General features: G+C 72.5%; 50 protein-coding genes (1 of these 50 only partly in view). 29 read left to right on the forward strand and 21 right to left on the reverse strand.

Annotation, left to right across the window (positions count from 1 at the left end; genetic code table 11):
- The coding region (locus AB4880_RS21040; RefSeq protein ID WP_367921168.1) for a helix-turn-helix transcriptional regulator at positions 1-437 on the forward strand (437 nt) is incomplete at its 5' end.
- Positions 438-528: 91 nt separating this feature from the next.
- Entirely contained in the window at positions 529-1,086 is a 558-nt protein-coding gene (locus AB4880_RS21045; RefSeq protein ID WP_367921169.1) for a hypothetical protein, read from the forward strand.
- Here AB4880_RS21045 and AB4880_RS21050 read toward each other — a convergent pair.
- The 4 genes from AB4880_RS21050 to AB4880_RS21065 form a co-directional block, all read right to left on the reverse strand.
- On the reverse strand, positions 1,079-2,617 hold the full coding sequence (locus AB4880_RS21050; RefSeq protein ID WP_367921170.1) for a LuxR C-terminal-related transcriptional regulator: 1,539 nt from the start codon (positions 2,615-2,617) through the stop codon (positions 1,079-1,081). The genes AB4880_RS21045 and AB4880_RS21050 overlap by 8 nt on opposite strands.
- Positions 2,618-2,746: 129 nt before the next feature.
- A complete protein-coding gene (locus AB4880_RS21055; protein WP_367921171.1) occupies positions 2,747-3,346 on the reverse strand; it encodes a hypothetical protein in 600 nt (199 codons plus the stop codon).
- A 30-nt stretch (positions 3,347-3,376) separates the two neighbouring features.
- Positions 3,377-3,808 (reverse strand): nuclear transport factor 2 family protein, encoded by a 432-nt coding sequence (locus AB4880_RS21060; RefSeq protein ID WP_367921172.1) that lies wholly within the window; start codon positions 3,806-3,808, stop codon positions 3,377-3,379.
- A gap of 12 nt (positions 3,809-3,820) precedes the next feature.
- Positions 3,821-4,306, reverse strand: coding sequence for a nitroreductase family deazaflavin-dependent oxidoreductase (locus tag AB4880_RS21065; RefSeq protein WP_367921173.1), 486 nt, complete (start codon positions 4,304-4,306; stop codon positions 3,821-3,823).
- Positions 4,307-4,352: 46 nt separating this feature from the next.
- Between AB4880_RS21065 and AB4880_RS21070 the strand changes: the two genes are divergently transcribed.
- The 4 genes from AB4880_RS21070 to AB4880_RS21085 all read left to right on the forward strand — a co-directional run bounded on the left by AB4880_RS21070 (position 4,353) and on the right by AB4880_RS21085 (position 9,006).
- Positions 4,353-5,243: a TIGR03619 family F420-dependent LLM class oxidoreductase gene (locus AB4880_RS21070; protein ID WP_367921174.1), complete on the forward strand. Its 891-nt coding sequence runs from the start codon at positions 4,353-4,355 to the stop codon at positions 5,241-5,243.
- Positions 5,240-6,418 carry a hypothetical protein gene (locus AB4880_RS21075; RefSeq protein WP_367921175.1) on the forward strand — a complete coding sequence of 393 codons (1,179 nt, stop codon included), beginning with the start codon at positions 5,240-5,242 and terminating at the stop codon, positions 6,416-6,418. The genes AB4880_RS21070 and AB4880_RS21075 overlap by 4 nt, the downstream gene beginning before the upstream one ends.
- 646 nt (positions 6,419-7,064) lie before the next feature.
- The gene (locus AB4880_RS21080) at positions 7,065-7,862 is read left to right on the forward strand and encodes an SDR family oxidoreductase (protein ID WP_367921176.1); all 798 of its coding nucleotides are present in this window, start codon (positions 7,065-7,067) and stop codon (positions 7,860-7,862) included.
- Entirely contained in the window at positions 7,852-9,006 is a 1,155-nt protein-coding gene (locus AB4880_RS21085; RefSeq protein ID WP_367921177.1) for a sulfotransferase family protein, read from the forward strand. The genes AB4880_RS21080 and AB4880_RS21085 overlap by 11 nt, the downstream gene beginning before the upstream one ends.
- Positions 9,007-9,042: 36 nt before the next feature.
- Here the strand turns inward: AB4880_RS21085 and AB4880_RS21090 are convergent, their stop codons facing one another.
- Positions 9,043-9,402: a VOC family protein gene (locus AB4880_RS21090; RefSeq protein WP_367921178.1), complete on the reverse strand. Its 360-nt coding sequence runs from the start codon at positions 9,400-9,402 to the stop codon at positions 9,043-9,045.
- A gap of 183 nt (positions 9,403-9,585) precedes the next feature.
- Between AB4880_RS21090 and AB4880_RS21095 the strand changes: the two genes are divergently transcribed.
- A complete protein-coding gene (locus AB4880_RS21095; RefSeq protein ID WP_367921179.1) occupies positions 9,586-10,161 on the forward strand; it encodes a hypothetical protein in 576 nt (191 codons plus the stop codon).
- Here AB4880_RS21095 and AB4880_RS21100 read toward each other — a convergent pair.
- Genes AB4880_RS21100 through AB4880_RS21110 form a run of 3 tightly spaced genes read right to left on the reverse strand, consistent with a single transcriptional unit; the run spans position 10,109 to position 14,764 of the window.
- On the reverse strand, positions 10,109-11,572 hold the full coding sequence (locus AB4880_RS21100; RefSeq protein WP_367921180.1) for a cytochrome P450: 1,464 nt from the start codon (positions 11,570-11,572) through the stop codon (positions 10,109-10,111). The genes AB4880_RS21095 and AB4880_RS21100 overlap by 53 nt on opposite strands.
- 25 nt (positions 11,573-11,597) lie before the next feature.
- A complete protein-coding gene (locus tag AB4880_RS21105) occupies positions 11,598-14,576 on the reverse strand; it encodes a helix-turn-helix transcriptional regulator (protein ID WP_367921181.1) in 2,979 nt (992 codons plus the stop codon).
- Positions 14,577-14,611: 35 nt separating this feature from the next.
- On the reverse strand, positions 14,612-14,764 hold the full coding sequence (locus AB4880_RS21110) for a hypothetical protein (RefSeq protein ID WP_367921182.1): 153 nt from the start codon (positions 14,762-14,764) through the stop codon (positions 14,612-14,614).
- Positions 14,765-14,907: 143 nt separating this feature from the next.
- Here AB4880_RS21110 and AB4880_RS21115 point away from each other — a divergent pair, with 143 nt between their 5' ends.
- Positions 14,908-15,636, forward strand: coding sequence for a nitroreductase family protein (locus AB4880_RS21115; RefSeq protein WP_367921183.1), 729 nt, complete (start codon positions 14,908-14,910; stop codon positions 15,634-15,636).
- The gene (locus AB4880_RS21120; RefSeq protein ID WP_367921184.1) at positions 15,633-17,624 is read left to right on the forward strand and encodes an ABC transporter ATP-binding protein; all 1,992 of its coding nucleotides are present in this window, start codon (positions 15,633-15,635) and stop codon (positions 17,622-17,624) included. The genes AB4880_RS21115 and AB4880_RS21120 overlap by 4 nt, the downstream gene beginning before the upstream one ends.
- Positions 17,625-17,693: 69 nt before the next feature.
- Here AB4880_RS21120 and AB4880_RS21125 read toward each other — a convergent pair whose 3' ends face one another.
- A complete protein-coding gene (locus AB4880_RS21125) occupies positions 17,694-18,890 on the reverse strand; it encodes a PucR family transcriptional regulator (protein ID WP_367921185.1) in 1,197 nt (398 codons plus the stop codon).
- Between the two features lie 110 nt (positions 18,891-19,000).
- On the opposite strand from AB4880_RS21125, the gene AB4880_RS21130 reads away from it, so the two are divergent.
- Both AB4880_RS21130 and phaZ read left to right on the forward strand, forming a co-directional pair.
- A complete protein-coding gene (locus AB4880_RS21130; RefSeq protein ID WP_367921186.1) occupies positions 19,001-20,692 on the forward strand; it encodes a PHA/PHB synthase family protein in 1,692 nt (563 codons plus the stop codon).
- Between the two features lie 11 nt (positions 20,693-20,703).
- Positions 20,704-21,516 (forward strand): poly(3-hydroxyalkanoate) depolymerase, encoded by an 813-nt coding sequence (phaZ, locus tag AB4880_RS21135; protein ID WP_367921187.1) that lies wholly within the window; start codon positions 20,704-20,706, stop codon positions 21,514-21,516.
- Here phaZ and AB4880_RS21140 read toward each other — a convergent pair.
- A complete protein-coding gene (locus AB4880_RS21140) occupies positions 21,507-21,695 on the reverse strand; it encodes a DUF1918 domain-containing protein (protein ID WP_367921188.1) in 189 nt (62 codons plus the stop codon). The two genes, phaZ and AB4880_RS21140, sit on opposite strands and share 10 nt — an antisense overlap.
- Before the next feature lie 56 nt (positions 21,696-21,751).
- On the opposite strand from AB4880_RS21140, the gene AB4880_RS21145 reads away from it, so the two are divergent.
- The 3 genes from AB4880_RS21145 to AB4880_RS21155 all read left to right on the forward strand — a co-directional run bounded on the left by AB4880_RS21145 (position 21,752) and on the right by AB4880_RS21155 (position 24,368).
- Positions 21,752-22,252, forward strand: coding sequence for a DnaJ family domain-containing protein (locus AB4880_RS21145; RefSeq protein WP_367921189.1), 501 nt, complete (start codon positions 21,752-21,754; stop codon positions 22,250-22,252).
- Positions 22,253-22,385: 133 nt separating this feature from the next.
- Positions 22,386-23,474 (forward strand): HpcH/HpaI aldolase/citrate lyase family protein, encoded by a 1,089-nt coding sequence (locus AB4880_RS21150; RefSeq protein WP_367921190.1) that lies wholly within the window; start codon positions 22,386-22,388, stop codon positions 23,472-23,474.
- A gap of 3 nt (positions 23,475-23,477) precedes the next feature.
- Positions 23,478-24,368: an HpcH/HpaI aldolase/citrate lyase family protein gene (locus tag AB4880_RS21155; protein WP_367921191.1), complete on the forward strand. Its 891-nt coding sequence runs from the start codon at positions 23,478-23,480 to the stop codon at positions 24,366-24,368.
- 189 nt (positions 24,369-24,557) lie between these two features.
- On the opposite strand, the gene AB4880_RS21160 is transcribed toward AB4880_RS21155, so the two are convergent.
- Genes AB4880_RS21160 through AB4880_RS21170 form a run of 3 tightly spaced genes read right to left on the reverse strand, consistent with a single transcriptional unit; the run spans position 24,558 to position 26,990 of the window.
- Positions 24,558-24,926, reverse strand: a complete 369-nt coding sequence (locus AB4880_RS21160; RefSeq protein WP_367921192.1) for a GntR family transcriptional regulator — start codon at positions 24,924-24,926, stop codon at positions 24,558-24,560.
- The gene (locus tag AB4880_RS21165; RefSeq protein ID WP_367921193.1) at positions 24,923-25,756 is read right to left on the reverse strand and encodes a hypothetical protein; all 834 of its coding nucleotides are present in this window, start codon (positions 25,754-25,756) and stop codon (positions 24,923-24,925) included. The genes AB4880_RS21160 and AB4880_RS21165 overlap by 4 nt, the downstream gene beginning before the upstream one ends.
- A 49-nt stretch (positions 25,757-25,805) precedes the next feature.
- A complete protein-coding gene (locus AB4880_RS21170) occupies positions 25,806-26,990 on the reverse strand; it encodes a PucR family transcriptional regulator (protein ID WP_367921194.1) in 1,185 nt (394 codons plus the stop codon).
- 93 nt (positions 26,991-27,083) lie between these two features.
- On the opposite strand from AB4880_RS21170, the gene AB4880_RS21175 reads away from it, so the two are divergent.
- Positions 27,084-28,217: a ferredoxin reductase gene (locus AB4880_RS21175; RefSeq protein WP_367921195.1), complete on the forward strand. Its 1,134-nt coding sequence runs from the start codon at positions 27,084-27,086 to the stop codon at positions 28,215-28,217.
- A gap of 29 nt (positions 28,218-28,246) precedes the next feature.
- The gene (locus AB4880_RS21180) at positions 28,247-29,488 is read left to right on the forward strand and encodes a fatty acid desaturase family protein (RefSeq protein ID WP_367921196.1); all 1,242 of its coding nucleotides are present in this window, start codon (positions 28,247-28,249) and stop codon (positions 29,486-29,488) included.
- 105 nt (positions 29,489-29,593) lie between these two features.
- On the opposite strand, the gene AB4880_RS21185 is transcribed toward AB4880_RS21180, so the two are convergent.
- The 3 genes from AB4880_RS21185 to AB4880_RS21195 form a co-directional block, all read right to left on the reverse strand.
- Entirely contained in the window at positions 29,594-30,292 is a 699-nt protein-coding gene (locus tag AB4880_RS21185; protein ID WP_367921197.1) for a helix-turn-helix transcriptional regulator, read from the reverse strand.
- On the reverse strand, positions 30,270-30,974 hold the full coding sequence (locus tag AB4880_RS21190) for a hypothetical protein (RefSeq protein ID WP_367921198.1): 705 nt from the start codon (positions 30,972-30,974) through the stop codon (positions 30,270-30,272). The genes AB4880_RS21185 and AB4880_RS21190 overlap by 23 nt, the downstream gene beginning before the upstream one ends.
- A 147-nt stretch (positions 30,975-31,121) precedes the next feature.
- Positions 31,122-33,071, reverse strand: coding sequence for a hypothetical protein (locus AB4880_RS21195; protein WP_367921199.1), 1,950 nt, complete (start codon positions 33,069-33,071; stop codon positions 31,122-31,124).
- A 160-nt stretch (positions 33,072-33,231) separates the two neighbouring features.
- On the opposite strand from AB4880_RS21195, the gene AB4880_RS21200 reads away from it, so the two are divergent.
- The 4 genes from AB4880_RS21200 (at position 33,232) to AB4880_RS21215 (ending at position 38,710) form a co-directional block, all read left to right on the forward strand.
- On the forward strand, positions 33,232-35,265 hold the full coding sequence (locus AB4880_RS21200) for a hypothetical protein (RefSeq protein ID WP_367921200.1): 2,034 nt from the start codon (positions 33,232-33,234) through the stop codon (positions 35,263-35,265).
- Positions 35,262-36,011 (forward strand): CDP-alcohol phosphatidyltransferase family protein, encoded by a 750-nt coding sequence (locus tag AB4880_RS21205; protein WP_367921201.1) that lies wholly within the window; start codon positions 35,262-35,264, stop codon positions 36,009-36,011. The genes AB4880_RS21200 and AB4880_RS21205 overlap by 4 nt, the downstream gene beginning before the upstream one ends.
- 5 nt (positions 36,012-36,016) lie before the next feature.
- The gene (locus tag AB4880_RS21210; protein WP_367921202.1) at positions 36,017-36,928 is read left to right on the forward strand and encodes a glycosyltransferase family 2 protein; all 912 of its coding nucleotides are present in this window, start codon (positions 36,017-36,019) and stop codon (positions 36,926-36,928) included.
- A gap of 369 nt (positions 36,929-37,297) precedes the next feature.
- Positions 37,298-38,710 carry a cellulase family glycosylhydrolase gene (locus tag AB4880_RS21215; protein WP_367921242.1) on the forward strand — a complete coding sequence of 471 codons (1,413 nt, stop codon included), beginning with the start codon at positions 37,298-37,300 and terminating at the stop codon, positions 38,708-38,710.
- Between the two features lie 87 nt (positions 38,711-38,797).
- Here AB4880_RS21215 and AB4880_RS21220 read toward each other — a convergent pair whose 3' ends face one another.
- From AB4880_RS21220 to AB4880_RS21240, 5 genes are read right to left on the reverse strand one after another with little or no spacing between them, the layout of a single operon-like run.
- On the reverse strand, positions 38,798-39,967 hold the full coding sequence (locus AB4880_RS21220) for an aminoglycoside phosphotransferase/kinase family protein (protein WP_367921203.1): 1,170 nt from the start codon (positions 39,965-39,967) through the stop codon (positions 38,798-38,800).
- Positions 39,967-41,208 carry a class I SAM-dependent methyltransferase gene (locus AB4880_RS21225; RefSeq protein WP_367921204.1) on the reverse strand — a complete coding sequence of 414 codons (1,242 nt, stop codon included), beginning with the start codon at positions 41,206-41,208 and terminating at the stop codon, positions 39,967-39,969. The genes AB4880_RS21220 and AB4880_RS21225 overlap by 1 nt, the downstream gene beginning before the upstream one ends.
- Positions 41,205-42,083 (reverse strand): sulfotransferase family protein, encoded by an 879-nt coding sequence (locus AB4880_RS21230; RefSeq protein WP_367921205.1) that lies wholly within the window; start codon positions 42,081-42,083, stop codon positions 41,205-41,207. Before AB4880_RS21230 ends, AB4880_RS21225 begins: the two co-directional genes overlap by 4 nt.
- Positions 42,080-43,597, reverse strand: coding sequence for a lipopolysaccharide biosynthesis protein (locus AB4880_RS21235; protein WP_367921206.1), 1,518 nt, complete (start codon positions 43,595-43,597; stop codon positions 42,080-42,082). The genes AB4880_RS21230 and AB4880_RS21235 overlap by 4 nt, the downstream gene beginning before the upstream one ends.
- The gene (locus AB4880_RS21240; protein WP_367921207.1) at positions 43,594-45,003 is read right to left on the reverse strand and encodes a YveK family protein; all 1,410 of its coding nucleotides are present in this window, start codon (positions 45,001-45,003) and stop codon (positions 43,594-43,596) included. The genes AB4880_RS21235 and AB4880_RS21240 overlap by 4 nt, the downstream gene beginning before the upstream one ends.
- Before the next feature lie 423 nt (positions 45,004-45,426).
- Here AB4880_RS21240 and AB4880_RS21245 point away from each other — a divergent pair, with 423 nt between their 5' ends.
- The 9 genes from AB4880_RS21245 to AB4880_RS21285 form a co-directional block, all read left to right on the forward strand.
- Positions 45,427-50,919 carry a PKD domain-containing protein gene (locus AB4880_RS21245; protein ID WP_367921208.1) on the forward strand — a complete coding sequence of 1,831 codons (5,493 nt, stop codon included), beginning with the start codon at positions 45,427-45,429 and terminating at the stop codon, positions 50,917-50,919.
- A gap of 288 nt (positions 50,920-51,207) precedes the next feature.
- Positions 51,208-52,614: a sensor histidine kinase gene (locus AB4880_RS21250; protein WP_367921209.1), complete on the forward strand. Its 1,407-nt coding sequence runs from the start codon at positions 51,208-51,210 to the stop codon at positions 52,612-52,614.
- Positions 52,611-53,300 carry a response regulator gene (locus AB4880_RS21255; protein WP_367921210.1) on the forward strand — a complete coding sequence of 230 codons (690 nt, stop codon included), beginning with the start codon at positions 52,611-52,613 and terminating at the stop codon, positions 53,298-53,300. Before AB4880_RS21250 ends, AB4880_RS21255 begins: the two co-directional genes overlap by 4 nt.
- Before the next feature lie 98 nt (positions 53,301-53,398).
- Positions 53,399-53,848, forward strand: a complete 450-nt coding sequence (locus AB4880_RS21260; RefSeq protein ID WP_367921211.1) for a UDP-N-acetylglucosamine--LPS N-acetylglucosamine transferase — start codon at positions 53,399-53,401, stop codon at positions 53,846-53,848.
- Positions 53,845-54,348 (forward strand): glycosyltransferase, encoded by a 504-nt coding sequence (locus AB4880_RS21265; protein WP_367921212.1) that lies wholly within the window; start codon positions 53,845-53,847, stop codon positions 54,346-54,348. Before AB4880_RS21260 ends, AB4880_RS21265 begins: the two co-directional genes overlap by 4 nt.
- Positions 54,345-55,781, forward strand: a complete 1,437-nt coding sequence (locus tag AB4880_RS21270; protein ID WP_367921213.1) for a sugar transferase — start codon at positions 54,345-54,347, stop codon at positions 55,779-55,781. Before AB4880_RS21265 ends, AB4880_RS21270 begins: the two co-directional genes overlap by 4 nt.
- A 27-nt stretch (positions 55,782-55,808) precedes the next feature.
- A complete protein-coding gene (locus AB4880_RS21275; protein ID WP_367921214.1) occupies positions 55,809-56,603 on the forward strand; it encodes a crotonase/enoyl-CoA hydratase family protein in 795 nt (264 codons plus the stop codon).
- 106 nt (positions 56,604-56,709) lie between these two features.
- Positions 56,710-57,312 (forward strand): hypothetical protein, encoded by a 603-nt coding sequence (locus AB4880_RS21280; protein WP_367921215.1) that lies wholly within the window; start codon positions 56,710-56,712, stop codon positions 57,310-57,312.
- A gap of 251 nt (positions 57,313-57,563) precedes the next feature.
- Positions 57,564-57,671: the 5' portion of a hypothetical protein gene (locus tag AB4880_RS21285; protein WP_367921216.1), read on the forward strand. Its footprint extends 45 nt past the window's final position; the window shows 108 of its 153 coding nt (coding positions 1-108); it begins with the start codon at positions 57,564-57,566; the stop codon falls past the right edge of the window.

A 57,671-nucleotide genomic window follows, 5' to 3' on the forward strand; every position in this document is an offset into this window, starting at 1 on the left:
CGATGGCCGCGACCCGGCGCGCCGACCGGCCCTTCGCCCACGGGCTCGCCTGCCTCGACGCGGCGTTGCTGCTCGGCGCCCGCGGCCATCGGGGCGACGCGCGGGCCGCCGTCCGTGAGGCGGCCGAGGCGTTCACCGGGCTCCGGGCCACGCCGTGGCTGGCGCGCGCCGGGCAGGCGCTGATGCGACTCCCGGCCGACGAGGCCGAGCCGGCGCCGCGCGTCCCGGACGGCTGGTCGCTGCTCACCGGCACCGAGCGCGAGATCGCGCGCCGGGTGGCGCAGGGGCTGACCAATCCCGAGATCGCCGCCCGGCTGGTGATCTCGCCACGGACCGTGCAGACCCACGCGTCGCACGTCTACGCCAAGCTCGGCGTCAGCTCACGGGTCCAGCTCACCTCGCTGCTGCACCGGCACGGCCTCGACCGCGACGCCTGAGGCCGCCGGAGATCAGCCAGTTGGCGGATGGCCGGCGTCTGCGCGGCGGGAGGACCGTCGGCACACCACCTGACGACGAGGAGCTCCCGCCATGCACCATCATCCCGCCCCCGACTTCGGTCGCTCCGAGACACAGCTGCGCTGGGAGGAGGTGCACCGCCGGCACAGCGTGCTGCGCCGGATCGTCGACGCCGGCCGGATCGACCACGACGACCCCGACGTCCGGGCCGTGTTCGCGGACCGCGACGACCTGGTCCGCGCGCTCTTCCAACAGTGGGCGACCCTGATCGGCGGCAGCCTCGACCTGGCGCTCGAGCTCGGCGAGGTCACCAGCGCCCGCGAGACCCTGCAGTCGGCCCACCGCGCCGCCCTGCGCCACTCGCCCGCGCTCTACCGCCTGGTCACCGAGGAGGCGGCGACCCCGCTCGGCGCGCGACTGGTCGAGCACGAGAACCTCCGCCTGGCGTACGCCGTCGGGCTGGCCAGTCCCGGCACCTCGACCCACGACGCCGCCCAGCAGGTCGCCGACCTGCTCGCCGCGGTCGCCGCGCCCGCCGCCCGGCGGACTCCCTCGTGGGTCCGCTCGGCCTTCGACTGGATGCGGGGCCGCGAGCCCGAGCCGTCCGACGTCGCGACGCTGCTCAACTAGCCGCGAAGAGCCCCGCCAGCTGCACCCGCCCCGCCACGCCGCACTTGCGGCAGGCGGTGGCGAGCTGGCTCTGGACGGTCCGCGGCGAGGTGCCGAGCTCGGCGGCGATCCGGCCGTTCGACAGCCCCTGGATCGCCAGCCGCACCACGCGGGTCTCACCGGGGCTGAGCAGGTGCCACGGCCCACCGGGCGCGGCGGGCGCGTCGTCGACCGCCACGGCGACGAGGAGCCGCGCCACCTCGGCGCTCCACACCGTCGCGCCCAGCCGGTGGAAGACGGCCGCCGCCTCGTGCAGCGCGGCGACCCGGTCGGTGCCGCGGAGCGCGGTCTGGGCGGCGGCGACGCAGCCGAAGGCCAGCGGCAGCGGGCGGCCGACGGTGCGCAGCAGGTCGATTCCCTCGGCCAGGGCGACCGGGTCACCGGCCACGGTGGCGGCGCAGCAGAGCGCGGTGGCCCGCGCGCTCGCCGTACCGGCTCGGTCGGCGGCCTCCCCGACCCGCGCGCTGACGACCTCGGCGAGCGCCCGGTCGCCGCGCGCCATGGCGAGGACGACGAGCGGGTGGGCGAACACCTTCCAGGCGAGCAGGCTCGGCATCCCGCGCAGGCGGAACCAGGCGTCGCAGAGGGCGTCGTACCGCTCCCGGGGGTCCTGGGTGGTCGCCGCGCAGGCCAGCGCGACCCACTCCTCGCCCAGCCCGGCGCCCGGTCCGAGCCGGTGCGACCGGGCCAGCGCGATCAGCCGGCGCGCCGTGGCCACGTCGCCGCGCAGCCCCTCGACACAGGCGGCGACGCCCCAGGCGAGCGGCCGCGCCGCGAGGGCGCCGGTGCGGTCGGCGCACACGACCGAGCGGGTCGCCTCGTCGTGGGCGTCGACCCAGTGGCCGTCGAGGAAGTGCAGCATCGCCTGCGAGGCGAGGTACCAGGACAGCTGGCCGGTGTCGCCCTCCTGCTGCGTGAGGGCGACGCCGCGGGCGATGGCCGCGTGCGCCTCGTCCATCCGGTCCAGCTCGGCGAGCGCCATGGCGAGGACGACGTGCGCGGTCGAGCGGTACTCCGCCTGGCCCACCCCCTCGTTGCCGTACGACGTCGCATCGGTCGCCTCGGCCAGCGCCGTCGCCAGGTCTCCCCGCCCGAGGTGGACCGCGGCGAGCGTGGTCCGCGCCTGCCGGACGGCGATCTCGACACCACTGGCCGTGCCGAGCCGGTCGGCCTCGAGCGCCTCCGCCTCGGCCCGGTCGAGGTCACCGCCGAGGACGCTCGACAGCGACCCGAACGCCAGCACCAGCGCGCGGTCCGGCGCCGAGTCGCCGACCAGCTCGGCGGCGCGCGCGAACCGGTCGCGCGCGTCGGCCATCAGGCCGGAGCGCTGCATCATCAGCCCGAGCACGGCCTCGACCCGGCCGCACTGCACCCGGTCGCGGCTCATGATGAGCAGCCGGGTCGCGACGGCGTACGCCGCGTCGAAGTCGCCCGCCTGGACGTGCAGCCACAGGTCGAGCTCGTCGTCGGTCGACCCACGCTCCGCCGGCATCGCGCCTCCCCATGAGGTCAGAGCGGCCCGAGCCGTCGTCCCATGGTCCCCCGGTGGTCGTCAGCCACCAAGCAAGGCCTTCTCACAAGGCACAGAGGAACTACGCCGGTTGGCGGATGCCTCGACTGCTCAGCCGACCTGGACGCGGATGTCGTTGCTGGTGGTGCCGTTGTCGCGGTCGATCACTCGGAACCTGTTGACGCCGCTGACGCCGGTGAAGATGTAGGTCGAGAAGGTGCCGTTGGTGACGCCGACGCTCGCCGGGAAGTCGACCCAGGCCCCGTCCTGCCAGCGCTGGACCCACAGGATCGCGCCCTCGCCGCCGGGGTAGATGCCCGAGATGTAGATGCGCTCGCCCGACGCGACCGCGGTGTTGACCGCCTGCAGCGAGATCTGGCCGGCCTTGGGCGACTCGGAGGTCGCCTCGCTCGACGGGGTGTCGGTCGGCTCGGTGGTGGCCGCGCCGTCGGAGCTGTCGGGCTCCTGGGTGTGCAGCGTGATGAGCGGGCCGCTGCCCTCGTCGGTCTCGGTGGGCGTCGGCAGGTAGAGCGACTGCCGGACGGTCGCGTCGGCGGCCGAGCCGCCGTCGGAGCCGCCGATGCCGAGCACCTTGGCGCCCACGATCGCGACCAGCGCGAGGACCAGGCCGACGCCCAGCGCGACGGCTGCCAGCGCCACCAGTCCGTTGAGGACGGGACGCTCCGGCCGAGGCTGCTGCTGGTCGCTCACCCCGCCATTGTCCAGGGCCGCCCCAGGAAATCAGAAACCGCGTGTCCAGACGACCTGCTCGTGCAGCTGCCGCGAGCGCCAGCCCGCGTCGGTGCGCACGAAGGTGTGCCGGTAGAGCCCGCCCACCTCGACCACGCGCTCGCCGCCCTTGCCGTCAGCGATCCGCATGGGATTGTGGAAGTAGGCCGCGACCGCGGCCTCGTCGCCGCCGTCGGCGAACGTGTAGGAGATCTGGCCGAGCATGTGGATCCGGTGCGTCGAGAAGCCGGGCAGCGCCTCGGCGAGCCACGCCTTGACGACCGGGAAGACGTCGGCGACACCGCCGCTCTCGGTGTAGTCGATCCGCGCGTCCGGGGTGAACACCGTGTCGAGCCGGTCGAAGTCGCCCTCGTCGACGGACAGGGTGTAGCGGGTGAGCGCGTCGGCGATCTCGGCGCGGTCGATCAGCTGCTGCAGGTCCACGGGACTCCTCGGTCAGCGGGGCTCGAGGACGACGACGGGGATCTCCCGGTCGGTCCAGGCCTGGTAGTTGTCGAAGTCGGCGTACAGCTCGACGAGGCGCGGCCACAGCGCGGCGCGCTCGTCCGGTCCGGCGACCCGGGCGCGCACCGCGCGACCGCGCTCGCGCGGGAGGTCGACCGTGGTGTCGGGGTTCGCGGTGAGGTTGTGGAGCCACTGCGGGTTCTTCGGCAGCCCGCCCTGCGAGGCCACGATCACGAGGTTCGGGCCGTCGGCGAGATAGAGCAGCGGCGTCGTGAACCGGGTGCCGCTCCGGCGCCCGACGTGGTCGAGCAGGAGCACGGGGACCGGCTTGCTCCAGCCGGCGCCGATCCGCCACGTCGCGCCGATGCGGCCGTTGGTCAGCCGGTAGAGCGCCACGTTGGCCTTCGCGCCGTACTTGATGATCTTCGCGACGATCGGCTTGTCGAGGCCGTCGGGCTTCGGCTTGGTCGCTGCCATGGGACGTACCCTGGCACAATTCTAGAACGCGTTCTAGTCTGCAGGCATGCGCTTCTCCTTCGCCGAGGGCATGACCCACGCCGACTACTACGCCCCGCTCGCCCAGGCCTGCGAGGCCGCCGGCTACACCTCGATGACCATCGCGGACAGCCTGATCTACCCGCAGGAGTCCGACTCGAAGTATCCCTACACCGACACCGGGGACCGCGAGTTCCTGCTCGGCAAGGAGTTCATCGAGACGTTCATCCTCTGCGCGCACCTGTTCGCGGTCACCGAGAAGCTCCGGCTCACGCCGTTCGTCCTCAAGCTGCCGATCCGCCCGCCGGTGCTGGTCGCCAAGCAGGCCTCCTCGCTCGCGTTCTTGTCGAAGAACCGGCTCGGTCTCGGCGTCGGCCTCTCGCCGTGGCCCGAGGACTTCGCCGCGCTCGGCGTGCCGTGGGAGAAGCGCGGCAAGCGGATGGACGAGTGCATCGACATCCTGCGCGGCCTCACCCAGCCGGGCGACGAGCCGACCTTCTTCGGCTACCAGGGCGAGTTCTTCGACATCGAGCCGCTGCAGCAGTGCCCCGCGCCGACCGAGCGGATCCCGCTGCTCGTCGGCGGGCACTCGGACGCCGCGCTGCGGCGCGCCGTACGCAAGGGCGACGGGTGGATGCACGCCGGCGGCGACGGCGAGGAGCTCGACCGCCTGCTCACCCGGCTCGCCGAGATCCGCAAGGAGGAGGGCGACACCCGCGACGACTTCGAGGTCCACGTGATCTCCTACGACGCCTACACCCTCGACGGCGTCAAGCGCCTCGAGGACAAGGGCGTCACCGACTGCATCGTCGGCTTCCGGGTGCCCTACATCAAGGGGCCCGACACCGAGCCGCTCGAGACCAAGATCAAGCACCTCGAGCAGTACGCCGAGGGCATCATCGCCAAGGTCGGCTCGTGAGCGAGGCGCTCGGCCTGACCAAGGCCTTCCAGGAGGCGGTCGCCGAGGCCGAGGAGCTGATCGCGAACGCGCCGTTCATCAAGACCGACGCCGACCGGCTCGAGGGCTACGACTACCTCGCGGGCCGGGTCCGGATGGCGATGCAGACCGCCTTCGACTACGACCTCGAGCAGCCGCTCTTCATCAACCCGACGCACCAGTTCTCGCGGCAGGGGCTCGACAACCCGGACGCCGTCTACTTCCACGCCTACCTGCGCGAGGGCGTCACGTACGTCGTCAGCGGGCGGCGCGGCACGTCGGCCGACCTGTCCTTCCAGGTCATGGGCGGCACCTACAACGCCACGTCCGCCGCCACCTCGCTCATGGCGTTCGACGACCGGGAGCTCGAGATCGGGCCGGACGGCTCGTTCTCGTTCACCTATGTCGCCGAGCCGGGCGCGAAGACGCTGATCGTGCGCGAGGTCTTCAACGACTGGGACAACGAGTCGCGCGGGACCCTGCAGATCGAGCGGGTCGACACCATCGGCCGGGCCCGGCGACCGCTCACCGAGGACACCCTGCGCAAGAAGTGGGACGTCGCCGCACGGTCGCTGGTCGGCTCGATCCAGACCTGGTTCGCCTTCCCGCACTTCTTCCAGTTCAAGGAGCCGGTCAACACCCTGACCGTCCCCGCCTCCACGCCGGGCGGCCTGTCGTCGCAGTACTCCTCGATCGGCCACTACGAGCTCGCCCACGACGAGGCGATGATCGTGACCGTCCCGCGCTGCGACGACGCCGCCTACCAGGCGATCCAGATCGGCTCGGACTGGTACGCCTCGACCGACTACGAGACGCACCAGACCTCGCTCACCAAGGCCCAGGCCGTGGCGGACGACGACGGCATGCTGCGGTTCGTGATCTCGGAGCAGCCTCCGGGCGTCGTCGACGGGGCTGCTGCGCCGACCGCGAACTGGCTGGAGACCACCGGCCACCGGACCGGTCCGATCATGCTGCGCTGGCAGCAGGTCTCGCGCGCGCTGACCGCCGCGGACGGGCCGACCGTCGAGGTCGTGCCGGTGGCGTCGGTGGCCACGCGCCTCGGCTCGTCGGCCGCCGGGGCCGGGCTCTCCGCCGACGCTTACGCCGAGCGGATCGCCGCGCGGCAGCGGGCGGTCGCCCGCCGGATGATCAGCTGAGCCCACCCCTCCCAACCGTCACCGCGCCGGCCACCTGTCGCCCACAGGGGGCCGGCGCGGTCCGTCTTCTCCACAGCTCCGCCTCACCCTCATCGGGCCTGACGCGTTGCCGGGTGAGCCTTGGCCCATGCCGCAACCGACTGCCATCCCCCTTGGACCACCGACGACCTCGCCCGCTTCCCGGCCGGGTGGCAGGTCGAGATCCTCGACGGCACGCTCGTCGTCGACCACAACCCCGAGACCCACGGCCCCTGGACGAACGCCGCGTCACCTGGACCGCGAAGGAGCAGCCCGCCTCGGCCGCCGTCCTCGTGATCGAGGTCGCCTCGCCCAGCACCCGCCGCAAGGACCGCGTGATCAAGGTCGACAAGTACGCCGAGGCCGGCATCCCGGCTGCTGGCGCATCGAGCTCGACCCGATCACCGTCGTCGCCTACGCCTTGCGCGAGGGCGCCTCTGTCGAGCTCGGCTCCTGGGCCGAGGGGCAGACGGTGAGCGTCGACGAGCCGATCCGGGCGCGGTTCCGCCCGGAGGCGCTGCTGCCCTGAGCCGCCCCGACGAGGGGATGGACCGCCGTTTGTCTCAGCCGTCCGGTCCGGATCGACCAAACCCTTCCCTAAAACTGAAACACGTTCTAGTGTGCCGTCATGGTGGATCTGCTGACCGACAAGGTCATCGTGCTGTCCGGCGTCGGGCCGGGTCTGGGTCGCTCGCTGGGCGAGGAGGCGGCCAAGATGGGCGCCGACCTGGTGCTCGCGAGCCGGACGCCCAAGCGGCTGGAGAAGATGGCGGAGACCGTCCGGTCCTACGGGCGCCGGGCACTCGTCGTACCGACCGACATCACCGACGAGGACGAGCGCAAGCGGCTCGTCGAGGCCGCGCTCGACGAGTTTGGCCGCGTCGACTGCCTCATCAACAACGCCTTCGGCATCCCGCCGATGGACCCGATCAGCACGCTCGACCTCGAGGGCCTGCGCAACGCCAACGAGACCAACGTCTTCGCGCCGCTGCGCCTCTCCGCCCTCTTCGCCGACGCGCTCGCCGCGACCGAGGACAAGCCGGGCGGCTCGATCATCATGATCAACTCCTGCGTGGTCTACAGCAGCCAGCCGGAGTACTCCGGCTACAAGCTGTCGAAGGGCACGCTCAAGCACCTCGCGTCGTCGCTGGCCACCGAGCTCGGACCGCGCGGCATCCGGGTCAACAGCGTCGCGCCGTCGTACATCTACGAGGACGTCAACAAGGCCTACTTCGACTGGATCGCGAGCGAGTCCGGCCGCACCCACGAGGACGTGTACGCCGAGAAGGCCGCGCCCACCGACCTCAAGCGGCTCGCCACGCCCGACGAGGTCGCGCAGGCGACGCTCTTCCTCGCCTCCGACCTGGCCTCGGCGGTCACCGGCGTGATGCTCAATGTCGACTGCGGCGAGTTCCATGTCGACTGAGGGTCCCCGCCGGCGCGCGGACGTCGGCTCCTACGAGGACATCGCCGAGGCCGCCGTCCGCACCACCGGGCTCAGCGACTTCGGCGGTACCGCGCACGAGGAGGGCCTGCGCCTGCTCGTCGAGGACCTCGCCTCGGCCGAGGCCGGGCTGACCCCGGTCGGCAACTACTTCCACCGGGCGCAGGTCAAGAGCGCCCTGGTCGGGCGGCTGATGACCGAGGCACGCTTCACCGAGTTCCCGCAGCACGCGGACGTCGCCATCGAGCGGCCGATCTTCGTGGTCGGCCTGCCGCGCACCGGCACCACCGCGCTGCACCGGCTGCTCGCCGCCGACCCCGCGCACCAGGGCCTCGAGGCGTGGCTGACCGAGTTCCCCCAGCCGCGCCCGCCCCGCGACACCTGGGAGGCCGACCCGGTCTTCAACGCGATGCAGGGCGCCTTCCAGCAGCACCACGTCACCAACCCCGAGTTCATGGGGATCCACTACATGGATGCCACCTCGGTCGAGGAGTGCTGGCGGCTGCTGCGCCAGACGGGCAAGTCGATCTCCTACGAGTCGCTCGCCAACGTGCCGCGGTACTCCGCGTGGCTCGCCGAGCAGGACTGGACCGACGCCTACGCCCGCCACAAGCAGAACCTGCAGCTGATCGGCCTCAACGACACCGACAAGCGGTGGGTCCTCAAGAACCCCTCGCACCTGGTGGCGCTCGACGCGCTGATGACGGTCTACCCGGACGCGCTCGTCGTGATGACCCAGCGCGACCCGGTCACCTCGATCGCCTCGGCCTGCTCGCTCACCGCCGAGGCCACCGTCGACACCAGCACCACCTTCGTCGGCGAGACCATCGGCCGCACCCAGATGGAGATGCTGTCGCGCTCGTGGCACACCTTCTGGACCTCGCGCCAGAAGTACGACGCCGCGCAGTTCTTCGACGTCGACTACCGCGAGTTCGTCCAGGACCCGGTCGGGACGGTGGGCGCGATCTACGGCGCCTTCGGCATCGACTGGTCGGACGCTGCGCGCGAGGAGGTCACCCGGATCGACGCGGAGTCGCGCTCGGGCAAGGCCCGGCCGTCGCACCGCTACGACCTCGCCGACTACGGGCTCGACGAGGAGCAGGTGCGCGAGGCCTTCGCACACTGACCCTCGCTCGGCGCGCGCCTCCCGCGCGCGCCGGGCTCAGCTCAGGCAGAGGCAGAAGGTGTGCCCCGCCGGGTCGAGGAAGACCCGGAAGCTGGTGCCGGGCTGGTGCTCGTGCCGAGTCGCGCCGAGCGCCAGCACCGCCTCCTCACCGGCATCGAGGTCGTCGACGTCGACGTCGAGGTGAAGCTGCTGGGGCACGTCCTGGCCCGGCCACTGCGGCGCGCGGTAGTCGTCGACGCGCTGGAAGTGGATGTGGTGGTCGCCGGAGTGGACGGTCGCCCACGTCCCGTCGGGATCGGACTTCGCCGACCAGCCGAGGAGGCCGGCGTAGAAGTCCGCCAGGACGGCGGGGTCGGGACAGTCGAGGACGAACTGCGGGTTGCGTGCGATAGCCATGCACTGACGCTAGGTGCGACCACCGACAGCACCCCCGGCGTGCGCCCGGCGTGCGCCCGGCGGGCGGCTCGGCCGCCCGCGTCGACCGGGCGGATGTCGGAAGCCGCACCTGATTCACGCGGTCGTCCACAGGCCGCGAACGCCCATGTTTGCGGGCCTTCCGGGCGGCGCACACGAGGGCGCATGACCCACTCGCACGCGCCGGCTCGTCGGCACACCCACCCGCAGACCCACACCGTCACGATCGGCGTCCCGCGGCACTGGACGACCCGCTCCGATCCCGAGCACGGGCTGGTGCTGCTCGCGCGCCCGCCGACACGCACCGGCGAGCTGGGCGCCGCCTACGGCCCCGAGCTGGTGGTCCGGACGACGCCCGTCGACACCGACCTCGCCACCTGGCGGGCCGAGGCGGTGGCCGCGTTGGCGGCGCAGCTCGACGCCTTCGAGATCGAGGACGACGACCGCTTCGAGCTCAACGGGCGCGCGGTCGTCTACCACCGGCTGGGCTACCGCGCGCGCGGCGTCGACGTCGTCGCCGAGCAGTGGGCCTGGCTCATCGACGTCCCCGGCGCAGGTGGGGGCATCGGCGTGACGCTGACCGGCGCGGTGGCGCGCAGCCGCTACGCCGACTACGCCGACCTGTTCGAGGAGGTCGCCGCGACGCTCGATCCGGGCGACGCCAAAGAATCCGAGGACCCCGGCGAGCTCAGCCCCGCGCCCGCACCCGGATCCGCGCACCCCGGCGAGGAACGCTGGTGATGTTGCGGACCTTGGGAACGTCGGTGCCGACGGCCTCGACGTCGTACCGGCGGAACACCTCGCGCAGCACCTCCACGCCCTCCATCAGCGAGAAGCCCGCGCCGATGCAGCGCCGCACACCCCCGCCGAACGGGATCCAGACGTGGAGCGCGGGCACCTCGCTCGGGGCGCCGAGGAAGCGCTCGGGGCGGAAGACCTCGGGGTCGGGGAAGTTCGACTCGCGGTGGTGGCTCACGATGATCGACGGGCCGACGGTGGTGCCGGCCGGGAGGTCGAGGCCGCCGACGGTGGCGGGCTTCATCAGGGTCCGCACGACCATCGGGATGATCGGGTGGAGGCGCATCGACTCCTTGAGGACGGCCTCCAGCCAGGCGTCGTCGCCCTCGTCGGCGGCGCGGCGGGCGCGGGCGCGCAGGTCGGCGCTGCGACCGACCTCGACGAGTGCCCACGACAGCGCGGACGCCGTCGTCTCGTGGCCGGCGAGGAGGAGCGTGACCAGCTGGTCGCGCAGCTCGACGTCGGAGAGTCCGCCCTCGCCGTCGGCCGCGTCGGCGTCGTGCACCGACAGCAGCCGCGACAGGACGTCGGTCCGCTCGGCGAGGTCGGTGGCCCGACGGCGCTCGCGGATCTCGGCGTACATGAGGCGGTCGAGCGCCACCTGGTTGTCGACCGTGCGACGCCACGGCCCGAGCCGCTGCAGGCGCGGGTACGCCCAGCCGAGCAGGATCGCCGGGCTGATCTCCACGGTGTGGTTGACGGCCGGCCGCAGCTGCGCGAGCCGCGACTCGTCGGTGACGCCGAAGACCACGCGCAGGATCACCTCGAGGGTGAGCGCGTTCATCCGCTCCAGCGCGCGGAAGGTCTCGCCCTCCTGCCAACCCGACAGCTCGTCGGCGGCGACCTCCGCGACCATCGACCGGTACCCGCGCAGCGCGTGGCCGAGGAAGGCCGGCATGAGCAGCTTGCGGGCGCGGTGGTGGGCCGTGGAGTCCTGGAGGAGCAGCGAGTGCTCGCCCATGATCGGGCCGAGGATGGCGTTGCCGCGGCCGGCGTGGAAGACCTCCGGGTCGCCGGCGAAGATCTCCTTGGTGACCTCCGGCGAGGTGAACAGCACGAGTGGGCGCCCGCCGGGCACCAGGTGGAGGGTGAACGCGTCGCCGTACCGGCGCTGCAGCCAGGGGTGGAGCTGGTGGCGGAAGCGCATCAGCGCCACGGTCTGCGCCAGGGCGGGCCACCGCGGCCCCGGCGGCAGGACGGCGCGCGGCACCCGCGGCAGCCCGCCGCCGCCGACCACCGAGGACCGCCCGAACCGGCGCATGGTCAGAGCCAGGGTGTCGTCGAGGTTGTCGGGGTCGTCGGGGTCGTCGGGGTCGTCGAGATCGTCGTGGGGAGCAGCCGCGTCGGTCGTCACGGGGACGACGCTACGCGGTCGCACCTCAGCCCAACAGGCCGTCGCGGCGAGCGATCGCGGCCGCCTCGGTGCGGCCGGCGGCGCCGAGCTTGCCGAGGATGTTGGACACGTGGACGCTCACCGTCTTGGTGCTGATGAAGAGCTGCTTGCCGATCTCGCCGTTGGAGCGGCCCTCGGCGACCAGCGCCAGGATCTCCAGCTCGCGCGCCGTCAGCGTGACGGCCCGCGGCGTCTCGGGCGCGGCGGCCGGCGCCGGCGCGGCATCGGCGAGGTCGCCGAGCAGCGCGGGCGCACCCAGCCGGTCGGCGATGGCCCGGGCGGCATCGGCCTCCTCACGGGCGCGGGCCGGCTCGCCGACGAGCCGCAGGATCTCGGCCAGAGCCGCGCGGATCCGGGCCTCCTCGGGCAGGTGTCCGAGCTTGAGGGCGGTCGCGAGCGCGGTCGACCAGGCGTCGAGCAGCTCCTCGCGCGGTCCGGGATCGCCGGCCAGCCAGCGCACCCGCAGGTGCTCGGCGTGCAGGCGCGCCTCCCACATCTGCCCCTCGGGCCCCCAGGGACTGCCGTGCTCGCGGTGCCACGCGACGACCGCGTCGCCGACGGCGCGGAGGCCGTCGGCGCGGGCGAGGAGCGCGCGCCGCTCGGCCGCGCTGGCGCTCGGCTCCCCGCGGGCGACCGCCCCGAGCACGGCGGCGGCGAGCCGGGTCCGGGCGCCGAACGACTCGCGCCAGATGACCGACAGCACGTCGACCACCTCGTCGTAGACGGCGAGCGCGGCGGCAGCGTCGCCGCGCACGGCGGCGGCCTCGATCTCCACGCCGGCGGCGTAGACGGCGACCCCGCCCTCGTCGCGCCACAGGCGGCGGAGCCGGGCGAGCCCGTCGCGCACCTCGGCGGCTCCGGTGTCGCGCCCGGTGAGGACGGCGTAGCGCGCCGGCACGATCAGCCCGCGCGGGATGGCCGGCCCGGGCTGGCCGTCGACCGCGGCGACGAGCGCGAGGACGTCGTCCCAGTCGCCCACGATGTAGCGGATCCAGGTCAGCTGCCAGCGCGAGTCAATGACATAGGGCGCCCAGATCAGGCCGGGCCGGTCGGCCCGCTCGAGGGCCGACTCGAACCAGCGCACCGCGAGGTCCCAGTCGCCGCTGTCCTGGTAGGAGCGGCCGAGCAGCCAGCGCCCGCGCAGCTCGGCGTCGAAGGCGTCGGAGGACGCCGCGTGCTCGACCGCGGCCACGAGGGCCTCGCGCAGCTGGTCCTGCTCACCGCCCTCGGCGATGCGCACCCGCAGCCCACTGACGGTGGTGACGATGTCGGCGGTGAGGACGGGCATCGCGAGCTTCTCGGCGAGCGCGAGCGCCTCGGTGGCGAGCGCCTCGGCCTCGTCGGCGCGCTCGGGGTAGCAGCTGACCAGGATCCGCGCGTGGGTGGCGAGCACCCTTGCCCGCAGCATGCTCTCGCCCTCGGGGCTGAGCGCGACGGCCTCCTCGGAGAGCGCGACGGGGTCGAGGCTGGTCTCGATGATCATCAGGATGTCGGCGTACTTGCTGAGCATCCGGGCGCGAGCCGGGTCGGGCGAGCCCTCGGGCCCACGGGCGACCTCCGCGAGCTGGGCAGCGAGCAGCTGGCTGGCGCGCAGCGCGTCGCCGCCCGAGGTGAGGGCGTCGGCGACCTTGACCGCGACCTTGGAGCGGTCGACGCCGAGCCGGTCGCCGCGGGCGGCGTCCTCGAGCAGCTCGAGCGCCTGCTGGAAGTGGCCGGCGGCCTCGTCGGGCCCGCCGACCGCCATCGCCTCGTCGCCGGCCTCGATGCTGGCGACGAGCGCCTGGTCGAGGTCGTTGGCACGCCGCGCGTGGAGTGCCAGCTCGGCGGCGGTGCCGAGCCCGGACACGTCGGCGAGCGCGGCGGCGTAGCGGGCGTGCAGCCGCACCCGCTCACCCGGCAGCAGGTCGTCGTAGACCGCCTCGCCGAGCAGCGCGTGACGGAAGGAGTAGTGGAGGCCGCCGGCCTCGAGGACGTTCATCTCCACGGCCTGGCGGACGCCGTCGTCGAGCTGGTCGGCGGTCAGGTCGGCCGTCGCGGCGAGCAGGTCGTGGGTGACCCGCCGCCCCGCCACCGACGCCACCCGTACGACGTGGCGCGCGGCGTCGCTGAGACCGTCGAGCCGGACCAGCAGCAGGTCGGCGAGGTCGTCAGGAAGGTCGCGACAGTGGCCGGAGGCGACGAGCTCCTCGACGAAGAACGCGTTGCCCTCGGCGCGCTCGACGATCCGGGCGACGTCGCGGGCGTCGAGCCCGGTGGGGGCGAGCTCGCGCACCAGCGCACGGACGTCGGGCTCGGTGAGCGGCGCCAAGGGCAACCGGGCCACCTGCGGCAGCCGCGACCACTCCGCGACCTGCCGCCGCAGGGGGTGACGGCGGTGCAGGTCGTCGGAGCGGTAGGACGCGACGATGGCCACCGGCTGCGTGAACGGCCGGGTGAACAGGAACCCGAGCATGTCGCGCGTCGACTGGTCGGCCCAGTGGAGGTCCTCGACGACCAGCAGCACGGGCGCCTCGGCCGCGGCCGTCTCGAGGAGCGCGTGGACGGCCTCGAAGGTGTCGCCACGGTCGACCGCCAGGACCCGGTCGCCCTCGCCCTCGCCGGCCGCGCGGGTGCGGCGTCCGGGCTGCAGGCGGGCGAGCGCCGGGTGCAGCGCCGCGACCGCGTCGACCAGCTCGGGCCGCGCGGCCGCGATCCGCCCCAGCACCTCGCTGAACGGCAGGTAGGGCAGGGCGCTCTCGCCGAAGTCGAGACAGTGCCCGGCCAGCACCTGCCAGTCCCGCTCGAGCGCGTGGTCGCGCAGCGCCCGGAGCAGGCGCGTCTTGCCAACGCCGGCGTCGCCGGAGAGAAGCACGACGCGGTGCGTCGTACCGGTCTCGGCGGCGCTGACGGCGGCGTCGAGCACCGCGCTCGCCTCGGCGAGCTCGTCGTCCCGCCCGACCATGGTCAGGCTGCTGTGTGCGGCCACGGGCACCATCATGGTGCCGCGCGCCGACATCGTGGTCAGCGGGAGCGCCGCTCGATGCTCGGGTCGGCGGCCGCGATGCGGCGCAGCCACGAGGTGCGGGAGCGCCCGGCCCGGCTGGCGGCCATCTCGCGGGTGACCCGCTGCCGGCGGTAGTTGTTCTCTGCGTTGAGGAAGTAGTCGCTGCTCATGACGTAGAGACTCGTCCTCTGAGGTAGGCCCGCACATCGGGCAACTGCCTTAGGCGCTCACTCGCCTACCTCAATTACCTAGGTCGGGGAGCAGCACACGACCGGCCGTCCGGCTCAGGGACCGGGTGGGATGATGTGCCCCGATGGACTTCACCGAGGTGGTACGACGGCGCCGGATGACGCGCGCCTACACCTCCGACCCCGTCGACCCGGCGGTGCTCGAGCGGGCGCTCGACCACGCGACCCGGGCGCCGAGCGCGGGCTTCTCGCAGGGCTGGGCGTTCGTCGTCCTCGACACCCCGGAGACGGTCCGCGGGTTCTGGGAGGCGCAGGCCGACACCCGCTCCCCCGACCGCTGGCTGGCGGGGATGATGAGCGCGCCCGTGGTGGTCGTGCCGTGCGGTCGACGCGACGCCTACCTCGACCGCTACGCCGAGCCGGACAAGCGCCGGGCGGGCCTGCACGAGCACGACGAGAGCCGGTGGGCGATGCCGTACTGGCACCTCGACACCGCGATGGCCTCGCTGCTGATCCTGCAGTCGGTGATCGACGCCGGTCTCGGCTGCTGCTTCTTCGGGCTGGTCCCCCACCGGGTCGACGCGGTGAAGGAGGCGCTCGGTCTGGTCGACACCGACGACGCCGAGGCGCCGCACCCGATCGGCGCGATCACGATCGGCCACCCGGCCGACCGGGCGACCGGCGCGCAGGGCTCGGCGAGCCGGCGCCGTCGTACGCCGTGGCAGGAGGTGGTCCACCGCGGCCGCTGGGGCGCGGGGTGGGAGGGAACGGCCGGCAGCGCGGCGGGAGGCGCCGCCGGCAGCTCGCTGCCCCCCTCTGCGCCGGAGACACGCTCGGCCAGGGAGACGCAGTGAGACCGAGTCCCGTGATCACCCACCTCGACCCCACCGACCTGCGCCGGCGCGAGCCGGTGCTGCCCCGCGTGGCGCGGCTGCTGCGGCCCTACCGCGCCAAGATCGGGCTCGTCCTGGTGGCGGTCGTGGCGTCGGCGGCGCTGACGTCGGTGGTCCCGTTCCTGACCCGCGCGGTCTTCGACGACGCGCTCTTCCCGCTCCACGGCGGCCCGCCGCGGCTGCACCTGCTGGTCTGGCTGGTCGTCGGGATGTGCGTCATCCCGGTGGTGACCGCGCTGATCGGCATCGGGCAGAACTGGCTGACGTCGACCGTCGGGAACTCCGCGATGGCCGACCTGCGCGGCGACCTCTTCGAGCACCTGCAGAAGATGGAGCTCGCGTTCTTCACCGCGACCAAGACCGGCGCGATCCAGTCCCGGCTGGCCAACGACGTCGCCGGCGTGCGCACCGTCCTCACCGACACGGCCACCACCATCGTGCAGAACACGGTGACCGTGACCGCGGCCTTCGTGTCGATGGTCGTGCTGTCGTGGCAGCTGACGATCCTGACCCTGATCCTGATGCCGCTGTTCGTGCTGCTGCAGCTGCGCGTCGGACGGCGCCGCCAGCGGCTCGCCCGGCGCACCCAGGAGTCGCTGTCGGAGATGACCGCCATCACCGAGGAGGCCCTCTCGGTGAGCGGGATCCTGCTCGCGAAGGTATTCAACCGCGCCGAGTCGGAGGTCGAGCGCTACCGCGAGGCCAACCGCCGCCAGACCCGGCTGCAGGTCGAGCAGGCGATGACCGGCCGGACCTTCTTCGCCGTCGTGCAGACCTTCTTCGCGATCACGCCGGCACTGATCTACCTGGTCGCCGGCTGGATCATCACCGGCAAGCTCCCGGTCGGCGCCGACGCGCTGACCGCCGGGACGCTGGTCGCGTTCACGACCCTGCAGGGGCGGTTGCAGATGCCGCTGCTGCAGCTGATGCGGGTCTCGCTCGACGTCCAGACGTCGCTGGCCCTCTTCCGCCGGATCTTCGAGTACCTCGACCTCGAACCCGCGATCACCGAGCGTCCCGGCGCGGTCGCGCTCGACCCCGACCAGCTGAAGGGGCGGGTCGAGTTCCGCGACGTCCGCTTCCGCTATCCCGAGCCGCGAGCACTGTCGGGCACCGCGCACCAGGACCGGTTCGGCGAGAGCGGCGTGCGCATCGACGAGTCCGCCGAGTCCGCCGGGGACGCCGACGAGGCCGCCCAGGACGCCGCCGTCCAGGCCGGCTGGGCGCTCGACCACGTCTCGCTCGTGGTCGAGCCCGGCCAGCTCGCCGCGATCGTCGGCCCGTCGGGCAGCGGCAAGACGACGGCGACCTACCTGGTGCCGCGGTTCTACGACGTCTCCGAGGGCGCCGTCCTCATCGACGGCTACGACGTCCGCGACCTCACCCTGTCCTCGCTCGCCGACGCGGTCGGGATGGTCACCCAGGAGCCCTACCTCTTCCACGGCACGATCCGCGACAACATCGCCTACGCGCGCCCGGGCGCGACGCCCGAGCAGATCGTGCAGGCCGCGCGGGACGCCAACATCCACGACCGGATCATGAGCTTCCCCGAGGGCTACGAGACGATCACCGGCGAGCGCGGCTACCGGCTGTCCGGTGGCGAGAAGCAGCGGCTCGCGATCGCGCGGGTGCTGCTCAAGGACCCGGCGATCCTGATCCTCGACGAGGCGACGTCGGCGCTCGACAACGAGACCGAGCGGCTGGTCCAGGAGGCCCTCGAGCGCGCGACCCGGTCGCGCACCACCATCGCGATCGCCCACCGGCTCTCGACCATCCGCTCCGCCGACGTCATCTTCGGCCTGGAGGACGGACAACTGGTCGAGCAGGGCAGCCACGACGAGCTGCTGGTGGCGGGCGGCCTCTACAAGCGCCTGTACGACGAGCAGTTCTCGCGCGTGCCGGCCACCGCGCCGTGGTGCGACCCGCGCCGCGCCGACGTCTCGCTCTAGCCCCGACTCACCGTCGTACCGGACGTTGTGGTCGCTAAACAGGCGATTTCGCGACCCGAACGTCCGGTGCTACCCGAGACCGAGGATCCGCGCGCACTCCAGCGCGACGTACAGCTCGGCCGCGTCGACCGGGCGCGCCAGGTCGCGGCCGGTGACCTCCTCCATCCGCCGCACCCGGTAGCGGACGGTGTTGCGGTGGACGTGCAGCTGCTGCGCGGCGGCGGACGTCGAGCCGCCGGCGGCGAGCCAGGCCCGGGCGGTGTCGATCATGACCGCCCGGTCGTCGGCGGGCAGCGCCAGCACCGGCGCGAGGACGGCGTCGACGAGCATCCGGGCCTGGTCCGTGCTGCTCGCCAGGAGGACGGCGAGCGGGTGCTCGCCGAAGCGGAGCACGTCGCGCGAGCCGGGGGTCGCCGAGGCGCAGGCGACGCGCGCCTGGCGCCGTCCCTCCTGGGCGTCCTCGAGCCGCGGCAGCACCGTGCTCACGCCGACCCGCGCCCGCGCCAGCGGGCCGAGTACGGCGAGCAGGTGGTCGGCGCCGAAGCCCACGCGCAGCGCGACGACGCCCTCCTGGTGGTCGTGGTCGAGCCGCCACGCGGACGCGGCATTGGTCCGGCGCAGCACCCGCTCGACGTCCGGCAGGCCCTCCTCGCCGGGCGTCGGGCACTCGGCGGAGACGACGACGAACGGCCCGGTGCGGCCGAGGTCGAGGATCCCGGCGGTCTCCCAGAGCTGGCTGGTGCCGTTGTCGTCGCCGTCGAGGAGCGTGCTGACGAGAACCGAGCGCATCTGGCCGTCGCGGCGGGCCTTGTCGGCGAGCGCGCCGCGGTAGGACTCGGTGACATAGGCGGCGAGGTCGTCGCTGACCGCCCACACGTCGGCGGCCGCGCGGAGCAGGACGTCGCGCACCTCCGGCTCGGCGCGCGCGACGAGCACCTCCCAGATGAACCGCCCGCCGAGGCGGAAGGCCGCGAGCACGGCGGCGTACGGCATCCCCTGCTCGGCGCGGGCCATGCCGGTCGCGCGCGGGCTGTCGAGGCTCGCGTCCGGGTCGCCGGCGAGGACCCGCAGGATGTAGTCGACATTGGCCGTGCACGAGGCGACGACGTCGTCGAAGCCGACCAGCTCCCCGTCGGCGTACGCCGGGATCTCGTCGCGGATCCGCTCCGCCATCGCGACGCCGAGCTCGGCGACCTCCGGCAGCAGCCGACGACTCAGATCGCGGACCTCGGGCTCGACATCGGCCTCCTGCGTGCGCTGCGCCACAGGGCCAAGGTAGGGCGAGCGGCTCCGTTGTGCACGTGCACACCGATCCCCACCCGAACTCGGTGCACACAGCCGAAGCGCCAGGCCCCGAACCGGCGGAGGCTTGTCGCATGACCTCCTCGACCGCCACGCAGCTCGCCGAGACCGCGGCCCCGCTCGACGTCCTGCTCGTCGACGCGGCCCTCGGCCCCGTCCGCCGGTTCGTCCCGGACAGCTCCACCGCGCGCTGGGCGGTGTCGCTGGCCCGCAGCCCCCGCACGACCGTACGACGGCTCGGCGCCCTCGCCGGCGAGGCCGCCCGGGTCGCCGTCGGGACCTCCCAGCTCGCCCCCCGCCGCGGCGACCGCCGGTTCACCGACCCGGCGTGGACCGAGAACCCGCTGCTGCGGCGCCTGGTCCAGCTCTACCTCGCGAGCGGTCAGACGATCGACCAGCTGGTCGACGACGCCGACCTCGACCCGCGCGACCGCAAGCGGGTCCGCTTCCTGCTGGAGAACGTGGTCGAGGCGATGTCGCCGAGCAACGTCCCGCTGGTCAACCCGGCGTCGGCGAAGGCCGTCATCGACACCGCCGGGTTGAGCCTGGCCCGCGGCGGCGCGCAGCTGGTGAAGGACCTGGCGTCGGCGCCGCGGATCCCCGACATGGTCGACACGTCGGGCTTCACGCTCGGCGAGAACGTCGCGGCCACCGAGGGCGCCGTGGTGTTCCGCACTGACGTGCTCGAGCTCATCCAGTACCGGCCGCAGGGCGACGAGGTCACCGAGGTGCCGGTGCTCGTCGTACCGCCGACGATCAACAAGTTCTACGCCGTCGACCTGGCGCCGGGGCGCAGCCTGGTCGAGCACAGCGTCCAGCAGGGCCGGCAGATGTTCGTCATCTCGTGGCGCAATCCCGACGCCCGCCACGCCGCGTGGGACTTCGAGACCTACGTCCGCGCGATCCTCGACGCGCTGGAGGCGGTCGAGGAGATCACCGGCAGCGCGCGGACCGTGCTCGGCGGCATCTGCTCGGGCGGCATCCTGGCGAGCATCGTGGCGTCGTACCTCGCCGGGATCGGGCAGCAGGACCGGCTCGCCGCGCTCGTCCTCGCCGTCACCGTGATCGACAACGCGGGCGCCGGCACGGTCTCCGCGCTCAGCGACCCCAAGCTCGCGGCGCTGGCGAAGGCGCGCTCGGCCCGCAAGGGCTACCTCGACGGGCGCGCGCTGGCCGAGGTGTTCGCGTGGCTGCGGCCGAGCGACCTGATCTGGAACTACTGGGTCAACAACTACCTGCTCGGCAAGAAGCCGCCGGCCTTCGACATCCTGTTCTGGAACGCCGACACCACGCGGATGTCGGCCGGGCTGCACGCCGACTTCGTCGACCTCGCGATGGAGAACCAGCTGACGCGGCCCGGCGTGCTGACCGTGCTCGGCGTCCCGATCGACCTGGGCGCGGTCACCGTCGACAGCTATGTCGTGGCGGGCATCGCCGACCACATCACGCCCTGGGAGAACTGCTATCGGACGACGCAGCTGCTCGGCGGCGAGACCCGGTTCGTGCTCTCGACCAGCGGCCACATCGCCGCCCTGGTCAACCCGCCCGGCAACCCGAAGGCGACCTTCCACACCAACGACGAGCACGGCGCCGACCCGAAGGCCTGGCTGAAGGGCGCCGAGACGCACCAGGGCACCTGGTGGAACGACGTCTCCGGCTGGCTCGAGGAGCGCTGCGGCGAGCGGGTCCCCGCGCCGAAGGAGCTCGGCTCGACCCGGCTGCAGCCGCTCGCCGAGGCCCCCGGCACCTACGTCTTCGACAAGTGAGGTCGCATCCGTTGGAGCTGCGCAACCTGACCGTTCTCGGGCACGAGATCCGGGCCGCGGTCCGCCCCGGCACCGAGCCCGGCCCGCCTCTGCTGCTGTGCAACGGCATCGGGGCCAGCCTCGACCTGCTGCAGCCGTTCGTCGACGCGCTCGACCCCCGGATCGGGGTCGTGCGCTTCGACGTGCCCGGCGTCGGCGGTTCCCCCAATCCCAGGCTGCCCTACAACTTCGCGCTGCTGACCCTCGGCGTGGGGCGGATGATGACGGCGCTCGGGTTCGACCGGTACGACGTCCTCGGCATCTCGTGGGGCGGCGGGCTCGCCCAGCAGATCGCCTTCCAGCAGCCGCGCCGCTGTCGCCGGCTGGTGCTGGTGAGCACGGCGACCGGGTCGCTGATGGTCCCCGCACCCCCGAGCGTGCTGCGCAAGATGGTGACGCCGCAGCGCTACCGGGACGCCGACTACGCCGTCCAGGTCGCAGCCGAGCTCTACGGCGGGCAGATGCGCGACCGGCCCGACGACGTACGTCGGCTGATGCACGCGCACTCCCGGGTCGGCTCGCGCCGCGGCTACCTGCTGCAGCTGCTCGCCGGCGCGGGCTGGTCGAGCCTGCCGGCGCTGCCCCTGATCCGGCAGCCGACGCTGATCCTCGCCGGCGCGGACGACCCGATCATCCCGCTCGTCAACGCGCGGATCATGGCGCGGCTGCTCCCCGACGCGCGACTGCACGTCTACGACGACGGGCACCTCGGACTGGTCACCAGCGCGGACACGCTCGCGCCGCTGGTCGCCGACTTCGTGCGCGACGACCTGGGTCAGGACTGAGCCGGCACCACGTGGGCGTCGGCGCCGGGGAAGGCGAGCGACTCGTGGCCGTCGTCCCAGCGCACCAGGTACGGCGGGCCGCCGTCCTCGCCGCGGACCTCGATGACCTCCGCCTCGCGGCGGTGCGTCGAGTCGGTGTGGGCCTCCACGACCAGGCGATCGCCTACCTTCGCGTGCATTCCTCCACGATCCTCCGCACCGGGCGGGGCTGCAAGGGGCGAGGCATAGTGGGTGCATGGAGGAGCGCCCGACCCCCGATCCCGACCGGGACCAGACGGCGGCGCGCGCCCGGATCGAGCAGCAGCACACGTGGGTCGACCTGCAGGTGCGGCGGGCGATGGAGCGCGGCGAGTTCGACCACCTCCCCGGCGCGGGCAAGCCGATCGCCGACCTCGGCGCGGAGCACGACCCGGACTGGTGGGTGAAGCGGCTCGTCGAACGCGAGCGGCTCGTCGTCCTGCCGCCGGCGCTGCAGCTGCGCAAGGACGACGCCACCCTCGACGCCGCGCTCGACGAACTGGCCTCCGAGCGCGAGGCGCGGGCGTTCGTCGAGGACTTCAACGCCCGGGTCATCCGCGCCCGGTACACACCGGTCGACGGCCCGCCCCTGATCACCATGCCGCGCGATGTCGAGGAGACCCTGGACGCGTGGCGGGAGCGGCGGGCCGCCCGTCGTACGGCATCGGTCGCGGCGCCCGCGCCGCACCGACGCCGGTGGTGGCGGCGCCGCGGATAGGCGAGATATGTCTCATACCCGAGCGGGGTGACTCGCCGGTAGGTTGTCGAGCCGTGAGTGAGCGAAGCGAGCGAACCATCGAAAACCGGGTCACCAGTGACTCATGCCCGCGCCGGGCGAAGCGAGGACGGGCATGAGTCACAAGAGCGCCAAGGACTTCTTCCGCCCGCTCGCCGTCGGAGCCCCGCTTCCGCTGCGCGAGATCCCCGCCCGGCCGAGCCGTGCGATCCACTTCTTCGACCCGAGCAACGAGAAGATGGCGGCCAAGATCCCCGCCATGGTCGGCACCGTCGACGTCCTGCTGGGCAACCTCGAGGACGCGATCAAGGCCGACAACAAGGTCGCCGCGCGCGAGGGCCTGGTGAGGATCGCGCAGTCGACCGACTTCGGCCCCACCCAGCTGTGGACCCGGATCAACGCGCTCGACAGCCCCTGGGTGCTCGACGACCTCACCACGCTGGTGCCGGCGATCGGCGACAAGCTCGACGTGATCATGGTCCCGAAGGTGCAGGGTGCCGAGGACATCCACTACGTCGACCGGATCCTCGCCCAGCTCGAGGCGAAGGCCGGACTGGAGCGGCCGATCCTGATCCACGCGATCCTCGAGACCGCCCGTGGCGTCGCCAACGTCGAGGAGATCTGCGGCGCCTCCCCGCGCATGCAGGGTCTCTCCCTCGGCCCGGCCGACCTGGCGGCCGACCGCAAGATGAAGACCACCCGCGTCGGTGGCGGCCACCCCGGCTACCTGGTGCGCGAGGACGCCCCGCGCGACGCCGACGGCGGCTTCCGGTACGACGCCGACCGGTTCCGGTTCCAGCAGGACCTGTGGCACTACACGATGGCGAAGATGGTCGACGCCTGCGCGACCCACGGCATCTACCCCTACTGGGGCCCGTTCGGCGACATCAAGGACACCGTCGCCTGCGAGGACCAGTTCCGCAACGCCTTCCTGCTCGGCTGCGTCGGCGCCTGGTCGCTGCACCCGGTCCAGATCGAGATCGCGAACCGCGTCTTCTCCCCCAGCGTCGAGGACATCGCCCACGCCCGCCGCGTGGTCGCCGCCATGGGCGACGGCACCGGCGCGGTGATGATCGACGGCAAGATGGAGGACGACGCCTCCCTCAAGCAGTGCCTCGTGCTCGTCGAGCTCGCCGAGGAGCTGGCCGCGATCGACCCCGTCCTCAAGGCCACGTACGACGCCATCGAGACCCCGGAGGCCTGACCCATGTCCCGCCAAGAATCGACCACGTTCAAGCCCCTGCGCTCCGTCCTCTACATGCCCAGCTCGAACGAGCGGGCCCTGGAGAAGGCGAAGACGCTGCCCGCCGACGCGATCATCTTCGACCTCGAGGACGCCGTCGCCCCCGACGCCAAGGTCGCCGCCCGTGCCGCCGCAGCCGCCGCCGTCCAGTCGGGCGAGTACGGCAGCCGCCACCTGATCATCCGGATCAACGGCATCGGCACCGAGTGGCACGACGACGACATCAAGGCCGCCGCGGCCGCCGGGCCGGACGTCGTCCTGGTGCCCAAGGTCAACTCCGCCGACGAGGTCCGCCAGCTCGTCGACGCCCTCGCCGCGGCCGGCGCGCCGGAGAAGACCACGCTGTGGGCGATGGTCGAGACCCCGATCGGCATGCTCAACGCGCTCTCCATCGCCACCGCGTCGGAGCGCCTCTCCGGCTTCGTGATGGGCACCAACGACCTGGTGAAGGAGCTGTACGCCGAGCACGTCCCCGGCCGCGGCCCCGTCATCACCGGCCTCGGCCTCGCCCTCCTCGCGGCTCGCGCCGCCGGCATCGTGATCATCGACGGCGTCTACAACGACGTGAAGAACATCGACGGCTTCCTCGCCGAGTGCGAGCAGGGCCGCCAGATGGGCTTCGACGGCAAGACGCTGATCCACCCGGGCCAGGTCGAGGGCGCGAACACCGCCTTCGCGCCGTCCGAGCAGGCGGTCGCGGACGCCCGCGGCCTTATCCAGGCGTGGGACGACGCACGCAAATCGAGCGGCGCCGGCGTGGTCACCTACAACGGCAAGATGGTCGAGAACCTGCACGTGGAGTCGGCGGAGCGGACGCTCGCCATCCACGAGGCGATCCAGGCGCTGGCTGTCTGAGTCGGCTCGCTCGCGGCTTCGGGCCGGTCACCCTCCGGGGTGGCCGGCCCGGCTGCTTGTGGGGCGCGGACGATCATCGACCCGGCAGAAGTTTCCGCCGGGTCGACGCATCTCGCGAGCCAGTTTGTGCCGGGTCGGCGAGGCAGGCGGCCACGAAGCCGATCTTCCCGCTCGCCACGCTCCCGCCGGTCACTCCGGCGTGGCCCGCGCCCCCGGCCCCAGCAACCGTTCGATGAGGTGCAGCGAGGCCCGATCGTCGAGGCCGAGCGCGCGCACCCGCTCGACGTACGCGATCGCGGCCTCGCGCGCCGCCCGCTCCACCCCCGACCCGGCCACGAAGCTGCCCGCCCGCCCCCGCGTCTCGATCAGCCCCGCGGACTCGAGCTCGCGGTAGGCGCGCGCGACCGTGTTGGCCGCGACGCCGAGGTCCTGGGCGAGGCGGCGGACGGTCGGCAGCCGGTCACCGGCGCGCAGCCGCCCGTCGTCGATCTGCTCGGCGAGCTGCGAGCGGATCTGCTCGAACGGCGGCAGCGCGCCCGCCGGGTCGACGGTGATCACGGGGTCGCGCCGACCACCACGACCTGCGTGGCCGGAAGCTCGGGCCACAGCCGCCGGCGGAACCGGTCGCGGCCGACGGCGAGCGCCAGTAGCGGCGCCCACCCGGAGGCCAGGGGGAGGTACTGCCATCCGCCCGACTCCGGCCCCAACCCGTGGTAGGTGACCTGTGCAAGCACCCACCCGACGACAGCGAGCTCCAAGAGAGACTGCTGGATGCGGCTGGCCCGCCAAGCGTCCTGGAGGAACAGATGGGCAGCATCCGCGGCCGGCTCGGGTCGCCGGCACCAGGCCATGATCACCGCCACCGCGGCCACGACCGTCAGCGCCACCGTGGCACCGGTGACGGCGGCCGCAGGCTGGTGGCGGTCGATGCCGACGACGATCGCGCCGAGGGCGCTGGCGAACCAGACGACGAAGCAGCACCAGGCCACCGGATGCACCAGGTCGCTCGGCCGCACCACGCGCACCCGCGCCACGCTCGGGCGCCCCGGCGCCACCGGGAACTCTCTGCCGGCCCACGCGACCCCGACCACGAACCGCGCGGCGACCACCGCCGCGCCCACTGGTGGGAGCACCGCCATGACGTTGTCGTACGGCGCCTGGAAGGCGATCGCGAAGACCACCGCGGCCACGGCCAGCACCAACGCGTGCGCGCGCCACGCCCACCGCTCGGCGCGCATGACCAGCGCGGCGAAGTCGTCGTCGATCAACAGCCGGTAGCGGTACGCGAAGCCCAGCCCCGCGCGGAACAGCGATCGATGCGACGGCCGGCCGTACCACGCCGCGAAAACGAGCAGCGCCACGACGAGCGCGACCTCGAAGCCATCCATGGCCCACATGCTACATAACTGCACTCTGTAGCAACCCCGAACGCCCCGATCACCCCTCCTCCACCGCCAGCGCGATGGTCAGCGCCAGCACCGCGTCCGGGTCCTCCAGCCGGTCCCCGAACAGCTCGCGCAGCTGGGTCATCCGGTACCGGATCGTCTGCGGGTGCACGAACAGCGCGGAGGCGACGTCGTCGCGCCGTCCCTGGTGCAGCAGCCAGGCCCGCAAGGTCTCGCGGAGCTTGGCGGCGGTCGCGGGGCGCAGCTCGTCGAGCGGCGCGAGGACCTGGCGGCGCAGGTCGGCGAGGGCGGTGGCGTCGGCGGTGAGGACCAGGCGCGGGAGGTGGGCCTCGGTGTCGCCGGCGAGGCCGAGGGCGCGCGCCCGCAACGCCCGGTCGTACGACGCACGCACGTCGAGCCAGTCGCGCGCGGGGCCGACCAGGCAGTCGCGGCCGCGGACTGCCCGCAGCAGCGCGGTACGACGGCGGTCGTGGGCGTCCGGGACCAGCAGCAGCACGGCGCCGTCGAGCTCGGGGAGGTCGGCGGCCTGGAGGGTCCCGCGGCGCATCGACGGCTGCACCGCGCCGACCTGCGACTCGGGGACGATGACGGCGGTCAGGGTGGTCGGGACGCTCCACTCGGCGCGCTCGGCCGACGCGAGCACGGTCGCCTCGGGGGCGCCGGCGAGCAGGTGGCGGGCGAGCCGCTCGGTCATCCGCTGCCGGATCCGCCCCTCCGACGCCGACTCGTCGCCGTGCCCGGCGACGCTCGCGGCCGAGAGCTCGTCGATGTAGGCGAAGACCAGCTCGGCGAAGGACGCCATCGTGGCGGGCGAGAGGCCCTGCTCGACCGCCTTGGCCGACAGGTGCTGCCACGAGACCCGCGCGCCGATCCGGTACGCCGACAGCAGCGCGTCGGTCGTCCGGCCGCTGCGGACCTCGCCACGGCCGAGCTGGTAGGCGCCGTCGACGGCGGAGGAACGCGGAGCGAGAGCGTCCGGGCCGCGCTTGTCGCTGATCAGTGACAGGAAGCCGCCGAGCGCGACCTGGACCGCGCCGCGAATGGTCTCGCCCATGGGACCGCCGAAGGCGTCCTCGTAGGCGGGGACCTCCTGGATGATCTGGTCGACGACGTCGTCGGCGACGGCCGGCAGCTCGGCCCGGATGGCCGCCACCGTCTCGGGCGGCAGCAGGACTGCCTCGTCGGACCGTGGCCGGCGCACCACTCGTCGGGACATCTCGCCTCGCTTTGTCTTTTGCGAACAAAACCACCGAGTAGATTCACCGGCTCTGGACATGAGTTTAGCGCGATCGACTGGGACTCTAGAGGTGTGAGTACGACGACCGACACCGTGCGCCCCACCCGGCTCCGCACCGGCCTGCGCTCCCTGCTCGACGCGGCGGTCACCCCGCTGTCCGTCGACGACCTCCTCGACCACTTCGCCCCGCTGCGCAACGGCGCCCAGGCCGGCCTCCAGGGCCGGATCGTCGCCGTCGAGTCCGAGACCGCCGACGCGGCGACGATCGTGCTCAAGCCGGGCAAGGACTGGAACGGGCACATCCCCGGCCAGTACGTCCGCGTGGGCGTCGACGTCGACGGCGTCCGCCTGTGGCGCACCTACTCGCTGACCCACGGCCCCCGCCGCGACGGCCGGATCTCGATCACCGTCAAGGCGATCCCCGGCGGCGCGGTCTCCCAGCACCTGGTGCGCACCGCGCGTCCGGGCCAGATGCTCCAGCTGGCGCAGGCCGAGGGCGACTTCGTCCTCACCCCGCCGCAGTCCGGCAGCCGCCAGAAGCTGCTGCTCATCACCGCCGGCTCCGGCATCACGCCGGTCATCGGCATGCTGCGCAACCTCTACTCGCGCAACGAGGCCGCGGCTCGCGCCGCCTACGACATCGTCCTCGTCCACTCCGCGATGAAGCGCGACGAGGTCATCTTCGGCGCCGAGCTGCGCGCCCACGCCGACGCCGGCCGACTCCGCCTCGTCGAGCGGCACACCGACACCGACGGCCTGCTCACCATGGCCGACCTCGAGGCCGAGGTCCCCGACCTGGCCGAGCGGACGGCGTACGCCTGCGGCCCCGCGGGCCTCCTCGACACGCTCGAGGCCTACTACGGCGAGCGCCGGCTGACCCTCCACACCGAGCGGTTCCGCCCGACCGTCGTCGACGTCGCCGCCGAGGGCGGCACGCTCACCTTCGCCGGCGGCTCCGCCGCGAGCGTCGAGACCGACGGCTCCGTCCCGATCCTCGACGCCGCCGAGTCGGCCGGCGTCCTCATGCCGAGCGGCTGCCGGATGGGCATCTGCATGGGCTGCGTCCTGCCCATGAAGTCCGGCGCCGTGCGCGACCTGCGCAACGGCGAGCTCACCGTCGCCGTCCCCGGGGAGACCCACCCCGACGGCGTCAAGATCCAGACCTGCATCAGCGCCGCCGCCGGCGACTGCACCTTCGACCACTGACCACCCCGAGAGACGCTGAGGACCCCGCGATGACGACGATCACCAACAAGGCCCAGAACCCGACCGCGCACCTCTCCCCCGACGACATCGAGGCGCTCGGCGCCGAGCTCGACGCGATCCGCCAGTCGGTCCTCGACGCCCGCGGCGAGACCGACGCGGCCTACATCCGCACGATGGTCGACGTCCAGCGCAAGCTCGAGCTCGGCTCGCGCGCCGTCCTGCTGGTCAGCGCGTTCCCGCCGGCCTGGCTGCTCGGCACCGCCGGCCTCGCGGTCGCCAAGATCCTCGAGAACATGGAGATCGGCCACAACGTCATGCACGGCCAGTGGGACTGGATGCGTGACCCGAAGATCCACTCGACCACCTGGGAGTGGGACAACGCGTCGACCGCCGACGGCTGGAAGCACTCGCACAACGAGGTCCACCACACCTACACCAACATCGTGGGCAAGGACAACGACCTCGGCTACGGCATCATGCGCGTCGACGAGGAGCAGCGCTGGTACCCGCTCTACCTCGCGCAGCCGCTGTGGAACTTCATCAACGCCTGCTTCTTCGAGTACGGCATCGCCGCCTACGACCTCGAGCTCGGCCGCAACCTGCGCACCCCCAAGGAGAAGCGCAGCGAGGAGTTCAAGCGGAGCCTCACGAACACGCTGAAGAAGATCCGCAAGCAGGCCACCAAGGACTACGTCATCAACCCGGCGCTCGCCGCCCCGACCGGCTCCTTCCTGCCCGCGCTCGCCGCCAACTTCACCGCCAACGTGATCCGCAACATCTGGTCGCACTCGGTGATCATGTGCGGCCACTTCCCCGAGGGCGTCGAGACCTTCGAGCTGAAGTCGATCCCGGAGAAGGAGACCCGCGGCGAGTGGTACCTCCGCCAGATGCTCGGCTCCGCCAACATCTCCGGCTCCAAGCTGATGCACATCATGACCGGCAACCTCTCCCACCAGATCGAGCACCACCTCTTCCCCGACCTCCCGAGCAGCCGCTACGCCGAGGTCGCCCCGCAGGTGCGCGCGATCTTCGAGAAGTACGGCCTCAACTACCATTCCGCCCCGCTCCCGCAGCAGGTCGCGAGCGCCTGGCACCGCGTCGTCCGGCTGTCGTTCCCCAACGGCTGGCTGGCCACCACCAACGCCAAGAACCTGCCCTCGCAGCTCAAGCTGCTCTACGCGATGACCACCGCCGACAAGCGCAAGCGTCGCGTCATGCAGCGCCTGCTGGAGAGCGCGGCGGCCAAGAAGGAGATGGCCAAGGCCGCCTGAGCCTCGCCTCAGCGGTCTCACCCGGCGGAACTGTCGGGTTCCGGCGCCAGAAGCAGCAGGAATGCCGGGTACGACGGGGCCAGGCCGACGACGTCGGCCGCCCCGTCACACCCGCGACCGCGGGAACACCTCCAACGCCCGCCGGTACATCGCCACCGCCGCCAGTTGCGAGTCCACGCCCAGCTTGCGGCGCAGCGACTTCACCTGACTCCGCACCGTCGCCTCGGCCACGCCCGAGGCGCTGGCGATGCGCTGCACCGACTGGCCGTCGTACAGCGAGCCGAGGACCTCGTACTCGCGGTGGGTGAGCTGCTCCATCCGGCGCACGAGGGTGCGCTGCTCGTCGGCGACGCCCTCCCACTCGCGGATGGCGCGCTCGCGCAGGACGTCGGGGGTCGGGGAGCGGCCGGCGAGGGTGTCCCGGATGGCCTGGGCGAGACCGGCCGTGGTGGTCGTGGTGGGCAGGACGCCGGCGGCACCGGCGGCGAGGACGGTGCCCCAGCGGGGGCCGAAGTCGCTGTCGGTCAGGACCAGCCAGCGGATCGGGCCGCGGCTGACGAGGACCTCGACGTCGTGCAGCAGGTCGGGGGTGCGGAGGTCGCAGAGGATGACGCCGACCGAGGCGCCGCTGCGGGCGATGGCCTGGCGGAACGACGGGCGTCCGCCGCGATCCGGCCATTCGAAGAGCACCGGGGCGAGGCCGCGGCCCTGCAGGGCGGCGGAGATCGCCTGACCGACCAGGCGGCGCTCGGCGACCAGCGCGATGCGCCGGACCGGCTCGTCACCGGACGTCGACGTGGACACGGTCGAACTCTCCGCTGAACTGGTCGGCCGACCGGGCGTCGATCCGACCGCTGACGCCCACCTTCGCGCCGATCGAGACCGGCTCGCGGTGGAATGCGACGTTGCCGGGGTCGCGCGCGACGACCCAGCTCTGAGGTGGCTCGCCGCCCTGCAGGTCGTCCAGCCGCAGCCGCACCTCACCCGCGCGGCGGACGCAGCTGATGCGATACCAGCGGTCCGGTGTCACCGGCTTCGTTGCCTTCACCAGCACCTCCCCACGCGATCCGACCAGCCGACACGACGGGATGCCGTGATCGACCTGCAGCTTGTACTGCGCGCTGCCGTCGAACCGGCCGCGCTGCATCAGGTTGTCGCCGTCGTCACCGGGCCGGCCCGCGGTCGGCGGGTCGGCCCGGAAGTCGAGGCCGAAGTCCAGGTCGTGCGTGCCGGGACTGAGCAGATCCGGCTGGCCGATGTCCGGCCAGACGACCATGACGGCGGCACGCACCGGCCCGGTCCGCGAGTGCGGCGGCGTCCGCACCGCCGCGCCGCCCCCGAGGCCCTCGACCCAGATCAGCCGGCCCCCGCCCGCGGTCACCACCTCGACCCGCACCGAGGCCTTCCCGTCGTTCTCGGCGCCCGGCACCGGATCCCCCGGGACGACGACCTGGTCGAAGTCGAGCGCCAGGTCCAGGCCCGTCATGTCTCCGTCGACACGCGGTGACGGCGGAGCCGAGAGCGCCGCACCGCGGTCCGCACCACAGCCACTGCATGCCCCCAGAGCACCCAGTGTCAGCAGCACGACCCCCCGCCGGACGTACCGATCGAGGACGACCCCCGTCGCCACGACTCAGCCGCCCCGGCCTGACGCCGTTCCCTGCCCGACGAAGACGATCCCTGTCGACCAGTCCACGCCGTCCACGTTCGGGCCGCCGACGGTCGCGGCCACCCCGGCCGCGCGCGCCGCCTGCGCCGTCTGCACCCAGCCCATCCGGTGGAGCGCCCCCGAGGCCGTCGACCAGTAGAGGGCGTTGCCGGCCACGAACATCCCGCGGACCTGGCGCGGGTCGAAGGCGCCGGCGGGCCCGGAGGCGATCAGCCGCACCGCGCCGACGACGCCGCTCTCGGGGTTGAAGTAGCGGTAGTAGAGGGCCCGCGAGCCCGGCAGCGTGTAGTAGATCCGGCCGCGGTCGTAGAACAGTCCGGTCAGCACGCTCAGGTCGCGGTGCCAGTCCGCGAGCGGCACGATCCGGTCGGAGGTCGCGACCGCCTGCGGCGCGCCGTACGTCGTCCCGTCGAAGGTACGACGGGTGAACGTCCCGTCGCGCGCGCCCACGTAGAGCCAGCCGCCCAGCATGAACGCCCCGGTCACCTGCGACCAGGTCGGCTGGTCCGGCTGCGCGGCGAGCTCGGTCGACGGGCCGGCCGTGCGCCCGTCGAAGCGGCGTGCCCTCAGGTCGTCGCCCAGCGACAGATAGGTCAGCGCGGGCAGCACCGGCGTCGACACGGCCGGGTAGCGCAGGCCGTTGGGCAGCAGCAGCCCGATGCGCGGGTGGTAGGTGTGCGCGATCTGGTCGGTGTCGGACCCGACCCACAGACCGGTCGGCGTGAGCAGCAGGTCGAAGATGCCGACGCCCAGCTGGTGCGTGGGATCCCACGAGAAGGGCAGGCCGTTGACCGGGCTCAACGCGCCGATGCCGGTCCGGCTGACCGCGCCGGGGGCGGCGTTGTTGCGCCCGTTCGGGTTGTTGAACCAGCGCTGGTGACCGCCGACGTACACCGCCGACGGCGTCGCCTCGACGGAGAGGATCGTGTCGCCGCCGGTGTGGTCGATCCAGGACGGCGAGACCGCCCCGCGCGACCCTGTCTCGAAGCGCGCGACCGTGTCACACGGCGTGGTCGGTCCGGTGACACCACCCGTGGTGCCGACGACGAAGTAGGCGCCGTCGGTGGAGAAGTCGAGGGCGCGGACGTAGGTGAAGAAGCTGCCCGAGCAGGTCGCCCGGTACATCGGCGCGTCGAAGGGATCGAGACGCGCGCCGCGGCGGTTCAGGCGCAGCATGACGATCTGCTCGTGCCGCCGGTGCCCGACGCGACGGAAGTTGCCGATGGCAACCAGCCGCCGCTGGCGGGGAGCGATGTCGATCTTGACGACCATCGGCACGCCGAGCCCGCGGCGGTGCACCCCGCGAAACGCCAGCTGCAGGTAGCGCTGCGCCTTGCCCGTCGCCGGACGCAGGGTGGTGAGCACCCCCTGCTTCCGGCCGCCGGCCTTGGTGAAGGCGCCCGCGACGTACAGCCGCCGCTTGTAGAGCCGGAGGTCCTGGACCGTCCCGTTGACCGCCCCCGCGTTGAACCGCGCGATCACCGCGCCGGTGGCGAGCGAGAGCCGGGCGACCCGGTGCCTCTTCACGAGGCCGATGTGCTTGAAGTCGCCGCCGACGTAGACGGTGTTCGCCGGTCCGGGGATCACGACGGCGACCGCGTCGTCGGGGTCGGGGTGGAAGGTGGTGCTGATCCGCCCGGTCACGGAGTCGAACGCCAGCAGCCGGTGCCGGATCAGGGTGGTCGTGCCGTTGTACTCGCGCACCCGCGTGAACGTGCCGGCCAGCACGATCGTGCGGCCGATCGCCGCGATCGACAGCACCTCGCCGTTGAGCACGTGCGGAGTGATCGCGGCGGGTGTCTCACTGACCAGGCCGCCACCGGGCTCGGTCGTCGCGGACGACGACGTCGCCGGTACGACGGCCACCGCGACCCCGACCGCGAGACAGGCCAGGAAGGCCGTGATCCTCGTCATCTGGCGCCCTCCCTCCTACCAGGCACGACGGCGTAGAACACCGGAAATACGGGGGATTCAGCCGACACTAGGACCCCCGAACGGCCCGTGCCGCCATGCGCCGATAGTCACCCAAAATTGGTGAGCCGCGGACGACGAGGCCCGGGGTTCCCTTGCAGGCATGACCTCCACCACGCGTCCGGAGGACCGGCCGGGGCGTGTCGCCAGGCACTGCTTCGTGGTCGGCATCGCCGGCCTGCCCGTGTGGTGGGTGCTCGGTGTCGCGTCGATGGTTCCGCTGGCCATGGCGGTGCCGTTGGTGCGCGACCTGCGGCGACGCCGGCGGGTCGTCGTACCCCGGGGGTTCGGGTGGTGGCTGCTCTTCCTGGCCTGGGCGCTGATCGGCCTCGGGACGCTCTGGGCCGCCGCGCCCGGCGCCGTGGACGACGGCGGCGCGGGCCGGCTGATGGTCTTCGGCTACCGCTTCCTCTGGTACGTCGCGTGCTCGGTCGTCCTGGTCTGGATCGGCAACGCCCCCAAGGACAAGCTGCCCGACCACGTGGTTCACCGGATGATGGCCGTGGTCTTCGTCGTCACCATCGCCGGCGGCATCCTCGGCCTGGTCTCACCGGACTTCTCGATCACCACGCTGGCGCAGCAGGTGCTCCCCCACGGCCTGCGCAGCAACGGCTTCGTGAGCACCCTCGTCTCGGCGGAGGCAGCGGACGTGCAGAAGGTGCTGGGCGACTCGGAGCCGCGGCCCAAGGCGCCCTTCGCCTTCACCAACACGTGGGGCAGCATGATGTCGCTGGGCCTCGTCTACTTCGTCGCGACGATCACGACGATGCGCTCGAAGTGGCGCGCGCTGGCGCCGGTCGTGCTGGTCGTCGCGCTCGTCCCGATCGTATGGAGCCTCAACCGCGGCCTGTGGATCGCCGTCGGCGGCTGTTGCGTCGGGATGCTGATCCTCGCCGCGAGCCGCCGCAACCACACCGCCCTCGCCGGGCTGGTGGTGATGGTCGTGATCGCCGGGGTGGTCCTGACCGCGACCCCGCTGGCCACGACGATCCAGGAGCGGCTCAACCACCCGCACAGCAACGAGCGGCGCTCGCAGCTGCTGGTCGCGACCGTCGACTCGATGACCGCGGGATCGCCCGTCGTCGGCTTCGGCAGCACGCGCAATGTCGCCGGCACGTTCACCTCGATCGCCGGCGGCGCGACACCCGCCTGCCCGGCGTGCGGGGTGCCGCCGCTGGGGACCCAGGGCCAGCTCTGGCTCGTCCTCTTCTCCCAGGGCTGGATCGGGACCCTCTTCTTCCTCACCTTCTTCGTGCTGTCCCTGCGGCGTACCTGGCGATGTCGCACGCTCAACCAGACCGTGGCGACCTTCGTCGTCGCGGTGTTCCTGTTCCAGCTGACGGTGTACGACACCCTCGGCCTGCCGATGATGGTGGTGATGATCGCGGTCGGGCTCGCCTGGCGCGAGGAGCGCACCGGCAACACGCTGAACCTGCCGGGCCGCAAGGCGGTCACGGTCGTCGCGGCCGTCGGCATGGTCGGCGCCCTCGTCGGCGCCGCGATCACCACGGGCGAGGCGCCGCGGCAGTCGAGCACCGTGACCGTGGCGCTGACGCCGTCCCCGACCTATCTGGACGTCGGCGAGGTCGCCCACCAGTTCGCCCGCGAGAGCAGCACCGTCGTGAAGCAGCCCCCGCCGGCCACCGTCGACACCGAGGCCGCGCTGCTGCGCTCGGAGTCGGCGCTGAGCCGGGCCGGGCAGCGGGTGGGGATGAGCGCGTCCGAGCTGCGCTCCGACATCTCCATCTCCGCGCCGCCGCTGTCGACGGTGCTCGAGGTGACGGTCACGACGTCCCTCCAGCACGACCCGGTCCTGACGGCCCGGGCCGTCGCCGATGAGTACCTGAACGAGCGCCGCTCCTATCTCGAGGACCGCCGACTGACCCTGATCGGTCGCCTCGACGAGCGGCTGCTCTCGATCGACCCGAACGACCCGGCCTGGGCGGCCACGCGGACCTACCTGCGCGCCGCCCTCGACAACCTCGCCACGCACCGCCCGGACGCGGGCAGCGTGATCCGGCTGAGCTCGGTCGAGCGGGTCGGCGCCGACCACAGCGTGCCGCTGATGAGCGGTCTCGCCCTCGGTGGTCTCGGCGCGCTGGTCGGCGTACGGCTGCCGAAGCGGGACAAGCGATGACAGACCGACCCCGCGACGTCTGGACCCGGCTGGTCATCGACCCGCTGGCCGATCCGCTGTCGGCTTGGCTGGCGCGCCGGCCCGCCGTCACGCCCGACCGGGTGACGCTGGCATCCGGCTTGCTCGGCATCGCTGCCGCGGTCTGCCTCGCCACCGGGCGGCTGCGGATCGGCGGCGTACTCTTCCTGCTCCGGTTCTTCCTGGACTGCGTCGACGGCAAGGTCGCGCGGCTCCAGGGCTCGAGCTCGCGCCGGGGCGCGCTGCTGGACGTCGCGACCGACGTCCTGTGCGTCTCCGCCGGGTACGCCGCGCTGGCCGGCTGGCTCGTCGCCCAGGACCGGACGCCGCCGGCGGTCGCGGTGGCGCTGCTGGCCACGCTGGCGACGTACGGCTGGACGCTCGCGCACCGCAAGCACCTCGCCGCGGAGGCCGGGTTCGGCTCCGGCGGCTCGCGCCTCTACCTGCGCGACGACGTGGCCCTGATCGGCCCGTGGCTGCGCCTGTGCCGGCGACTGGGCATGAGCCCGGTGCCGTGGGCGGTCGAGGCGGAGACGCTCGTGCTCGGACTGCTCCCGCTGGCCGGTCCCCGGCCCGCGGCCGTCGGCCTCGTCGTGGGGCTGGCGTTCTACGTCGTCGCGACGGTCGTCAACCTGCGGCGGATGTGGCGGATCGCCGGCATGCCCGTGCCGGCCGAGGGCTCCGGCCCCCCCGAGGTCAGCGAGGCCTCCGAGGCGGCAGGAAGGTGACGGCGATGAACGAGGAGTGGCCCGACGTCGACGTCGTGATCGCGACCCACGACCGGCCGGTGCTGGTGCGGGAGGCGATCGACGCCGTCCTCACCCAGGAGTACGACGGCCGGATCCGCGTTATCGTCGTCTTCGACCGGTCGGAGCCCGACCCGACGCTGACCCGGACCGACGCGCGGCGCCGGGTCGACGTCGTCCCCAACACGCGGACGATGGGCCTCGCCGGCGCCCGCAACACCGGGATCCTCGCCGGCACGTCCGAGCTCGTGGCGTTCTGCGACGACGACGACCTGTGGCTGCCCGGCAAGCTGCTGCGCCAGGTGCGCGCGCTGCGGACCGGGACCGCGCCGACCTGCGTGACCGGCATCCAGATCGCGTACGACGGCACCACCACCTCGCGCGTGCCCACGCCCGCCCAGCTCGAGCTGCGCCACCTGGTCCGCCACCGGACCATGGCCGCCCACCCGTCGACCGTGCTCGTACGCCGCGCCGACCTGGTCGATCGGATCGGGCTGGTCGACGAGGACATCCCCGGCAGCTACGGCGAGGACTTCGACTGGATGATCCGCGCCGCCGGCGCCGGCGGCTTCCGGCTGGTCGAGGCGCCGCTGGTGCGCGTGCGCTGGGGCGGCTCGCAGTTCTCGCGGCAGTGGGCGACCATCGTCGCCGCCATCGACTACGGCCTGGCCAAGCACCCCGACTTCAGCGACGACCGCCGCGCGCTCGCGCGGCTGCTCGGGCGCAAGGCGTTCGCTCTCGCCGCCCTCGGCCGCCCCGAGGCGCTGCGCTGGGCCGGCCGCACCGCCCGGACCTCCCCGTGGGAGCCCCGGGCCTATCTGGCCGCCGCCGTCGCGCTCCGTCTGGTGAGCGCGGAGCGGCTGCTGGACCTCGCGCACCGGCGCGGGCACGGCATCTGACACCGGTCCGGGACGCCCGTGAAGTGGCGCAGCCCACCTCGGCGTCCCCAAAAAGAGACCGCCCAGGCGGCGTTCGAGGCGCATCCGCGCCGTCGGCGGTTCCAGCGCGCCCCGGGCGCCACTCGAGGCCGTCTAGACCTGAATGACACTCATACCTAAATTGGGGGAGCATATTTGCCTCGGTCCCTTCAGCCGGTTCCAATCGTGCCGACCAGAAGAGAGAACGAGGGCCGTGCGAGAGAGCTCCCCCACGGCCCCGGATGCGGGGAGGTGGCGTCGTTGCAGTACGCCGAGAAATCAATCACCTACACACGTTGGACCCTCGTGGCAGCGGTCCTCGCGGCACTGTTCGTAGCAGTCGTCGCGGCCGTGCCGCCGGCTCAGTCGAGCCGTCCAGCCAGTGACTCGTTCCCCGTCGGGAGCTTCGAGTCGCACCTCGACGGCTTCAGCGCCGTCAAGGGAAGTCGGGTGTCGATCTCCCGCACCGGCCTCGGCCGCAACAACAGCCGGGCCATGGTCCTGCGGTCCACGGGCAAGGGCCCGGCCGCGACCGTGAGCAAGCACCGTTTCGCCGGCTCGCACGCCGCCGGCACCAAGTACGTCGTCAGCGCCTGGGTGCGCACCAAGGGCGCCCGCAAGGTCGGCCTCCGCGTTCGTGAGGTCGCCGCCGCGAAGGCCGTGCAGACCCGCACCGTCCAGGTCGCGACCAAGCCGGGCGCGTGGACCCGCGTCAAGCTGGCCGTCACCACCACGAAGCGCGACTCGTCGCTGGCCCTCCGGTTCCGGACGCCGCAGATCACGCCGACCGACCGGATCCTGGTCGACGACCTGTCCGTCGTCGCGGCCCGCAAGCCGGTCGCCGGCAGCCCGGTCTCCGGCTCCGCCGGCACCACCGGCGGCACCGTCAGCACGCCCACGGGCACGGCCGGCACGATGAGCAACGGCTGCACCGTCAGCGCCCGCGGCATCCCGTCCTGCGGCACCTTCGTCGGCGCGGCCCACGGCTCCAACACCGACCCGGCCACGCTCGAGTCGCAGCTCGGCCACAAGCTCGCCGTGCACCGCACGTACTACACCTCGACCGGCGTCGCGAGCGCCGTGAAGATGGCGACGTCCGACCTGGCCGCCGGCCGCCTGCCGTGGATCAGCTTCAAGCTGCCCTACAACTGGACCGACATGGCCAACGGCAAGGGCGACGCCTGGGTCAAGGACCTCGCGCAGAAGTTCTCCGCGCTGCACGGCCCGGTCTGGCTGGCCTTCCACCACGAGCCCGAGGGCGACGGTGACATCCAGGAGTGGCGCCGGATGCAGGAGCACCTCGCTCCGATCGTCCGCGCGACCGCCCCGAACGTGGGCTACACCGTGATCCTCATGGGCTACCACGAGTTCTACGGCGCCGCGCAGTACAGCCTCGCCAACATCTGGCCGCACACCAAGATCGACGTCGCCGGCTTCGACATCTACCAGCAGTACGGCGTGGTCAAGAACGGTGTCACCACCACCAAGTGGACCGACTTCAACGCCTACTACCAGAAGATCTCGACCTGGGCGAAGAGCGTCGGTGTGGCCTGGGGCCTGGGCGAGACCGGCGTGACCGACAAGGGCATCGTCGACCGTCCGACCGAGATCGCCAACGACGTCAACCTGATGAAGCAGTACGGCGGCATCGCCTACAGCTACTTCGACAGCGGGCTCAACAGCGTCGCGCCGTGGACGCTCGGCACCACCGCGAAGAAGAACGCCTACGCGAAGGTGCTGGCGGGCTCGCCGATGCTCCCCTGATGCTCCCCTGATGCACCCCTGATGCACCCCTGACTCATCGCTGATCCAGCCTGAGTCACCCCCACCCGAGCGCCTGATCCGGTCCTCTCAGACCTGGGTCAGGCGCTCGAGTGCGATCAGGGTCTGCACCGCGCGCGGCGAGATGTGCTCCCCGCCGGGGACGTCGACGAGCTTGAGGTAGCGGGTCAGGATCGCGACCAGGTAGAGCAGGCTCAGCACGTGCGGCTCGCCGCCGACGCTGCGGTCGCGGTAGGCCGCGAACCGGAGCGCGCGGACCACGCCCTCGGTCGACGCCGGCGCTCCGGAGTTGAGCGCATTCACGACGTAGTGGAGCGGGTCGAGGCCCATCGGGACGCCGGTCTCGAAGCGCTCCCAGTCCCACAGCAGCACCTTGTCGCCGGTGATCGCCATATTCCACGGCGTCCAGTCGCCGTGCCAGGCGCCCCACTGGAGCGGCCGCTTCCCGGCGATCGCGGCGACCTGCTCCATCGCGCGGCCGAAGCGGCCGCGCGCGACCGGGTCGGGGAGCGATCCGGTCGCCTGCCACTGGCGGTGCCACCAGTCCGAGTCGGCGAGCTTGCCGTCGGGCGAGGAGAACCGCTGCGACAGCTCGGCCATCGCCTCCTCGGGCGGCGACCAGAGCCGCCGGTGGCGACGCCAGGGCGACGGCTCGAGGGGGCCGATGACGAGGACCGGGCGGCCCGCCCACGACGTACGCGCCAGCAGCGGAGGCGGTACGACGTGCTGGTAGTCGTGCGCCGTCACGGCGGCCAGCGCCCGCCCCTCGGCGGTCACGTCGGCGCACGTGTTCTCCGACCAGCCGACCTTCGCGAACGCGCGGCAGCGGCCCTGCTCGTCGAAGACCTGGAGCACCGGCTTCCGGTTCACCCGGGCGGTGCCGATGCTGATGCTGAAGCTCACCGGCGTCCCCAGCACCGCGGACAGGTGCTCGGCCAGACCGTCGTGCCCACCGCGGACCTCGACCCGCGTGCGCAGCAGCGCCGGCACGGCCCGCACCGCGGCTCCCGCGGCCAGCCGCGAGGTGGTGTCCCACCACGACGACGCCGTGCTGATCCGGCGCAGCGCGGCGCCGGCGGCCGTCGACGACTCGACCGGCACCAGCACGGTCGGGGTGTCGCCGCGGCTGATCACCGCATAGCGCGCACGGACCGGGCGGCCGTCGCCCGCCGTACCGGCCGGCACCACGTCCGCGCCGGGCCACAGCTCGGCGGCCGTGTCGAGCAGCTCGGTGCCCATCAGTCGAGCTCCGGGTCGCTCGCCCGCACGCAGACGAAGAGGTGGCGGCCGTAGTTCTCGGCATAGGGGCCGACGGCGTCGCGGTCGGGGCCGAGGTCGAGGATCTCGTCGAAGGTCGTGTGGGTGAGCAGGAACTCCCGGATGTGCTCGGGATTCCAGCCCCGCAGGGACTTCTGGAACCAGCGCTCGTGCTCCTGACCGGTGTCGAAGAACAGCACCCGGCGGGTCGCCTTGTCGAGCAGCTTGGCCAGCTCGATCTCGTCGCACGCGCCGCGGCCGAGCACGAAGTGGTGCAGCAGGCTGAAGCAGCTCACGACGTCCCACTGCTCGGTGGTGCCGCGCAGCACGTCGACGACGTCGCCGATCCGGATGCTGTGGGGGTCGACGGCGTACATCAGCCGGCCGAGCGTCGCGCCCAACGGGTCGCGCTCGATGCCCTCGGCCTTCATGCCGAGTGTCTCCATCTGGCCGACGAACCAGCCGTAGCAGCTGGCGACGTCGAGATAGCTGCCGTGGAGCAGCCCCCGGCTGCGCAGGAAGCCCTCCATCGCCTCGAGCCGGTCGACGCAGCAGCGCACGATCGGCCACAGCGCCTCCAGCTCGGGCGAGTCCACCGGCTGGTAGAGCTCGCGGTTGCCGTTGATCCACGACATCTTGCCGAGCAGGTCCTGCAGCGGGGTGGTGACGTGGCCGCGCCGTACCCGCACGGGCATGCCGCTCTCCCCCGCCGCCGCGGCCAGCGCGATCCGGTGGTGCCCGTCGAGGACCTGGTAGCAGTCGGAGTCGGCGATCGGTACGACGAGCACCGGCTGCCCCGGCGGCGAGTGCAGGTCTCCGGTGGGCACCGAGCTGAGGCCGCCCGACGCGCGGGCCAGGAACTGCCGGGCCTGGACGACGACCCCCGCGTCGTCGGTCGCGCCGAAGTAGCGGCCGGTGACGCGGACCGTCGTCCGCGCCATCCGTCCGTACGACGACCGCAGGATCTGCTCGTCGGTCTGCCTCGGGCCGCGCCGCAGCAGCTCCGCGTGCGGACCCTCCACCACCCGCCGCGAGGGCCACAGCGGGTCGGCCATCGCGGTCGCGAACTGCTGCCCGGTCATCCCGTTCTGGCCGCCGAGCAGCAGCCGGGAGAGCCGGACCTCGCGCGTGCCGGGGTGCCATCGGGTGACCCGCGCGAGCCGGTGCCGGGTCGGCGCCGACAGCACGGCGTGGCGTCCACGGGTGGCATGGAGGTCGGTCATCGCAGTGATTCCTTTCGCCAGCTGGGAGCGCGGCCGATGAGCGCGGCGAGCGCAGCGTCGTGGTCGTCGAAGTGCCGCCGCAGGCGGTCGACGAGGTCAACGGGGAGCGGCTCCCCGGGGCGCTCGTTCCAGCGGCCGACGCTGTCGGGGCGGTGGATCGGCAGGCCGAGCCGGCGCTGCAGGTCGACGTAGACGGGGACCGGGTCGGCGAACAGCTCGTCGGCGTCGACCACGTGCACCCGGTCGGGGCCGAGCGCCTCGATGAAGCGGGCCACCTGGACGTCGTACTCACCGCGTTGGAGGTAGGCGTGGTGCCGGTGCTCGAAGCTGACCCGGCCGGGTTCGGCGGCGAGGAGCTCGGCGTGGCCGGCGGTCCGTTCCTGCTCGCGCTCGACCGCCTCGGCGAACGGCAGCGTCTCGAAGCCGCGGGCCAGCTCGTGCCGGTGCGCCGAGTGGGCGCGGGCCACGGGGTCGCGGACCATCGCCACCACCTGGCAGCCGGGCAGGTCGCGCGCGATCCGCTCGGCGGCGAGCGGGTGGAAGAGGTAGTAGCCGCTGCACTCGAAGCCGGTCCGGCGCCACCGACCCGGCCGACGCAGCGGGAAGTGCGCGCGGTACCAGCGAGAGCCGTGGTCATAGCCGTCGTCGAAGTACCCGGTGCCCTTGTCGACGGTCGGCCGGCGCAGCTGAGGGTGCTCGCTGAGCAGCCGGAAGAGGGTCGTGGTGCCGGCACGCTGGGCGCCGACGACGATCACGCCCGGCGGCTCGCGCAGGTCGGCGGTGAGCCAGCCCCAACCGAGCAGCCCGGCCCGTGCCGCGCGGACGGCGGGTGCGGGGAGCCGGCGGCGGACCCGCCCCACGAGTGAGCGGATCATGCCGTCACCAGCGCCCGGCGGCGACCGCGGCGCAGTCCGGCGACGAACATGTCGACCGCGAGCCGGGCCCGGAGTCGCCACACCACGGCGACGTACGCCGCGCCGGCGGCGATCGACGCGAGCAGCCAGGTCAGCGGCGAGAGGCCGACGAGCAGCTCGAGCGCGGTCAACGGGACGCCGACGCACACGATCGGCACGGCGGCCGCGACCAGCAGTCCGCGCAGACCCGGCAAGAGCCCGACGTCCCCGCGGACCTGGTAGACGGCGAGCGCGCACCGCAGGACCACCGCGACCGCCCAGGCGAGCGCGGCGCCCGCGATGCCCATCCGCGGCACGAGCAGCAGGCAGCCGCCGACGTCGATGACCAGCGCCGACAGCGTGTTGCCGAGACTGCGGGCGCTGCGGCCGGTCATCAGCAGCAGCGTGTCGACCGGGCCGGACGCGACCGCGACGAGCATCCCGGTCGCCATCACCAGCGCGACGACCGTGGCCTCGTGGACGGTGTAGGCGCCGCCGAACCAGCCGAGGTAGGCCGCTGGCGCCGCCGCGACGCAGAGGTAGACCGGCCACGCCAGCAGCACGCTCCAGCAGGTCGTCACCGAGAAGACCCGGCTCAGCAGCGCCTTCCCCTCGGCCCTGGCCTCCGGGGACGCGGCGCCCGCGTCGGCGAGGATCATCGTGAACCGCGGCTGCACCACCGACGACACCGCCTGGTTGGCCAGCTGCCCGAACACGACGAAGCGGGTGGCGACGGTGTAGAGGGCCGCCTGCCCGGGCGACAGCAGCCAGGCGACGATCACGATGTCGAGCCGCTGCACGCCGACCTGCGCGATCCGCGCGACCGCGCGGGCCCAGGTGAAGCCCCAGTACTCGCGCAGGGAGAAGGACGTCGCCTCCTCGCCCGCGGGCCGCTCGCCCACGCCGCGGAGGATGCCGCGCAGCGAGCGGACGGAGAGCGCCGCGCTCAGGGCGTACGCCGCTCCCCACGCCACCGCGAGCATCGCCCCCGGCAGCTGCGCGACGACGACCGCCAGCACCAGCAGGATCTGCACGCCCGGCCGCACGATCCGGTCGACGAGGACGGTCGCGCGGAACATCGCATGCGCGCGCAGCGCCGCCAGGCAGAGGTCGGCGGTCGCGGCGAGCGGGAGAGCCCAGATCAGCCAGCGCGTGTCCGGCCACCCGAGCCCGAGGACGAGCGCCAGGCCGCACGCGGTGAGCAGCACCGGAACCGCGGCCATCCGCACCAGACGTCGTACGACGGCGGGCTCGTCGGTCCGCAGCACGAAGCGCGCCAGGCCGGTGTCGGTGCCGAGCCCGGCCGCCGCCTCGGCGACGAGGAAGATCGCGGAGGCGGCGAAGAAGCGCCCGGCCGTGTCGGGGTCGACGCCCCGCGTGACCACGAGGACGAGGCCGAATCCCGCGACGGTGCTGATGATCGCGCCGACCAGCGTGGCCGCACTCCCGCGCGCGACCGCGCGCAGGTGGTGGGCCTCGCGGTCGGCGTCGGTCACGACTCGCCCTCGCGCCCGTGCACCAGGACCAGCCCGGCGACGGCGGTGTGGACGCGCTCCGCCTCCTCCATCACGGCCGCCAGGTCGGCCACGGTCGTCGCTCCGCTCCGGGCCTCGACCACGACGGCGCTGGACGCGGCGAGGACCGCCCGCCCGACCGTCGTACCGAACCCCGGCGAGCGGACCAGCACCAGGTCGGCCCGCTTGGCCAGCTCGGCCAGGCTGTGCCGCATCTCGGTCGACGCGGCGAGGTCGGCGAGGTCGTCGGACACCTCGTCCTGCGACTCGAGCGGCTTGAGCCGGTTGCGGAAGTGGCCGTCCTCGACGAGGACGTCGGACACCACCGCGTCCTGGAGGACCAGCTCGGCCACCGCCGTACGGTCGGCGTGGCGGGTCAGGTCGACCGCGACCACCTCGTAGCGCGCGCGGACGAAGGAGTCGACGAGCGCCGGGTAGGCGATCGACGCCCCGTCGGCCACGGGCCCGACGGCCACGACCAGGGGCCGGTCCGAGCCGACAGCGAGCACCACGGATCGCGCGTGGGCGATCACGTCACTGTCGGCCCGGACCGGGGACCTGAGCTCGCCGAGGGGGGTGGGGCCCACCTCGGCGAGGTCTTCGAGGCGCCGTACCACGTCGGGTGCGGCGCGGGTGGCGCGGACGACGGCGAGGCTGAGCACGAGGAGTGCCGCCAGCAGGCCGGCGATGCCGCTGACCTTGGTCGGGTTGGCCCACGGCCCCGCGCTCACGACCTGTCCGGGAGTCACCACCTGGCCGGGGTCGAGCGCGACGGCCTGCGCCGCGGCGATCTGTGCGCGCAGCGAGCTGATCTGGACGACGACCTCCTGCACCTGCTGCTGGATGAGCGTCCGGTCGGGCGCGCCCGGCGCGAGCTTGTTGAGCTGGTTGAGGCCGGCGTCGCGTTCGCCCTCACGGAGCTTGACGAGCTCCTCGAGCCGGGAGGTCTGGTCGAAGACGGCCGAGTCGGTGCGGGAGCGGCGGAACTTGAGGTAGACGCCCGCGAAGGCCGAGGCCCGCTTGACCGCCGTGACGTCGTCGGGACCGGTCGTCGTGATCTGCAGCAGCTGGGTGTTCGGCGGTACCGCCACCTGCACGTGCGCGAGCAACTGCTCCGGCGTACCGGGCTCCTTGAGCTGGTCGAGCACCGCCCGCGCCACCGCGTCGGAGCGCATGACCTGCGCCTCCGTCTCGAGGTTGAGCAGGTCGTCTCCTCGCCCGCCGGGGCTGTAGGCATTGCCCTCCAGCGGGTGCAGCATGATCGTCGCGGTCGCGATGTGCTGCCTGTCGCGATGCTGGGCCCACCCCCACGCAGCGCCGGCGCCCAGCACCGCTGCGAGCAGCGCAGCAGCGATGACGCGCGGCGAGATGACACGGCGTCGCTCCACGTCCACCTCCCCAGGTCGGTCCGCACCCGGCGGTCGGCCGAGCCGGTCCACTCGGCGATCGATTCATCATGGGCGCGTCCGAGGTCGCTGCGACGAGGTGTGTGCGGATACCCCCAATTTGTGGGACGGCCCGCGGGCGGGAGGGATCGGCGACCATCGACCCGGCAGAAGTTTGCGCCGGGTCAGCGCGTTTTCCGAGCCAGTTTGTGCCGGATCAGCGCGTTTTCCGAGCCAGTTTGTGCCGGGTCGGTGGAGTGCGGCCGCCCGACCGACCCCGCGAGACCAGCCCCGAAACCCCGCAATCAAGCGGTGATCCGGGATCCTGCCCAATATCGGTCATGCACCTTGCCGACCCTGCGCAGCAGGATGCGAGGGCCCTCCAGACCGGAGAGGGCCTTGCGAGTGCGGGGATCGGAGAGGCCCATGTGTCCAACCACCATCAGTCGGCGCCACCCGGTCCCCAGTCGACTGTGGCGACACGTCGCCCGAGCGGTCATCCCCATCATCACGGCCGCCGTCGTTTCCCTCCCCGCACTCGCGCCAGCCGATGCCGCGCCGGCGAGCGTCTCGTACGTCGCCGCGGCGAGCTCGTCGGGCAACCGGACGGCGCACGTCGTCCGGATCCCCAGTACGGCGCAGGCCGGTGACGTCCTGCTGCTGGAGCTCACGACCAACTCGACGACGAGCACGATCGCCGACCTGACCGGGTGGACGCTCGTCGCGAGCCGCGACGGCAACGCCGTCCGCAGCCGCCTGTGGAGCAGGATCGCGACGGCGGCCGACGTCAACGCCAATGTCACGGTGACCACCAGCGCGGCCGCCAAGGACGCGATGACGGTGGGCGTCTACCGCAGCACCGGCCCTGCCCCGAGCGTCACGGCGATCGCGGGCGGCGCCGACACGTCCGGCACCAGCGCGGTCGCGCCCGCGATCCCGGTGGCCGACGCGGGCTCCTGGCTGGTCGGGGTGTGGTCGGAGAAGTCGTCGACCGACACGGTCTGGACCGTCCCCGCCGGTACGACGAGCCGCGCCACCGCCGCCTCGACCGGCACCGGCAAGGTCAGCAGCGTGTGGGGCGACTCCAACGGCCCCGTCGCCACCGGGACGGCGGCCGCGCGGACCGCCACCACCAGCACCACCATCTCCCGCTCGGCCACGTTCTCGGTGGTGATCAGCCCCGGCGACCTGACGGACACCCCGCCGGTCGCGGCGTTCACCTCGAGCTGCAACGGGCTGACGTGCGCCTTCGACGCGTCCGGGTCGAGCGACGCCGACGGCGACGCGCTCACCTACTCGTGGGCGTTCGGCGACGGCCAGACCGGCACCGGCCGCACGCCCAGCCACACCTACGCGAGCGCGGGCAGCCGCACGGTGACGCTGACCGTCAGCGACGGCAGCCACCAGGACGTCGTCAGCCACCCGGTCAGCCCGAGCACGACGGTCACGTCCGGCGACATCTCCTTCGTCGGCGCGGCCAGCACGGCCGGCAACCGGCAGGGCCACTCGGTGACGATCCCCGCCAGCGTGCAGCCTCTCGACCGGCTCCTCCTCTTCCTCGTCACCAACTCGACGACCACGACGCTCGACCCGCTGCCCGGCTGGACGCTGCTCAAGTCGCGTGACGGCAACGGCATCCGCGGCCTGGTCTGGACCCGCTCCGCGACCGTGGCCGACGCCGGCAGCACCGTCACGGTGACGGGCAGCGCGTTCGTGAAGTCCGAGATGACCGTCGCGGCCTACCGCAGCACCGGACCGGCGGTGGTCGGGGCGTCCGCCCTGGGGGGTGCGGACGCCTCGGCCACCAGCCACACCACGCCGGCGACGACGGCCTCGGCTGCCAACTCGTGGCTGGTGAGCATGTGGACGGAGAAGTCGTCGACCGACACGGTCTGGACCCTCCCGGCCGGCACCACCTCGCGCAGCCAGGCGGCCGGCACCGGCAGCGGCAAGATCAGCGGCATCCTGGGCGACTCCAACGGCGTCGTCCCGGTCGGCCCGGTCGCGGGCCGCACCGCCACCACCAGCACGTCGGTCTCCCGCGACACCCTCTTCTCCGTCGTGCTCGACCCGGGCGCCGACGCGACCGGCACCAACGAGCCGCCCGTCGCGGCGTTCACGACCGGCTGCTCAGGCCCGACCTGCGAGTTCGACGCGAGCCACTCCTACGACCCGGACAAGGACGCGCTGACCTACAGCTGGCAGTTCGGCGACGGCCAGACCGGCACCGGCGTCTCGCCGACCCACACCTACGCCACGCCCGGGACCCGCACGGTGACCCTGACCGTCAGCGACGGCAACGGCCACACCGACCAGGCGACGAGCAGCGCGACGACCGTACCGCCGAACCCGAAGCCCGGCCACACCACGCTGGTGCCGGACACGCCGCGGACGGACCAGCCGACGATCACCGACGGCGAGATCTGGGACATCGAGGTCGTCGGCAACCGGGTCTATGTCGCCGGCACCTTCACCGCGATCCGCCAGCCCAACAACGGCGCGATCATCAGCCAGCCCTACCTGGCCGCCTACAACTGGAGCACCGGCCTGGTCGACACCGGCTTCCGGCCGACGTTCACCAACGGCGAGGTCGACGCCGTCGAGGCCACGCCCGACGGCACCAAGCTCTACATCTCGGGCAACTTCGGCACGGTCAACGGCGTGAGCAAGAAGGCGATCGCCCGGATCGATCCCACCACCGGTGCGCCCGTCGCGGGCTTCACCGCCAACGCCAACGGCAAGGTCAACGAACTCGCGGTGACCAACTCGACCGTGTACGCCGGCGGCCGGTTCACGACGATCAACGGCGTGCCCCGCAGCGCGCTCGCCGCGGTCGACGGCGTCACCGGCGCGGTCCGCACCGACTTCGTCAACAACATCACCGGCGGCATCGGCACCAACGGCGACCTCGCCGTGCAGCGGCTCAAGCTGACGCACGACGAGGGCCGGCTGCTCGTCGTCCACACCGGCCGTCAGGTCAACGGCCAGGACCGCTACGGCGTCGCGATCATCGACACCCGCACCGGCAAGCTGACGCCCTGGAAGACCATGCTGTGGCAGGACAACCTGCAGTTCGTGGGCGGCATCCAGCGCGCCTACGGCGGCGACATCTCCCCCGACGACTCCTACTTCGTCGTGACCAGCGGCTCCGGCGGCGACCGGCCGCCGATCAACGACACCGTCATCAGGTTCAACCTCAACGACGACCCGAACGCCCAGCCGGTCTGGATCACCCGCCAGTTCGACTCCACCTACTCGGTGGCGATCACCGAGGTCGGCATCTACGTCGGCGGCCACTTCCAGTGGTCGGAGTCGGCGACCGCGCCGATCCCGTGGCCCGGGCTCGACGACGTCGGCTACGGCACCGGCCAGGGCCTGTCGGCGTACGCGCTCGGCGACTCGGTCGTGAAGCGCTTCCACCTCGCCTCGCTCGACCCGGTCGACGGGCATGCGCTCGAGTGGTTCCCGACGTCCAACTCCTACGAGGGCGACAAGTACCTCGAGGCGACGCCGCGCGGCCTCTTCGACGGCGGCGACGGCAACACCAAGGGCGGCTACAACGTCGGCCGCGTCGCGTTCTACGACTTCAACAGCGTGCCCGCGCAGAACGGCACGCAGACCACGATCACCGCGCCGATCGAGGGCCGGATCGAGCCGATCAACCAGTCCTACGACATCACCGGTACGGCGACCGCGGCCTCCGGCATCAACCGGGTCGAGGTCGAGATCATGGACCGCAACTCCGGTCGCTATCTCAACGACGACCTGACCACGTGGGGCTCGACGACCAGCAACACCATCAACGCCACGCTCGACTCCGGCACCGGCACGACGCGCACCTGGACCCTCCCGGTGACGATGACCGCCAACCGCGAGCTGCTCGTCCGCGCCCGCGCGGTGGCCGGCAACGGCACCGGCGACAACACCAAGGCGTCGAAGCGCTACGAGACCTTCGGCACCAGCGACGCGACGCCGACGACCAGCATCACCGGTCCGCCGAGCCCGCAGAGCTCGCTGACGTTCACCATCACCGGCACCGCGGCCGACGACATCGGCGTCAACAGCGTGAGCTTCACGTTGCGCGACAGCCAGGACCGCTACCTGCAGGCGGACGGCACGGTGTCGGCGACGTACAACACCTTCCGGGTCACGCCCGACGTCGTCGGCGCGACCAGCACGACCTGGTCCTACGAGATCACCGTGCCCTATGAGGACACGTGGTGGGCGCAGGCCCGGTCGACCGACACGAGCGGCCAGTCGTCGCTCGACACCTCCGACCGCCGCTGGGTGGTCGCGGCCAACGGCCAGGCGCCGACGGTGTCGATCACGCAGCCGGCCACGATGGTGCCGCCGACGGCAGCCCAGCCGGTCACGGTGACTCCGGGCAGCCCGCTGACGTTCTCCGGCGCCGCCAACGATGACCAGGCGGTGAACCTGGTGACCATCACGCTGCGCAACAACTCGACGGGTGAGCGGCTCGCGTCCGACGGCTCGTGGGGCACCGGCGTGATCGCGGGCTCCTACCGGATCTCGCCGGTCAACCTCAACCAGCCGAGCTACAACTGGAGCTACACGACGCCGTTCAACCTGAGCCCCGGCCAGTACACCTTCACGGTGTCGGTGACCGACAACATCGGGCTGACCACGTCGTCGACCAACCAGGGCCGGCTCACCATCAATGCGGCGATCCCCGGCGACAGCCCGCCCAACGGACTGCTCGACGTCACCGGCACGATCAACGGGCAGCAGGTGCTGCTGCTCAACCTGACCGGCACGGCGACCGACGACCACGCCGTCAGCCGGGTGGCCGTGGCGGTCCGGGACGCCGACACCAGCCGCTACCTGCAGCCGAACGGCACCATGGCCGCGGCCTTCGCGACCATCGACGCCACCCTGGCCAGCCCCGGGGCGACGAGCACCACGTGGTCGCTGAACGTGGCGCTGCCGAGCCAGGGCGACTGGAACGTGACGGCGTACGCCTTCGACAGCGCGGGGCAGCAGGATCCGTCGACGACGGGCGCGACCGCGCGCTACCCGATCTACCCGGGCGACCAACCGCCGGTGCTCAACGAGTCGCTGCTCAGCCCGACCGAGGGCACCGTCTTCCCCGACGGCGAGATCTTCGTCAGCGGCCGCGCCGAGGACGACCAGGCGATGGCGAAGGTCGAGGTCGGCATCGTCAACGCGGCCGGTCAGTACCTGAGCTCGACCGGCACGTTCACCAGCACCACCCCGAGCTGGCGCACCGCCTTCCTCAACAGCCCCGGCACGCCCGGCTCCAACTTCTCCTACACCACGCCCGTCATCCCGGCCGGCGACTACACGGTGCAGGTCCGCGCGACCGACCAGCACAATTTCGTGAGCGCGATCTACGTGCGGCACGCGACCGTCACGCACCCGCCGAACAACCCGCCGGTGGCGAGCTTCACCGTCAGCTGCACCAACAACGTCTGCAGCTTCGACGCCCGCGGCTCGACCGACGAGAACGCCGCCACGCTGACCTACTCGTGGAACTTCGGCAACGGCACGGGCACCGGCCCGGTCCCGACCCGCACCTACACGGCGGCCGGCACCTACACGGTCGTCCTGACCGCCAAGGACGAGTGGGGCGACATCGGTACGGCGACGCGCACCGTCACGATCACCACGCCACCGGGCAACCACGCCCCGACCGCGGTGCTCAACCCGCCCGCGTGCGCCGGCCTGGCGTGCAACTTCTCCGCCGTCGGCTCCAGCGACCCCGACACCGGCGACGCCATCACCTACAGGTGGAACTGGGGCGACGGCACTCCCCTGACCACGACGTCGGCGGCGTCGCACACCTTCCCCGCGGGCGGCACGTACGTGGTGACGCTGACGGTCACCGATGGCTGGGGAGCGGCGACCTCCACGACACGTTCGGTGACAGTGGCACCATGAGTCACATCTGTGGCATCATCGGTGAAGGCTTCACAGCTCCCTCCATCGCCGCGTCCCCCAGCTTCGGCAAAATCCTGAGGCAAATAATGGGTACGTTCTGATCTTCCGCGCCCAAAATGGGGTAGCAGCCGGATACTTCTTCCTATGACGCGCCCGCACGATGGGGGCCGTCAGTCCGGGCACCTGACTCAGGTGTCTTCTCGGGCGGTCACTCGACGGCCTAGCCCCAAAGAGAAGAAGCCGACAGGAGCTCCACCCCTGTGGTGGGCGCTGCTCCTTGCCGCCTTGATGCTGTTCCCGTACGGCGTCCTGTTCCTCGAGGACCGGACCGCACGGCCGCTGTACTCTGCCGGCCACCTGTGTGCGGTCCTCGCGGACCTGGTGCTCCTCGCGAGCGCCCTGGTGCTCTCCTTCGACGCCCGCCTGACCGGATGCCTGGCCCGCGCCCGGCTCTCCTCCGTCGCGGCCCTGATCGCCGTCCAGGACCTCCCCCTGGTGGTGATCGCGATCGCCGACCCGGCGCACAGCGCCCAGAGCTACCGGCTGACAGCCGGGCACCTGGTCAGCCTGTCGATGATCCTGCTGCTGCTCAACCACGGCGTCCGCGGACGCCGGCCGATCCGGCTGCAGCCGATGCTGCTGGGCTTCCTGCTGGGCCTGGCCGTCCTCGCCGTCCGGCTGGTCCTGATGACGCTCGACCACTCGCCGTACCTGACGCTGCGCCATCCCGGGGACCTGCTGGTGATCCTCGCGATCGTCGGCCTGGTCGCGATCAGCTGCGACCTGCTGCTCCGCTCCCCCCTGCCGCGCTGGGCGACGGTCCGGATGACGGCCGGCATCGCGATCCTGTTCGTCGCCCGGCTCTACGCCACGGCCCGGGGCGCCACCTCGCCGCCGGTCGAGTCGATCGTCGGCGTCGTGCTGTGCAGCGCACTGCTCGCGACCTCGGTGATCCCGATGCTGCTGGAGACCCTCTCGGCCACCACCGAGCGCGAGACCACGCTGCGGCAGCGCGCTGCCGAGGCCGAGGCGACCGTGCAGCACGACCGCGAGGTGGTGCACGAGGTGCGGGCCGCGACGGCCGGCATCGTCGCGGGCGTCCACCTGCTCACCAGCGGCCAGGTCCCGCCCGGGCCTCGCCGTACGGCGCTGCAGCACATGGTCGACGCCGAGGCCGCCCGCCTCGGCCGCAGCCTCGCCGAGCAGGGGCAGGAGCTCTCCGTTCTCGACCTCGACGAGATCGTCGAGCCGCTCGTGATGTCGCAGGACGTGATCGGGCACCGGGTCACCTGGCAGCCCGCGCACCACCACGTCGTCGGACGCGCCGACCCGCTGGCCGAGGTGTTCAACGTGCTCCTCAACAACGCCCGCCGCCACGCGCACGGCCATGCCACGGCCGTCACCTCACGCGCCGTCGACGACGTCGTCGAGGTCCGCGTGACCGACTGCGGGCCGGGCATCGACCCCGAGATCCAGGACCGGCTCTTCCAGTGGGGCGCGCGCGGCGCGTTCTCCACCGGCCAGGGCATCGGGCTCCAGCGCGCCCATCGGCTGATGCTCGAGCTCGGCGGATCGCTGGACGTCGACACCAGCCGACCCGCCGGCGCGTGCTTCATCGTGACGCTCCCCCGGGCCGACGTACCGACCGCCCGCCTGGTGGCGGCATCCAACGAGACGAGCGGACTGGCGGGATGACGATGACTGTCGCGACGCGACCGATGCGGATCACGATCATCGACGACCACGCCCTCTTCGCCGAGTCGGTGGCCCTCACGCTCGAGGCCGAGGGCTACCACGTACGTCGGATCGACCTCACCGACCCGCACACGTCGCTCGCGACGATCCTCGCCTCCGCGCTGCGCAGCGCGCCGCGGATGGTGCTGCTCGACCTCAGCCTCGGGCGGGTCGGCGACGGCGTCCGGCTGATCGCCCCGCTCACCGCGTCCGGGGCGTCGGTCATCGTCATCACCGGCAGCGGAGACCAGTCCCGGTGGGGCGAATGCCTGCGCCAGGGCGCGAAGGCGGTGCTGCTCAAGACCTGTCCACTGAGCCAGGTGATCAGCACCGTCAAGCGCGTCCGCGACGGACTTCCCCTCATGACCTCCGAGGAGCGCGCCACGCTGATCGCGATGGCGCTGCACGATCGCGACGAGATCCGTGACATCCGCTCGCGCCTGGAACGCCTGACCCGGCGCGAGATGGAGGTCCTCGGCGCGCTGATGACAGGCGCCCAGGTGCGGGAGATCGCCCGCTCCAGCGTGGTCTCCGAGGCCACCGTGCGGACCCAGGTGAAGTCGATCCTGGCCAAGCTGGACATGAACTCCCAGATCGCCGCGGTGGGTGCGGCGTACAAGGTCGGCTGGCGTCCGCCGGAGGACTGAGAAGCCCGTAGGTATGCCGCATTTGGGGCATGTCGGGCAGGTGCGTTGTCCCTAGTGTCAGGGGCGCATCCATCGCTCCTACGCCCGGGAGTCCCGCTATGCGACTACTGCTGGTCTCCTCCTCCGGAGGGCATCTCGCGCAGCTCATGTGCCTGCGCGCATGGTGGGAGAAGCACGACCGGCACTGGGTCACCTTCGACACCGCCGACGCGATCGCCAAGCTCGAGGGCGAGGAGGTCACCTGGGCGCACCACCCGACGACCCGCAACCTGCCGAACCTGCTGCGCAACTCGGTCCAGGCTCGTGCGGTGCTGCACGACTACCGGCCCGACCTCATCGTCACGACGGGCGCGGCCGTGGCCGTCCCGTACTTCTGGCTGCGGCAGCGGCGGCGTACGTCGTCGGTCTATCTCGAGGTCTACGACCGGATCGAGACGCCCACGCTGACCGGACGGCTGTGCCGCCCGACCACGGACCTCTTCCTCGTGCAGTGGCCCGAGCAGCAGCAGCTCTACCGCTCCTCCGTGCTGGTGGGAGAGCTCTGGTGAGGCGCGTCGACCCGCCGCTCGTCGCGGTCTTCCTCGGCACCGATCACCACCGGTTCGGGCGGTTGCTGGCGTGGGCGGTGCAGCTGCAGCAGGAGGGACGCTTCCGGTTCCACGTGCAGCACGGCGCCACGCCGCTGCCGCGCTCGCTCACGGGCGACGCGCTGATGGGGCCGTCGGCGATCGCCGAGCTGCTCGACCGGGCCAGCGCCGTCGTCACGCACGGCGGTCCCGGCACGATCATGGACGCGCGCAGCCGCGGCCACACGCCGATCGTCGTACCGCGCGACCCGCGGCTGGGCGAGCACGTCGACGACCACCAGCAGCGCTTCGCGCGCTTCCTCGCGCGCAGCGGCATGATCGTCACGGCGTACGACGTCGACGAGCTCGCGGTCCGTCTCGAGCTCGCCGTCCTGGTGGGCCATGCACCGCCGCAGGAGAGCCGTCCTTCCCCCACGCTCGCACGGTTCGAGGCCCTGGTCGAGGATCTCGTCCACCGATGACCGTCATCGATGCCCTCTTCCGAGCGTCGACGGTCTCACGGGAGGACGTCGACGCCGGGCACGCGCTGCGCCGCCCCGGACACGGCGGGCGTGCGCGCGCACTGGGCGACGCGTTGGCCGCCGGACTGGTCCTCCTCGCCGCCACCCTGGTGCTCCCGGGCGGCATCGCCCACGAGCGGACCGTGCTCGTCTACATCCCGCTGTGGCTGGTCGCCGTCGCGCTGTCCGGTGACTACCGCCTGCCCGGCGACATCGGCCTGCGCGCGCGCCGGCTGCTGCTCGTCGCCCTGGTGCTGCCGACCGTCACCCTGCTCATCGCCGAGATGATCGACTATCCGATCTCCGCGGCCCGCGTGACGGCGGCGTGCGCCATGACCGCGCTCCTGGGCATCGGCGTGCGGGTGGGTGTCGCGGCCGTCGACCACCGGCTGTTCCCCGTCGTCGGCGTGACGCACCGGGTCGTCGTCGTGGGCAGCAGCGCCAGTCTGCCGGCACTGCTCAACCGCCTGGAGCGCGCGCAGCCGCGGCGGTTCGTCGTTCTCGGCGCATGCGTGGCGGACGACGGGCCGTGCAATCGGCCGGAGATCTCGATCGCGCGGGGCACGGAGAGCTGCGCCGCATTCGCCCGGACCTGCGGGGCGGACGCCGTCATCGTCGCCCCCGACCCGAACATCGCACCGGCCGACGTGCTGCGACTGAGGTGGAAGCTGGAGGAGGCGGGGGTCGACGTCTTCGTCTGGACCGGCCTCTACACCTCGCCCGCCAGCCGGACCCGGCTCGACCTCAGCGACGACCTCCCGCTGCTGTACGTCGGCGCCCCGCGCCGGATCGGCCCCACCCACTGGCTGAAGCGGGTGGTCGACCCGATCCTCGCGCTCATCGCACTGATCGTGCTGTCGCCGCTGCTGCTGGGCCTGATCGTCGCCGTACGGCTGGACTCACCGGGGCCGGCGTTCTTCCGGCAGACCCGCGTCGGCAAGGACGACGCCCGCTTCACCATGTGGAAGCTGCGGACCATGACCACCGACGCCGAGGCGGTCCGGCACGCCTTGGCCGCGGCCGACGAGGGAGCGGGAGTGCTGTTCAAGATCCACGACGACCCGCGGGTCACGCGCGTGGGGCGGTGGCTGCGCCGTACGTCATTGGACGAGCTGCCGCAGCTGTTCAACGTCGTCCTCGGCCAGATGTCGCTGGTCGGCCCGCGGCCGGCGCTGCCGGCGGAGGTCGAGGCCTATCACCCCGACGTGCGGCACCGGCTGGTCGTCCACCCCGGCATCACCGGGCTGTGGCAGGTGTCGGGGCGCTCGGACCTGTCGTGGGAGGAGTCGGTCCGGCTGGACCAGGAGTACGTCGACGACTGGTCGCTGCTGCTGGACCTGCGGATCGTCGTCCGGACCGTGGGGGCCGTGCTGCGCGGCCGAGGTGCCTACTGATTGTTACTTGCGAGTAGGATGGGCGTCATGAGCCACGTGACCTGCACGATCTCCGACGGCATCGCCCATGTCCGGCTCGACCGGCCGGAGAAGCTCAACGCGCTGACCCTCGACATCCTCGACGACCTGGTCGCGACCGCCGCCCGGCTGCGCAAGGACAAGACCCTGCGCGCCGTCATCGTCAGCGGCGAGGGTGACGCCTTCTGCGCCGGCCTCGACTTCGCGTCGGTGCTGCGCGATCCCGCCGGCGTCGCGAAGGCATTCGTCCCCCGGCCGCTGCGCGGCACCAACACCTTCCAGGAGGCCCCGTGGGCCTTCCGCCGGATCCCGGTGCCGGTCATCGCCGCCGTCCACGGCCACTGCCTCGGTGGCGGCCTGCAGATCGCGCTGGCCGCCGACTTCCGGATCGCGACTCCCGACTCGCGCTGGTCGGTGCTCGAGGGCAAGTGGGGCCTGATCCCCGACATGTCGGGCATCCAGGCGCTCAAGGAGCTCGTCGGCATCGACCAGGCCAAGCTGCTCACCATGACCGCCGAGGTCTTCGACGGCTCGCGCGCCCAGGAGCTCGGCCTGGTCACCCGCCTCGACAACGACCCGCTCGCTGGCGCCCTCCGCCTCGCCGAGGAGCTCGCCCAGAAGTCGCCCGACGCCCTGGCCGCGGCCAAGCGGCTGTTCAACGACACGTGGACGGCGTCGCCCCGCCGTACCTTCGCACGGGAGCGGGTCGAGCAGGCGTTCCTGCTGGCCGCGCGCAACACGAAGGCCGCACGCGAGGCGGCGTTCAAGAAGGCCGAGGCGGTCTACGGCCCGCGGGGTCGTTGACCGACTCCGCCGACACTGGGTATGGCGCCCGCGCCCCGGGAGGAGTAGGCAGGGACTAACCGGCAGTGCCGGTCGGGCACTGCCCCGCCCCAGAGAGGAGTGGGCCGTGTTCGCACGCTCCAGCACGTTCCACGGCAAGCCCGACACCGTCGACGCGGGCATCAAGTTCATCATCGGCGAGGCTGCGCCGATGCTGCAGAAGTCCGAGGGCTGCCTCGGCGTCTCCTTCCTCGTCGACCGCGACACCGGCATGTGCATCGCCACCAGCTCGTGGGAGACCGAGGAGGCCATGCACAACAGCGAGGAGACGCTGCGCCCGATGCGCGACCGCAGCCGCGACCTGCTGCACGCCTCGATGCAGGTCGACGAGTGGGAGATCGCGATGATGCACCGGATGCACCACGCCGAGTGCTGCCGCGTCAGCTGGCTGCAGGGCGACCTCGACGCCCTCGTCGACAGCTTCCGCATGTCGCTGCTCCCCCAGCTCGAGGACATGTCCGGCTTCTGCAGTGCCAGCCTGCTGATCAACCGCTGGACCGGCCTCGGCTGTGCCACCACCGCATGGGAGTCGACCGAGACCATGATCGCCAGCCGTACCGCGGCCGACGAGATGCGCGCCCGCGCGGCGAGCGACACGAACGGCGAGATCGTCCAGGTGCACGAGTTCGAGCTGGCCTACGCCCACCTGCACGTCCCCGAGATGGCCTGACCCCACCCACTCCCCGGACCAGGACCCGCCGCGAGCAGCCCGGTGCTCACGGCGGGTCCGCGCATGTGGGCCCGGCTCTGCCGGAGTCGTGTGCCCGAGAACCCGCCCAGAGACGTTCTCAGGCACACGACTACGGCAGACCAGCCCCGAAACCAAGAAGATCCGAAAAGTCCCCCGCCGGATGTCGTATCAGCGCCTCCTGCTTCGTGGTCAGAGTGAAGAGACACCACGCCAGCAAAGGAGACACGGCCATGTGGGACATCGCCCCGACCGACCAGCGACACCTCAGCCACGACCTGCCGTGCCCGGCGTGCGGCCACGCGGTCCACACCTACCTCGCGTGCAGCGACACCTGCTCG

The organism is Nocardioides ginsengisoli (assembly GCF_039537225.1).
Classification (GTDB): Bacteria; Actinomycetota; Actinomycetes; order Propionibacteriales; family Nocardioidaceae; genus Nocardioides; species Nocardioides ginsengisoli.

Excerpts from the sequence above, each read along its gene's own strand:
- AB4880_RS21045 (WP_367921169.1), top strand. The coding sequence starts at position 529 with ATGCACCATCATCCCGCCCCCGACTTCGGTCGCTCCGAGACACAGCTG.
- AB4880_RS21050 (WP_367921170.1), bottom strand. The coding sequence starts at position 2,617 with ATGCCGGCGGAGCGTGGGTCGACCGACGACGAGCTCGACCTGTGGCTG.
- AB4880_RS21065 (WP_367921173.1), bottom strand. The coding sequence starts at position 4,306 with ATGGCAGCGACCAAGCCGAAGCCCGACGGCCTCGACAAGCCGATCGTC.
- AB4880_RS21070 (WP_367921174.1), top strand. The coding sequence starts at position 4,353 with ATGCGCTTCTCCTTCGCCGAGGGCATGACCCACGCCGACTACTACGCC.
- AB4880_RS21080 (WP_367921176.1), top strand. The coding sequence starts at position 7,065 with ATGGTGGATCTGCTGACCGACAAGGTCATCGTGCTGTCCGGCGTCGGG.
- AB4880_RS21085 (WP_367921177.1), top strand. The coding sequence starts at position 7,852 with ATGTCGACTGAGGGTCCCCGCCGGCGCGCGGACGTCGGCTCCTACGAG.
- AB4880_RS21090 (WP_367921178.1), bottom strand. The coding sequence starts at position 9,402 with ATGGCTATCGCACGCAACCCGCAGTTCGTCCTCGACTGTCCCGACCCC.
- AB4880_RS21095 (WP_367921179.1), top strand. The coding sequence starts at position 9,586 with ATGACCCACTCGCACGCGCCGGCTCGTCGGCACACCCACCCGCAGACC.
- AB4880_RS21110 (WP_367921182.1), bottom strand. The coding sequence starts at position 14,764 with ATGAGCAGCGACTACTTCCTCAACGCAGAGAACAACTACCGCCGGCAG.
- AB4880_RS21115 (WP_367921183.1), top strand. The coding sequence starts at position 14,908 with ATGGACTTCACCGAGGTGGTACGACGGCGCCGGATGACGCGCGCCTAC.
- AB4880_RS21130 (WP_367921186.1), top strand. The coding sequence starts at position 19,001 with ATGACCTCCTCGACCGCCACGCAGCTCGCCGAGACCGCGGCCCCGCTC.
- AB4880_RS21140 (WP_367921188.1), bottom strand. The coding sequence starts at position 21,695 with ATGCACGCGAAGGTAGGCGATCGCCTGGTCGTGGAGGCCCACACCGAC.
- AB4880_RS21145 (WP_367921189.1), top strand. The coding sequence starts at position 21,752 with ATGGAGGAGCGCCCGACCCCCGATCCCGACCGGGACCAGACGGCGGCG.
- AB4880_RS21150 (WP_367921190.1), top strand. The coding sequence starts at position 22,386 with ATGAGTCACAAGAGCGCCAAGGACTTCTTCCGCCCGCTCGCCGTCGGA.
- AB4880_RS21155 (WP_367921191.1), top strand. The coding sequence starts at position 23,478 with ATGTCCCGCCAAGAATCGACCACGTTCAAGCCCCTGCGCTCCGTCCTC.
- AB4880_RS21165 (WP_367921193.1), bottom strand. The coding sequence starts at position 25,756 with ATGGATGGCTTCGAGGTCGCGCTCGTCGTGGCGCTGCTCGTTTTCGCG.
- AB4880_RS21170 (WP_367921194.1), bottom strand. The coding sequence starts at position 26,990 with ATGTCCCGACGAGTGGTGCGCCGGCCACGGTCCGACGAGGCAGTCCTG.
- AB4880_RS21180 (WP_367921196.1), top strand. The coding sequence starts at position 28,247 with ATGACGACGATCACCAACAAGGCCCAGAACCCGACCGCGCACCTCTCC.
- AB4880_RS21190 (WP_367921198.1), bottom strand. The coding sequence starts at position 30,974 with ATGACGGGCCTGGACCTGGCGCTCGACTTCGACCAGGTCGTCGTCCCG.
- AB4880_RS21195 (WP_367921199.1), bottom strand. The coding sequence starts at position 33,071 with ATGACGAGGATCACGGCCTTCCTGGCCTGTCTCGCGGTCGGGGTCGCG.
- AB4880_RS21200 (WP_367921200.1), top strand. The coding sequence starts at position 33,232 with ATGACCTCCACCACGCGTCCGGAGGACCGGCCGGGGCGTGTCGCCAGG.
- AB4880_RS21205 (WP_367921201.1), top strand. The coding sequence starts at position 35,262 with ATGACAGACCGACCCCGCGACGTCTGGACCCGGCTGGTCATCGACCCG.
- AB4880_RS21210 (WP_367921202.1), top strand. The coding sequence starts at position 36,017 with ATGAACGAGGAGTGGCCCGACGTCGACGTCGTGATCGCGACCCACGAC.
- AB4880_RS21220 (WP_367921203.1), bottom strand. The coding sequence starts at position 39,967 with ATGGGCACCGAGCTGCTCGACACGGCCGCCGAGCTGTGGCCCGGCGCG.
- AB4880_RS21225 (WP_367921204.1), bottom strand. The coding sequence starts at position 41,208 with ATGACCGACCTCCATGCCACCCGTGGACGCCACGCCGTGCTGTCGGCG.
- AB4880_RS21230 (WP_367921205.1), bottom strand. The coding sequence starts at position 42,083 with ATGATCCGCTCACTCGTGGGGCGGGTCCGCCGCCGGCTCCCCGCACCC.
- AB4880_RS21245 (WP_367921208.1), top strand. The coding sequence starts at position 45,427 with ATGTGTCCAACCACCATCAGTCGGCGCCACCCGGTCCCCAGTCGACTG.
- AB4880_RS21250 (WP_367921209.1), top strand. The coding sequence starts at position 51,208 with ATGCTGTTCCCGTACGGCGTCCTGTTCCTCGAGGACCGGACCGCACGG.
- AB4880_RS21255 (WP_367921210.1), top strand. The coding sequence starts at position 52,611 with ATGACGATGACTGTCGCGACGCGACCGATGCGGATCACGATCATCGAC.
- AB4880_RS21260 (WP_367921211.1), top strand. The coding sequence starts at position 53,399 with ATGCGACTACTGCTGGTCTCCTCCTCCGGAGGGCATCTCGCGCAGCTC.
- AB4880_RS21270 (WP_367921213.1), top strand. The coding sequence starts at position 54,345 with ATGACCGTCATCGATGCCCTCTTCCGAGCGTCGACGGTCTCACGGGAG.
- AB4880_RS21275 (WP_367921214.1), top strand. The coding sequence starts at position 55,809 with ATGAGCCACGTGACCTGCACGATCTCCGACGGCATCGCCCATGTCCGG.